Annotated in this window: 45 protein-coding genes, 1 pseudogene and 1 riboswitch (2 of these 47 only partly in view); of the genes and pseudogenes, 30 read left to right on the forward strand and 16 right to left on the reverse strand. The window is 33.4% G+C overall.

Features of this window, described 5'->3' with window-relative positions; translation table 11 throughout:
- Together LI_RS02590 and LI_RS02595 are read right to left on the reverse strand one after the other, a co-directional pair.
- On the reverse strand, positions 1–514 hold the 5' end (the start) of the coding sequence (locus LI_RS02590; RefSeq protein WP_231850145.1) for a class I SAM-dependent DNA methyltransferase. 2,729 nt of this gene lie to the left of the window's left edge; only the first 514 of its 3,243 coding nucleotides appear in the window; it begins with the start codon at positions 512–514; its stop codon lies off the left edge, out of view.
- 694 nt (positions 515–1,208) lie between these two features.
- Positions 1,209–1,481 carry a hypothetical protein gene (locus LI_RS02595; RefSeq protein ID WP_041817041.1) on the reverse strand — a complete coding sequence of 91 codons (273 nt, stop codon included), beginning with the start codon at positions 1,479–1,481 and terminating at the stop codon, positions 1,209–1,211.
- A 479-nt stretch (positions 1,482–1,960) separates the two neighbouring features.
- Between LI_RS02595 and LI_RS02600 the strand changes: the two genes are divergently transcribed.
- A complete protein-coding gene (locus tag LI_RS02600) occupies positions 1,961–2,323 on the forward strand; it encodes a hypothetical protein (RefSeq protein ID WP_015353739.1) in 363 nt (120 codons plus the stop codon).
- 310 nt (positions 2,324–2,633) lie between these two features.
- Here LI_RS02600 and tehA read toward each other — a convergent pair.
- Positions 2,634–3,617 (reverse strand): annotated as a pseudogene (gene tehA, locus LI_RS02605) (dicarboxylate transporter/tellurite-resistance protein TehA).
- An 886-nt stretch (positions 3,618–4,503) separates the two neighbouring features.
- Here tehA and LI_RS02610 point away from each other — a divergent pair.
- The gene (locus tag LI_RS02610; RefSeq protein WP_011526560.1) at positions 4,504–7,254 is read left to right on the forward strand and encodes a ribonucleoside-diphosphate reductase subunit alpha; all 2,751 of its coding nucleotides are present in this window, start codon (positions 4,504–4,506) and stop codon (positions 7,252–7,254) included.
- The gene (locus LI_RS02615) at positions 7,251–8,396 is read left to right on the forward strand and encodes a ribonucleotide-diphosphate reductase subunit beta (RefSeq protein ID WP_015353740.1); all 1,146 of its coding nucleotides are present in this window, start codon (positions 7,251–7,253) and stop codon (positions 8,394–8,396) included. The genes LI_RS02610 and LI_RS02615 overlap by 4 nt, the downstream gene beginning before the upstream one ends.
- A gap of 376 nt (positions 8,397–8,772) precedes the next feature.
- Here the strand turns inward: LI_RS02615 and LI_RS02620 are convergent, their stop codons facing one another.
- Positions 8,773–10,098, reverse strand: a complete 1,326-nt coding sequence (locus LI_RS02620) for an amidohydrolase family protein (RefSeq protein ID WP_015353741.1) — start codon at positions 10,096–10,098, stop codon at positions 8,773–8,775.
- Between the two features lie 412 nt (positions 10,099–10,510).
- Between LI_RS02620 and LI_RS02625 the strand changes: the two genes are divergently transcribed.
- The 5 genes from LI_RS02625 (at position 10,511) to LI_RS02645 (ending at position 16,172) form a co-directional block, all read left to right on the forward strand.
- Positions 10,511–11,947 carry an MBOAT family O-acyltransferase gene (locus tag LI_RS02625; RefSeq protein WP_011526563.1) on the forward strand — a complete coding sequence of 479 codons (1,437 nt, stop codon included), beginning with the start codon at positions 10,511–10,513 and terminating at the stop codon, positions 11,945–11,947.
- Between the two features lie 17 nt (positions 11,948–11,964).
- Positions 11,965–13,926, forward strand: a complete 1,962-nt coding sequence (locus LI_RS02630; RefSeq protein WP_011526564.1) for a DUF459 domain-containing protein — start codon at positions 11,965–11,967, stop codon at positions 13,924–13,926.
- Between the two features lie 63 nt (positions 13,927–13,989).
- The gene (locus tag LI_RS02635) at positions 13,990–14,367 is read left to right on the forward strand and encodes a NifB/NifX family molybdenum-iron cluster-binding protein (RefSeq protein WP_011526565.1); all 378 of its coding nucleotides are present in this window, start codon (positions 13,990–13,992) and stop codon (positions 14,365–14,367) included.
- 198 nt (positions 14,368–14,565) lie between these two features.
- Entirely contained in the window at positions 14,566–15,414 is an 849-nt protein-coding gene (motA, locus tag LI_RS02640; RefSeq protein WP_011526566.1) for a flagellar motor stator protein MotA, read from the forward strand.
- A 44-nt stretch (positions 15,415–15,458) separates the two neighbouring features.
- The gene (locus LI_RS02645; protein ID WP_011526567.1) at positions 15,459–16,172 is read left to right on the forward strand and encodes an OmpA/MotB family protein; all 714 of its coding nucleotides are present in this window, start codon (positions 15,459–15,461) and stop codon (positions 16,170–16,172) included.
- A gap of 26 nt (positions 16,173–16,198) precedes the next feature.
- Here the strand turns inward: LI_RS02645 and LI_RS02650 are convergent, their stop codons facing one another.
- Together LI_RS02650 and LI_RS02655 are read right to left on the reverse strand one after the other, a co-directional pair.
- The gene (locus LI_RS02650; protein WP_011526568.1) at positions 16,199–17,905 is read right to left on the reverse strand and encodes a hypothetical protein; all 1,707 of its coding nucleotides are present in this window, start codon (positions 17,903–17,905) and stop codon (positions 16,199–16,201) included.
- A 290-nt stretch (positions 17,906–18,195) separates the two neighbouring features.
- The gene (locus LI_RS02655) at positions 18,196–19,350 is read right to left on the reverse strand and encodes an MFS transporter (protein ID WP_011526569.1); all 1,155 of its coding nucleotides are present in this window, start codon (positions 19,348–19,350) and stop codon (positions 18,196–18,198) included.
- Between the two features lie 346 nt (positions 19,351–19,696).
- Here LI_RS02655 and LI_RS02660 point away from each other — a divergent pair, with 346 nt between their 5' ends.
- From LI_RS02660 to LI_RS02690, 7 genes are all read left to right on the forward strand, one after another.
- Entirely contained in the window at positions 19,697–20,449 is a 753-nt protein-coding gene (locus LI_RS02660; RefSeq protein WP_011526570.1) for a motility protein A, read from the forward strand.
- Positions 20,442–21,176: an OmpA/MotB family protein gene (locus tag LI_RS02665; protein ID WP_015353742.1), complete on the forward strand. Its 735-nt coding sequence runs from the start codon at positions 20,442–20,444 to the stop codon at positions 21,174–21,176. The genes LI_RS02660 and LI_RS02665 overlap by 8 nt, the downstream gene beginning before the upstream one ends.
- A gap of 381 nt (positions 21,177–21,557) precedes the next feature.
- Positions 21,558–22,976, forward strand: coding sequence for a biotin carboxylase N-terminal domain-containing protein (locus tag LI_RS02670; protein WP_011526572.1), 1,419 nt, complete (start codon positions 21,558–21,560; stop codon positions 22,974–22,976).
- A gap of 12 nt (positions 22,977–22,988) precedes the next feature.
- Positions 22,989–25,235, forward strand: a complete 2,247-nt coding sequence (locus tag LI_RS02675) for an acetyl-CoA carboxylase carboxyl transferase subunit alpha/beta (protein ID WP_011526573.1) — start codon at positions 22,989–22,991, stop codon at positions 25,233–25,235.
- Between the two features lie 47 nt (positions 25,236–25,282).
- Positions 25,283–25,933: a hypothetical protein gene (locus tag LI_RS02680; protein ID WP_011526574.1), complete on the forward strand. Its 651-nt coding sequence runs from the start codon at positions 25,283–25,285 to the stop codon at positions 25,931–25,933.
- Positions 25,934–25,937: 4 nt separating this feature from the next.
- Positions 25,938–26,282 carry a hypothetical protein gene (locus LI_RS02685; protein ID WP_011526575.1) on the forward strand — a complete coding sequence of 115 codons (345 nt, stop codon included), beginning with the start codon at positions 25,938–25,940 and terminating at the stop codon, positions 26,280–26,282.
- A 37-nt stretch (positions 26,283–26,319) separates the two neighbouring features.
- Entirely contained in the window at positions 26,320–26,775 is a 456-nt protein-coding gene (locus LI_RS02690; protein ID WP_011526576.1) for a single-stranded DNA-binding protein, read from the forward strand.
- Between the two features lie 117 nt (positions 26,776–26,892).
- Here the strand turns inward: LI_RS02690 and LI_RS02695 are convergent, their stop codons facing one another.
- Positions 26,893–28,590, reverse strand: a complete 1,698-nt coding sequence (locus tag LI_RS02695) for a glutamine--tRNA ligase/YqeY domain fusion protein (RefSeq protein ID WP_011526577.1) — start codon at positions 28,588–28,590, stop codon at positions 26,893–26,895.
- 38 nt (positions 28,591–28,628) lie between these two features.
- Positions 28,629–29,006: an EF-hand domain-containing protein gene (locus LI_RS02700; protein WP_011526578.1), complete on the reverse strand. Its 378-nt coding sequence runs from the start codon at positions 29,004–29,006 to the stop codon at positions 28,629–28,631.
- 281 nt (positions 29,007–29,287) lie between these two features.
- Between LI_RS02700 and LI_RS02705 the strand changes: the two genes are divergently transcribed.
- From LI_RS02705 to LI_RS02735, 7 genes are all read left to right on the forward strand, one after another.
- Positions 29,288–30,424 carry a glycosyltransferase family 4 protein gene (locus tag LI_RS02705; RefSeq protein WP_011526579.1) on the forward strand — a complete coding sequence of 379 codons (1,137 nt, stop codon included), beginning with the start codon at positions 29,288–29,290 and terminating at the stop codon, positions 30,422–30,424.
- A gap of 313 nt (positions 30,425–30,737) precedes the next feature.
- Entirely contained in the window at positions 30,738–31,877 is a 1,140-nt protein-coding gene (locus LI_RS02710) for an ABC transporter substrate-binding protein (protein WP_011526580.1), read from the forward strand.
- Between the two features lie 80 nt (positions 31,878–31,957).
- The gene (locus tag LI_RS02715; protein ID WP_011526581.1) at positions 31,958–32,851 is read left to right on the forward strand and encodes a branched-chain amino acid ABC transporter permease; all 894 of its coding nucleotides are present in this window, start codon (positions 31,958–31,960) and stop codon (positions 32,849–32,851) included.
- Positions 32,848–33,891, forward strand: coding sequence for a branched-chain amino acid ABC transporter permease (locus tag LI_RS02720; protein ID WP_011526582.1), 1,044 nt, complete (start codon positions 32,848–32,850; stop codon positions 33,889–33,891). Before LI_RS02715 ends, LI_RS02720 begins: the two co-directional genes overlap by 4 nt.
- A complete protein-coding gene (locus LI_RS02725; RefSeq protein WP_011526583.1) occupies positions 33,888–34,694 on the forward strand; it encodes an ABC transporter ATP-binding protein in 807 nt (268 codons plus the stop codon). Before LI_RS02720 ends, LI_RS02725 begins: the two co-directional genes overlap by 4 nt.
- Positions 34,687–35,409 (forward strand): ABC transporter ATP-binding protein, encoded by a 723-nt coding sequence (locus LI_RS02730; protein WP_011526584.1) that lies wholly within the window; start codon positions 34,687–34,689, stop codon positions 35,407–35,409. Before LI_RS02725 ends, LI_RS02730 begins: the two co-directional genes overlap by 8 nt.
- A 268-nt stretch (positions 35,410–35,677) precedes the next feature.
- A complete protein-coding gene (locus LI_RS02735; RefSeq protein ID WP_011526585.1) occupies positions 35,678–37,753 on the forward strand; it encodes a sodium-translocating pyrophosphatase in 2,076 nt (691 codons plus the stop codon).
- 291 nt (positions 37,754–38,044) lie between these two features.
- On the opposite strand, the gene mltG is transcribed toward LI_RS02735, so the two are convergent.
- Together mltG and ruvX are read right to left on the reverse strand one after the other, a co-directional pair.
- Entirely contained in the window at positions 38,045–39,229 is a 1,185-nt protein-coding gene (mltG, locus tag LI_RS02740) for an endolytic transglycosylase MltG (protein ID WP_011526586.1), read from the reverse strand.
- A complete protein-coding gene (ruvX, locus tag LI_RS02745) occupies positions 39,226–39,654 on the reverse strand; it encodes a Holliday junction resolvase RuvX (protein ID WP_011526587.1) in 429 nt (142 codons plus the stop codon). The genes mltG and ruvX overlap by 4 nt, the downstream gene beginning before the upstream one ends.
- 230 nt (positions 39,655–39,884) lie before the next feature.
- A riboswitch (TPP riboswitch) is annotated at positions 39,885–39,996 on the forward strand.
- A 73-nt stretch (positions 39,997–40,069) separates the two neighbouring features.
- Here ruvX and thiS point away from each other — a divergent pair.
- The 4 genes from thiS to thiF are packed head-to-tail and all read left to right on the forward strand — an operon-like array spanning position 40,070 to position 42,878.
- Positions 40,070–40,270 (forward strand): sulfur carrier protein ThiS, encoded by a 201-nt coding sequence (gene thiS, locus LI_RS02750; protein ID WP_015353743.1) that lies wholly within the window; start codon positions 40,070–40,072, stop codon positions 40,268–40,270.
- A gap of 54 nt (positions 40,271–40,324) precedes the next feature.
- Entirely contained in the window at positions 40,325–41,107 is a 783-nt protein-coding gene (locus LI_RS02755; protein WP_011526588.1) for a thiazole synthase, read from the forward strand.
- Positions 41,094–42,248 carry a 2-iminoacetate synthase ThiH gene (thiH, locus tag LI_RS02760; RefSeq protein WP_219335518.1) on the forward strand — a complete coding sequence of 385 codons (1,155 nt, stop codon included), beginning with the start codon at positions 41,094–41,096 and terminating at the stop codon, positions 42,246–42,248. The genes LI_RS02755 and thiH overlap by 14 nt, the downstream gene beginning before the upstream one ends.
- A gap of 9 nt (positions 42,249–42,257) precedes the next feature.
- Positions 42,258–42,878, forward strand: coding sequence for a sulfur carrier protein ThiS adenylyltransferase ThiF (thiF, locus tag LI_RS02765; protein ID WP_011526590.1), 621 nt, complete (start codon positions 42,258–42,260; stop codon positions 42,876–42,878).
- A gap of 41 nt (positions 42,879–42,919) precedes the next feature.
- On the opposite strand, the gene LI_RS02770 is transcribed toward thiF, so the two are convergent.
- The 3 genes from LI_RS02770 to LI_RS02780 all read right to left on the reverse strand — a co-directional run bounded on the left by LI_RS02770 (position 42,920) and on the right by LI_RS02780 (position 47,088).
- The gene (locus LI_RS02770) at positions 42,920–44,074 is read right to left on the reverse strand and encodes a VgrG-related protein (RefSeq protein WP_011526591.1); all 1,155 of its coding nucleotides are present in this window, start codon (positions 44,072–44,074) and stop codon (positions 42,920–42,922) included.
- Positions 44,075–44,161: 87 nt separating this feature from the next.
- The gene (locus LI_RS02775; protein WP_011526592.1) at positions 44,162–45,535 is read right to left on the reverse strand and encodes an MATE family efflux transporter; all 1,374 of its coding nucleotides are present in this window, start codon (positions 45,533–45,535) and stop codon (positions 44,162–44,164) included.
- Positions 45,536–45,654: 119 nt separating this feature from the next.
- A complete protein-coding gene (locus LI_RS02780) occupies positions 45,655–47,088 on the reverse strand; it encodes a carbon starvation CstA family protein (RefSeq protein ID WP_011526593.1) in 1,434 nt (477 codons plus the stop codon).
- A 727-nt stretch (positions 47,089–47,815) separates the two neighbouring features.
- Here LI_RS02780 and LI_RS02785 point away from each other — a divergent pair.
- Positions 47,816–48,796, forward strand: a complete 981-nt coding sequence (locus tag LI_RS02785; RefSeq protein ID WP_011526594.1) for a TerC family protein — start codon at positions 47,816–47,818, stop codon at positions 48,794–48,796.
- A 95-nt stretch (positions 48,797–48,891) separates the two neighbouring features.
- Here LI_RS02785 and LI_RS02790 read toward each other — a convergent pair whose 3' ends face one another.
- From LI_RS02790 to LI_RS02800, 3 genes are read right to left on the reverse strand one after another with little or no spacing between them, the layout of a single operon-like run.
- Positions 48,892–49,374 carry an EVE domain-containing protein gene (locus LI_RS02790; RefSeq protein ID WP_011526595.1) on the reverse strand — a complete coding sequence of 161 codons (483 nt, stop codon included), beginning with the start codon at positions 49,372–49,374 and terminating at the stop codon, positions 48,892–48,894.
- A 56-nt stretch (positions 49,375–49,430) separates the two neighbouring features.
- Positions 49,431–50,876 carry an undecaprenyl-phosphate galactose phosphotransferase WbaP gene (gene wbaP, locus LI_RS02795; protein ID WP_011526596.1) on the reverse strand — a complete coding sequence of 482 codons (1,446 nt, stop codon included), beginning with the start codon at positions 50,874–50,876 and terminating at the stop codon, positions 49,431–49,433.
- A gap of 58 nt (positions 50,877–50,934) precedes the next feature.
- Complete coding sequence (locus tag LI_RS02800; protein WP_011526597.1) at positions 50,935–52,038, reverse strand: glycosyltransferase; 1,104 nt, start codon at positions 52,036–52,038, stop codon at positions 50,935–50,937.
- Between the two features lie 249 nt (positions 52,039–52,287).
- Here LI_RS02800 and LI_RS02805 point away from each other — a divergent pair, with 249 nt between their 5' ends.
- The 3 genes from LI_RS02805 to LI_RS02815 all read left to right on the forward strand — a co-directional run.
- Entirely contained in the window at positions 52,288–53,709 is a 1,422-nt protein-coding gene (locus LI_RS02805; protein WP_011526598.1) for a sodium:proton antiporter, read from the forward strand.
- Positions 53,710–54,083: 374 nt separating this feature from the next.
- Positions 54,084–55,058: a polyprenyl synthetase family protein gene (locus LI_RS02810; RefSeq protein ID WP_011526599.1), complete on the forward strand. Its 975-nt coding sequence runs from the start codon at positions 54,084–54,086 to the stop codon at positions 55,056–55,058.
- A 26-nt stretch (positions 55,059–55,084) separates the two neighbouring features.
- On the forward strand, positions 55,085–57,671 hold the 5' portion of the coding sequence (locus tag LI_RS02815; RefSeq protein WP_011526600.1) for an AIR synthase-related protein. Its footprint extends 392 nt past the window's final position; 2,587 of the gene's 2,979 nt are visible here — the first part of the coding sequence; the start codon lies at positions 55,085–55,087; its stop codon lies off the right edge, out of view.

Below are 57,671 nucleotides of genomic sequence, written 5' to 3' on the forward strand. Positions count from 1 at the left end.
AATCAGCATAGACTTGTATTGTATGACCAATATCAGCAACAATGATAAATGGAGGATGTCCTTCTTTAGCAGGAAGAGCATAGGCATACCTTTCGGCTTGGATTCGAGCAGCAATCATAGCAGCATCCCAAGCATGGGTACCTCTAATAGCTGTTCCACGTCTGTGGAGACCTTTATTTTGAGATGTTGATTTATAGCTACCTTGTTTACTTTCCCAAATAAAACAACCACGTTTGTACAAGTCGATCCTTCCTGTTGTTATTTTTCCATTTTTGTCTGTTAAAATAACAGGCATTTCAAATAGATATGTGTTATCAACAAGTGTAGCTCTAGGTGATTCAGGACGTGAAATCTCAAGGAGATCACAAAGTTCAAGTAAAAAAGATTGCGAAGAGCCTAATTCACTTCCTCCAGAAGGCGCCCATTTTGCAATAAAGGCCTCAATAGGAGGTAATTCTATTGAACCTTGCGATACAACAGGTGAAGGATAAAAAAAAATAAGTATTATTAACAAATATACTAAGTTAGTACCTATCAATCTATAGTAACTCATAATCGTATAGCTAAAGGCTTTCCTCAAAACAACTTATTGTAAAGATTAAATAATACCTATTTTTGTTATTGAAAATTTTAACAACAATTTTATCCTTAATCTTCCCTTTCAAGATAATCTATACACTAGCAAGTCTAATAACACTGCGTCCTCTTAGATTCACAAAACATAGACTAGTTAGCTCTTTTAAAAAGATTGAAAGTTGTCAGCTAGAAAGGAAGAATAAAGCTTTTCTTATAACCATAAGCATCTTATCTCTACTTTTTACATAAAAATGATAGGTAACATTCTAACTAATAATAGTATGAAATTAAATATAGGGGTAATTTTAGGGGTAACTTAAAAATAGTGATCAATAAAAAATCAATAATTACAAATAAATAAATTCAATGGTCGCTGTCCCACTTTTTGTCCAATACTCCCCAGTATATGATGATCATTTTGAATAAAAATGGCCTGGAGATAACTCTAGGCCTATGTTTTACGCTTTTGATTGTAAATCAAAGTCCACAACCAATAAGCAAAGACGATCAAACATACCCAACGGTGGCTCCAACATTGTTTCTGCAATCTGATTCAATAAATAACCATCTATCTTTTATTCTGTATCAAAATATTGCATCAATATTTATAACATACTGAATTTACAATAAGTTTACTCAAACATTTCCTGCCAACTACTTGTTTTATACAGACAAAGCATCTCCTGCTCTTCCTCAACAATGAATCCAGGCAGCTGGTAGATACAATATTCTACTGCCCTCTTTTCTGTTGGAGTATATTCTCTAGGATTAGAAGCAGCAGATTGTATAGTTTGACTAACAGCAAGCAATACTTGAGCTGTTTCTTCTAGCTTTCCTACTAATGTGTTAAAATCTAGAATGGATGGATGTAAAGAAGACTCTGAAGTCAGAATTGATTGAGACATAACACTCTCCTGATAGTTTTTGTATAAAATCCACAAACTGACAGAGTGGGAAGACCGCTGGTGGAAAGTATTTTGAGCGCTTCAGCAGACAAAATCATAAGAATAACAAGAAAGGGTCAAGATGTAACGACATTCAACATAAAATAAAGTTTGTTATAAAGATAAGCTTATCTACCATTTATAATCCTATAGTTACATCCACCTAAAGTTGACTTTCAAAGTATACAATAAAAAAAGCTTTATTAGTCTATTGCTAGTTAATAAAAAATGAATATATATTTATATATGTTCTGTGAAAAAGAACATGTTACTCATCTCTTACAGAAATACTCTATCAATAATACCAGTAGGTATTAGTATGTAATAAAGTATTCCATTAAGACCCCCACTATACTCCTTGAATATACATACTTTACTGTATATCCAATTTAATACAGCTGTACATCAAGTAAAATAAAACTATCAATAAGGTGTCTATCATGAATAATATCTATAAGGTATTAACTAGTCCTTCATCAGCTTCTCTACTTGTAATCTTAGAAGATTCTGCTAACGTAAAAATTCAAAATTCTTTTTGGAGAAGATATAAAACAGCTATGGGTCAAGGTGCTTCCTGTATAGTTTCAGGATTTTTAGCTGCATTGGGAGCCATATCTTGTGCATGTATCAATTGTTATTATGCAATAAAAAGAGCTATAACTGAGACAATATTCAGTAAACCTTATAAGGCGTGTTTCAACTTTGAAGATGATGAAGATTTATGGGAACTAGATAACCACCATGATAGTACTACTCATACTGATAGTACAAAACAAAAAATCTTATTTATCTCTAAAGAATAAAATACTTACTCTATAAAACTTATTCATTTTTCTATATAAATATGATATCATAATAAAAGTTAATCTTTCAAAAGAAAGGACACTATTAAAAATTACTTTAGATCTACAATAAGAATGACTATCATATAAAGAAATAAATACCTTAACAACTATAGGTAAAGGGCTATAGTTGTATCTCTATTTAAATAGCTCTATATAACCATTCTATTTTGATAATTATACGATTATTATACGTATAGGATACCTTTTAAAAAAGACTGCATAGAATATTCTATAGTTAGAGTGTATCTTATTTTTTCTATATCTTACTTTACTTTGATGCTACTGGTGTAGACAATAAAAATTTACCCTGAATTATACGTAACAATGTCCCAAGAATCAAAAGTGCAATGACACCATTAGAAAAAATAAAAATTGGTATTGCCATTTGCCCAACGACACTTTCAGGATTCTCTATAAAAAAATGCAAAGATGAAACAGAAAGAGCTGAAACACCAAATGAAAACGCCCAAAAAGATACAGAAAAAGGTTGTTCAAAAGTCCACAATAATAGCCATAGTAAAAAGATCAGCTGTAATAAACCATATCCAAACAAAATTTGAGAAAATATATCTGTATGTCCTCCATTCACAAAAAGATATGCTTCACAAGCAACTAGTGGTGGAGCAAGTTGAATACCAATTGATGGTCGGAGGGGATTAGGTAATGCTCCCATTGTACGAAGGCGTTGCAAGATAACACTCTCTAAACTCAACCATGAAAATATACCTGCACCAAAAAACAATATTCCCCACTCCTTATATCCTAATACTCCCAAACAAATAGCACTAATTAAATTACCAGAAACTGTTGGAAGGTATACACCTGGTGTTGTTGCCTCTTAAGAATGAAGTCCACGCCAGAGACCAGCACTACGATATGCAGCAAAACCTAACTGTCCTATAGTCCCAACGACTACAAACCACAGCGCTACTGTATGAAAATACGGATATATCCCTGCACCTATTAACATAGTTGTAGCTGGAAATAAACTAATATAACAACATTGGATAGGATCATTCACTTCTGCCAATGCTGCTGGACGATACCAAATCCATTTAGTAATATATATTATAGCTAATACTAACCAGACAACCCCTGCAAGTAACATTAGACATTCTCCCCACAAAGTGGATATCTGCCATATTTTTGCAGCTATACGCCATGCTGTTCCCATACCTGAAATACCAAGAACCATACCCAAATATGCTGCTGGAATAGGAAATGTCTTTATTGGAGAAAAAGGTTCTAGCATAATAACTTCCTTTATCTATAAAAAATTATACGTTATAGTAGGATAATGTTATATAACTAATCCTACTACTTTAAAGAGAACTTTAAAGCTTTTTAAAATTAGTTCTATATTAATGTATAAAAAATATATCATATACTAGTTCTAATTTTAGACATCTTAACTATATATATCATGTAACTTAAATAATATATATTAAAAATAATAATAAAAATACTTATATGTTAAGAAATAAAACTTATTATTACATATTATATTTCTCTTTTTAAATAATATAAAAATTTATAAATAATAATATAATAGTTAAAATACTCTCTATACTTTTTCATAAGAATTTATTTTATAAAATAATATAATAATTTTGTTATCTATAACAGTAAAATTGTAATAAATTTTAAGAACTATAAATAAATTAGCTAGCTTTTCTAATATATTAAGGGGAAATAGTGAGAAAACATCTCTTGTATATTCCTTGACAAAAATATAAGCTGAAGATAGTAAAAAGAAAAAGTAAAACTCCTAATAAAGGGTTAATTTAGAAAATTCTCTTAAGGAGAAAAAGGTAATAGTATTTGTATATTAAAAAATTTTTCCTTCTTATCTATAAACATACAATATTCTTAGGAAGGTTAAAATAACAAAGGAATACCAGTAAAATATACATTATTACTAATTAATTTTTATAGGACGAACTATTACAGTAATAAGATACTGCTAATAGTTCTTTATAGAGGATAACAATATTTCCTCCTTTGTCCCTTGATAAAGGAGTTTTTTTATCCCTATATTTTATAAATTTTAGTCATCCTACAATGTTTATATTATATTAAAATATCCACTATCTATTAAGATAATGTAATATTTTAATGTAATAAAGTTAGGGGATATTATGGAACATCCAGAGGTGGCCTTCTCACTTGCAGCTATGCAAGTTATTCGTCGTAATGGCGATATTGTATCCTTCAAATCTGAAAAAATAGCAGCTGCATTAACAAAAGCATTTATTGCAGTTAAAGGTGAACAAAGTCCATTATCTTCTAGCCTTCGTGATGTAGTTACACATCTGACTGAAACTGTTATTAGTGCACTCACACATCGCTTTCCAGATGGAGGCTCTATACATATTGAAGATATACAAGATCAAGTAGAACGTGCCCTAATGCAGTCTGGAGAACACGATGTAGCACGAGCTTATGTTTTGTATAGAGAAAAACGTGCAGCTATGCGTAATACATCAGAAAAAAAAGCTGTATTGCATCTAGTAGATAAAGGCGAGAAAAAAGTTCTAGACCACACATGGTTAATGAATATATGCCATGTAGCTTGCAAAAATCTAACCAGTGTTTCTTCAATCTCTATATTTAATAATACATTAAAAAGTTTATATGATGGTATGTCTCTAGCAGATGTATATAGCTCTCTAATCCTCTCTGCACGCACAATGATTGAGTATGAACCAGAATATAATAAAGTAACCGCAAGATTGTTACGCCTTAGCTTAGCATATGAAGTTCTTGATCAATCCACAGAATTAATGGATTTACATCAACTTAAGATAGCAACAATCTCATATTTCCCTAAATTCATTGAGCTTGGAATAAATGCTGGTTTATTAGATCCTCGCCTTTCTACATTTAACTATTCTTATCTTGCTCAAGCATTAGTCCCGGAACGTGACGAACTTTTTGGATATATAGGAATTCAAACTCTTTATGATCGATATTTTCTACATATCAAAAAACGTCGTATAGAACTCCCACAACTCTTTTTTATGCGTGTAGCTATGGGACTAGCTTTAAATGAAAAAAAGAAAGAAGATAAAGCAATCGAGTTTTATAATTTACTATCAAACTTTGATTTTATGTCTTCAACACCAACACTCTTTAATAGCGGAACTATACGCCCACAGCTTTCCTCATGTTTTCTTACAACTATCAATGATGACTTAGAAAATATCTTTCAATCTATAAAAGAAAATGCATTACTACAAAAATATGCTGGTGGAATCGGAAATGATTGGACACCTGTAAGAGCTTTAGGCAGTCCTATAAAAGGAACAAATGGCCAAAGCCAAGGGGTTATTCCCTTCATGAAGGTTGCTAATGATACAGCCTTAGCTGTAAATCAAGGAGGTAAGCGTAAAGGAGCTGTATGTGCTTACTTAGAAACTTGGCATTTAGATATAGAAGATTTTCTTGATTTACGTAAAAATACAGGAGATGATCGACGACGTACTCATGATATGAATACTGCTAATTGGGTACCAGATCTCTTCATGAAACGAGTCCTAGAAAATAGTGATTGGACGCTTTTTTCTCCTAATGATGTTCCAGAATTACATGAAAAGTTTGGGTTGGAATTTGAAAAATTTTATACTCATTATGAAGCAAAAACCCTTACTGGTGAAATAACATTATTTAAAAAAGTCTCTGCAGTACAACTATGGCGTAAGATGTTAACTATGTTGTTTGAAACAGGACATCCATGGATTACATTCAAGGATGCCTGTAATCTTCGTTCGCCACAGCAACATATAGGGGTTATCCATAGCTCTAATTTGTGTACGGAGATTACCCTAAATACATCTAAAGAAGAAATTGCTGTATGCAACCTAGGATCAATTAACTTATCATCTCATTTAATTAATGGAGAAGTTGATCAAAACAAACTATCACAAACGATCGCCACTGCTCTACGAATGTTAGATAATGTTATTGATATAAATTACTACAATTCTCCTAAAGCCTCCTATGCCAATCTTCAACATCGCCCTATTGGTATAGGAATTATGGGATTTGCTGACTGTCTATATAAACTAGGTATACCTTATGCTTCTCATCAAGCTGTTGAGTTTGCAGATCGATCTATGGAAATAGTTTGTTATTACACATATTGGGCATCTACAGAGTTAGCAAAAGAACGTGGTGCATATAGCACATTCCCTGGAAGTCTATGGGATCGTAAAATTTTACCTCTTGACTCTCTGGATCTTCTCCTTAAAGAACGAGGTGGATTTCTTGAGGTTGATCGGTCTTCACGGTTAGATTGGGATGCTCTAAAGGATCGTATAGCTAAATATGGTATGAGAAACTCCAACTGTGTCTCTCTTGCGCCAACAGCTACAATTTCAAACATTATAGGTGTATCACAAGGTATTGAACCAGCATATCAAAACCTTTATGTTAAATCAAATATGTCTGGAGAATTTACCATTGTAAACGAATACTTAGTTAATGATCTAAAGAAACTTAACCTCTGGGATGAAGCAATGGTAGCTGATTTAAAATATTTTGATGGATCTGTGGCTTATATTGATCGAGTTCCAGACTCACTGAAAAAACTCTATGCCACTGCTTTTGAAATTGATCCTGTATGGTTAATTGAAGCTGCATCTCGAAGACAAAAATGGATTGATCAAGCTCAATCTCTAAACTTATACCTAGATACTCCTTCTGGGAAAAAAATGGATGAAATATACAAACTTGCTTGGTTACGAGGATTAAAAACAACTTACTATTTACGTTCATTAGGAGCTAGTCAAGTTGAAAAAGTAGGAACAAACTCGCAATCTGTATTAAAGAAAGATACAGTCTTACGAGCATGCTCTATTGATGATCCCGAATGTGAGGCCTGTCAATGAGTACATTAAAAAAAACCAACTCTTTAAACTGGGATACTCATAATTCTATAGAAACTAATACTGGTATCTCACACCCTCAAGATGGGGTAAACTCTCTTAGAAAAATTTCAGAAAGTTTACAAGATAGTGTTACACTACCTATGCCTGTTAATGCCTCTGACAAACGTATCGTTAATGGGAAAACGGATATTAACCAACTTCTTCCATTTAGATATCCATGGGCTTGGGATTTCTTTCTTAAAGCTAACCAAAACCATTGGACTCCACTTGAAATTAGTATGTCACAAGACGTTTATGACTATAATCATACACTTACAACAAATGAACGTCATGTTTTTGACAATGTCTTAGCTTATTTAACGACATCTGACATTCTTGCTATGCGTAATATTGGATTAGCTGTTATGGAAAAAATGACTGCTCCAGAATTACAGATATACCAAGCACGACAAGTTTATGAAGAAGCTTTACATACCTGGACATACCAACATTGTATTGAAAGTTTAGGGCTAGAACAATCAGAAATATATAACCGCTATAGAGTAGTTCCAGAAATTTATGGGAAAATACTTCTATCCAATAAAAGATTAGAACAAGTTTTACGTTCTGATATAAATTTATCAGATAAAGATAATTTACATGAATTCATAATGTCTTACATCTTTTTTGCAGCTATTTTCGAAGGATGCTGGTTTTATAATGGATTTTCTCCTATTTTCTCTTTACAGCGTAGAGGATTAATGAAAGGAACTGCTGAACAATTTCAATATATCCTACGAGATGAAGTTTTACACTGTACATTTGGTATAACTGTTATAAAAGGATTAATAGAAGAAGAAAACATAACACTTGATCCTACGGCTGTACGCCAGTTATGGGACGAAGTTGAAGCAGCAGAAATAGCTTATGCTAATTATATTTTACATGAACCTATTATTGGGTATAATGCAGATTTACATATAGGACAATTTCGCTTTATTGCTAATCGTAGATCTCGACAATTAGGTATGAAAGAACCATTCCCTGGAGCAAAAAATGTATTACCATGGTTAGATGAGCAGTCAAATCTTAGAAAAGAAAAAAACTTTTTTGAAACACGGGTTACTGAGTATCAAACTGGTGGTGGACTAAAATGGGATTAATACATTCAAATAGACAAAAAAAGATTAAATAGAGATTACGATTATTGTTGTCAGACTAAATAAAGTATTCTTCATTGAATCTAATTTATATTCTACTCAAATAACAACCTCATAGTATTCTATTAAGCGCTAGTAGTTAGAAGTAATAAATTTTATCCTCTTAACTTAAAAAGTAAGATCTTTTATTTTAAAAAATTTTTGCCTAAAAAACAAGATATAAGAAGAGCTATACTACTAATTAGTAGTATACAACTCTGATACACTTTAAAATTACTATCATAATACCATTACAGAGTAATTACCCTTATAAGTGTAATCAACACATAGCCCCCAAAATATATAAAAATATTACAAACTATAAACTTAACAAAACTTTTTACAACAATTGTAACTTTTCTTTTACCCAATGGCTCACTTTTTTCATCTCATTAGATAAGCTATCATAATCAAAGCGTGTGAATGTACCATTATAATATAAAATTTCACCTTCAACCATAGTAAGAAAAACTTCCATTCCTGTAGTAGCATAAATAAGATGAGAAATTGGGTTAAACATTGGTTGAAGATTAGGCATACTCATGTCTAAAGCAATAAGATCTGCAGGATGTCCAGGTGCAAGGACACCTAATTTAGGTTGATGTATAGCTGCAGCACCACCTAATGTAGCCATATCTAGAACAGTTTGTGCAAAAAGAGCTGTTGGATTATTCCAATAGACTTTGTGTAGTAGTGCGCAACGTCCCATCTCCATAAACATATTAAGACAATTATTACTAGCAGCCCCATCTGTACCAAGGCCTACAGAAAGATTACGTTTTATCATTTCAGGGATGGGAGATACACCTGAAGCAAGCTTCATATTAGAAGAAGGATTGTGAGAAATCACACATCCATGTTCAGCAAGACAAGTTAACTCTTCAAGATTAACATCTACAACATGAGCTAATGTCGTACGTGGAGTGAGTATTCCTAAGTCACGACAATAAGAAACAGGACGTAATCCATATTTTTGCAAACATATTTGTGTTTCTGTAGTTGTTTCTGAAAGATGGATATGTAAAGGTAAACTACACTCTTCAGCAACTTCAATACATTGTGATAATACTTGAGGCGTTGTTGTATAGACAGAGTGAGGATTTACTACAACATTTATACGTGTATTATCAGAATAGAGTTCTGCCATTTTCTTAGTATGCTCTAAAGCTGTCTTTGCTGTATCACATGAAACTGACGGAAAAACAAAAATGCTCTCTCCACCTGTACATCGAATTCCTGCTTTGATTGCAGCTTCAAAAACAACATCTTCAAAAAAGTACATATCTAAACAAGCTGTTGTGCCTGTCCGCAACATTTCAGCATATCCTAATAAACTACTCCAGCGTACAGTTTCCGGAGTTAAATGACGTTCTATAGGAAAGATATATGATTTTAACCACTCCATAAGAGGTAAATCATCTGCTAATCCACGAAAAAATGTCATAGCAACATGTGTATGTGCATTAATTAAACCTGGCATAACAAGCATATTACAAAGATCTAAGGTTTCTTTTGCATCCCAAAAAGAACAAATTTCTTCTTTTGGACCCAATGCAACAATATTTCCAGAAGTAATAGCTAGTGAACCATTGTAAAGAATAACACGTTCTTTATTTTGAGTTACAATACAATGAGCATGTATTATTGTATCACATAATTGAGCCATTTCATATCCTTAATAAGAAAAAACTCACACTGAATAGCCTATTGTATAAATGAGTAAGAAAGGTATTCTATTATCTAATAATATCTTCTTCATATAACTACTCTTGTCAGTTTTAATTTATTAATAACTAAAAAGTATTTTAATAGATAGATAATAAGATTATATCATTCATTAGCCTATATCCATTACTTCTTTATATATAAAGAAATCTATTGGCTACTCTATCAAACTATGTAAAATAATTAATTAAGTGATTATATCCTTTACGTTACTATCATATTATATTAATAACTCTTTCAAAGAAAAAATACCTTACCCGGTATGGTAATTTTCCTCCAGTTAACCAATAGTAACTATATGTCTACTATAATACAACTTAATCCCAACTAAAAATCTTGTTTGGAATAACAGAATGAATTTTGTTACACTTGAATTTTGTATCTTTTTTCCTATTGTACTATTCATACTATACCTCTCTTGTTACCATCTTGGAATATATAAAGGAGCACTTCTTGCTGGTAATATATTCTTCTATGCTTATGCAGGATTAACCTTTTTACCTCTTCTTTTTACTGTTATTATTCTTAACTGGTGTACTGGCAAATTTCTTTTTTCTTCTAAAACAACTTGTTCCAAAAAAATTATCATTACTATCAATATAATTCTCCACATTCTCATACTTGCTTTTTTCAAGTATTATGAATTTATTATCCTGTCTCTTGAGTCAATCTTTTCACTGGGAAGATCAATACCTATTACCTTACCTATGATAGATATTTTCTTTCCTGTAGGATTATCATTTTATACATTTCAAGGTCTTTCTTACTCTATCGATCAATACCGTAATCCAACGTCCCACCCAGAATCTTTTATTAATGTGAGTCTTTTTATATCTTTTTTCCCTACAATATTAGCTGGTCCTATTATGAGAGGGCATCAATTTTTCCCCCAGCTAGGAAAGTGTAACTATATATCAGATGAACTTATAACAGGCTTTGCTTTAATTCTTAGCGGTCTTTTTAAAAAAGTAGTTCTTGCAAGCTATCTGTCAGAGCACATTGTCCGTGATGTATTTCAATCACCAGGCATCTATTCTTCATGGACAATTCTTACAGCTGTCTATGGTTACTCCATCCAAATTTTTTGTGACTTTTCAGGATATTCAGATTTAGCTATTGGAATTGGAGCACTTATGGGTTATCGTATTCCTCAAAATTTTAATGCACCATACCTAGCGTACAATTTACAAATTTTTTGGCATCGTTGGCATATAACACTCTCACAGTGGCTAAAAGACTATCTTTATATCCCACTAGGTGGAAATAAAAAAGGAAATCGTTACATTAACCTTATCATCACAATGTTTATTGGCGGTCTTTGGCATGGTTCCCATCTTCGTTTTCTTATTTGGGGATTTTTACATGGCATTGGACTTGCTTTAGTCCATTTTATAAAAACTGTATGTGCTTCACAGACAAATGTTCAATACCTACTTAACATTCCCTTTATAAAAACAATACACTATATTATTAGTTGGGCTCTTACATTCCATTTTGTGTCTTTTCTTTGGATATTTTTTCGAGCTGAAGATGTCCCTTGTGCTTTGGAAATTATAAAACGTATTATTATTTTTGGACAAGAAGGAGAGGGTTTTCCAATTCTTGTTATTCCTGTCATTTTAACAGGCTTATTAATACAGGTTGTTGGTCCTTATATTTTAACTAGCTTTACTAAATTCCAAAAACGACTGCATTGGATTATCCAGACTTTTGTTCTTGCTTTCATTGCAGGTATTATTCTTAAAATGGGACCTGATGGCATTATGCCTTTTATTTACTTCCAATTCTAATAAATAGTATGAACAACATGGTTAAACAAAAAAAGATTACATCAACACAATTAACACCATCACGTAGTATTATTATCTACATTGTTACTCTATTTATTCTGTTATTGTTAGATACAGGACGAGTAATTCCAATACTAAACCGTCTTAGCAGTGACTTCCCTTCAATAAGTATTGCTGCTCAATTTATTCAAAAAACAGCTGAGATATCAAAACTAACAGAACTTTCAGCATTTGAATCAACGATTATAAAACAAGTTTCTTTAAATACAGTCATAGGAGAAATCCCTGTTCATAACTCATATCCTCAACAAGAGAAAGGAGAAGAGGATACTTCTCACTCACACCCTGAAAAGTTTGAAGAAGCATGTAAGATGCAACAAGATGCTGTAATGGATCATACAGAACCTCATCTAACAAATGAACTTTCTCCACCATTAACTTCTACTCCAAACTTAGAAGGCAATAAGTCAGAAACATTATCTACATCACCTATAAATACTATAGATCAGTCTATCCCTACTAATAATAACAATACAATACTTATCATAGGCGACTCTATGATAAATGAAGGACTTGGACCAGTTCTACAAAAAACGTTACATAATCAGTACCCATTTAAAGTTATCCGTGAAGGAAAATATTCAACTGGACTTTCACGACCAGATTATTTTAATTGGCCAGAACGTCTGACTTTTTTAGTAAACAAACATCACCCTAAACTCATTATTCTCTGTTTAGGTGCAAACGATGCTCAAGATATTTTTGATGATAAAAATCATAGATACCATCCTGGCAGTCAAGAATGGAAAAAAATTTATACCAATAGAGCAAAACATCTTTTAAACATAGCAACATCACAAGGAGCTTATGTAATTTGGGCTGGATTACCAATTATGGGTAAAGTACCATATGCAACACGCATACAGTATGTAAGTGAATGTCAAAAAAAAGCTTGTGATGAGACAGTAAATACACAATTTATAGATACACAGTCTGTTTTAGCTACTCCTCAGGGCAAGTATACTACATACACGCAAGAGTCAAACAAACATATTCGACTAAGAGCTAAAGACAAAATTCATGTAACAGAAGCAGGAGGTAGACTTCTTATGAATCACCTCATGCCATATATAAAACAATCTTTGGAGACTATAACAGTAAATAATACAAAAGATAATAAACAAGATCTTTATACCTCAAATGCAGAGAACGATATAGTTATTTATATTCCTTCATCAATTCAGCAAGCATCTATACCATGCTCAGTATTTATTCCTCAAAACAAAAGTCAAGAAAAATACCCTGTATTACTGCTATTACATGGTGTAGGATGTACAAATGAAATTTGGAAACAAATGACTGGAGATCTCCTGCAACAACTTGCAACTTTTCATAGTATTGTCATTATTGCACCAGATGGAGGTAAAAATAGTTGGTATGTAGATAGCCCTCTTATTCAAACAAGTCAAATTGAGTCATTTATTATAAATGAACTTAAACCAACAATGCTTGAACAGCTACCTATTATAGATAAATGGAGTATAGCAGGAATCTCTATGGGTGGTCATGGTGCTATTACTCTTGGGCTACGTCACCCTATGTTATATACTTCAATGAGTGCTATTAATGGTGTCCTTAACCTTATGGTACATCCTCATGAATGGGGGATAAAAAATGTTCTAGGTGAACTATCTGATTCTCAACAACTATGGGAATCATATTCAGCATATCATCTTATTGATAATATCTCAAAAGAAGATGTCCCACCAATGCTAATTAGCATTAATCTAACTGACCCTGCATTAGATGAAAATCGATGTTTTTTCCATAAAGCTACTAAATTAAATCTTCCTATACAATATAGTGAAACATCTAGTGATCAATATTGGGATTACTGTCTTTATCAACTCCCTATTCATATAGGTTTTCATGCAAAGAAATTACATCATCATAATGAATTATCGCAAAATAATGATTAGGATATCAAATAATAACTAATTACCCCTAACAATACTAACTACTTGTTCTATATTAACACACCCATGATTAAAGATAAAAAGCTAGTCATTGTTATTCCTTCAGAGTTTCCTGGTGGACTAGCTGCACGATTAAGTCCACATTTTGCTTACTGTGAAACATATACACTCACTACTATTAAGAATAATGTAGTTTTACATGTCACAACTAGACCTAATATCATTCAAGAAAGTAATGTAAAAAGAGCAATACAAAATATTGCTGAGCTACAGACTAATATACTTATTGTTCGAGGCATAGGTCTTCACCCACTTGCTATACTACAACAAAAAGGTATTAAAATTTATTACTCTAAAAACTTACCCACAGTTTCTACTGTTCTTTCATCCTTTCTACAAGGAATGCTTATACCCTACAATCAAAGCCCTCATACCTCTTCATAACCTTAAAACAACTAGTACTAATGATTCACCATAAAAATTTTCTCTATTAACCAATAAAAAAATATCCACTACTTCTTCTTATATTTTTGTATAGTCTAATATACCAAAAATGTAATAGCTTTCCATATAATGGACATTATGGTAAGATTACAAATAATGCCCTATTCATTTATAGTTTAATCAAGTTGGACTAGTTATATGTATATTATTATTGGATACTTTATTGTTATTGCTTCCATTATTGGAGGCTACCTTATGGCTAAAGGGAATCTTGCTTTACTCTTTCAACCTGCAGAACTTGTTATCATTATTGGGGCAGCATTAGGTGCTTTTTTTGCTTCACAGACGAAATATTCATTTACTCTGGTCATTAAAAATTTATCACACATTTTTGGCGATCCAAACAGTACAAAAATAAAATACCTTGAAACACTTGCCCTTCTCTATGGACTTTTCTTAAAAATGAATAGAGAAGGTGTCATTAGTATAGAAAGTGATATAGAAAAACCTGAATCAAGTCCTATCTTTAGTAAATACCCTACAATTGTAAAAGATACTAAAGTTGTTGCCTTTATTGCAGATACATTACGAGTTTATCTGACAACAGGTGCACCAGAAGATATAGATAACCTCATGGAATCTGACATGAAAATTACACACGAAGAAGAATTATTACCTGCACATTCCATCAGCCATATGGCAGAGTCGCTACCAGGAATGGGTATTGTTGCTGCAGTATTAGGTGTTGTTATTACCATGGGAAAAATTAATGAGCCTCCAGAAGTCCTTGGGCATTATATTGGAGCAGCTTTGGTTGGTACATTTATAGGTATTCTTTTCTGTTATGGTTTTTTTGGACCTATGGGTTCAAAGCTTGAAACCTCTGCAGAAGAAGCACATTTTTATTATAATTCCATTAAAGAAGCTGTTGCAGCTGCTATCCGAGGTTCTACACCAATGATAGCAGTAGAATATGGAAGACGTGCCATACCTAATACATTTCGTCCATCATTTTCGGAAATGGAAGAACGTCTAAAAACAGGATAACCTCTCTCTAATAAACATTAGTTACATCATTAAAGGAAATATATATGTCTGGCTCATGGAAAGTGGCTTATGCAGACTTTGTTACAGCTATGATGGCTTTCTTTCTACTGATGTGGATTCTTGCAATGACACCCCCTGAGGTTAAAGAAGGTCTTGCTGCATATTTTTCTTCATCTGATGCTACATTTAAAACACCTGATAGTTCGCCAATCTCTAACAATCCTCTTATCAACCAAATAGATAAACTTGATACTCGACAATTAAAAATTAATGAAACAGAACAATCTCATTATGCTCTTGCTAATAAATTAAAAAAAATGTTAATGGCTGATGCTATCCCACAGTCAGCAACAGGAATAAGTGCTGACGATGTTGGTGTATTATTACGTGTAAATTCTAATTCCACGTTTCTTCCTGGTACAGCAACTCTTACACCCGAAGGGAAAAAAGTTATGGGAACTGTCTTAGCCGTTCTCCGTGAATATAATCTTTACCTTGTGATACGTGGCCATGCTGATATTGGTGAAATAACAAAAGGCAGCCCTTTTGCTTCTAACTGGGAACTTTCAGGAGCTCGTGCAGCTGCAGCTGCACAGTATCTTGTAGAGCACGGGATAAAGGCTTCACGAATTCGCTCTGTAGGATATGCAGATACAAGACCTCTAGAACCTAGTTCTCCTGAAGGAAGTACAAAAAATCGTCGTATAGAATTCTATTTTCATCGGCCAGAAGTTATGTCTTATGGCGTTGTATATTAATAGCATTCTTAAAAGGGAAAAAATTCCTAACGTGAAGACTGGATTGAAATAAATGTGTCATGAAGACTAACTAACCTTCCATAATTTTTTCGTATTTCATATCCTGCAGGTGTCAATTCTTTTTTTGGATTCTCAATATAAGTACGTCTTAAGTATCTATCATCTAATATTGTTTCTATATGGTGAATAACAGTAGCTGTAATTTGATCAAAATATGTTACAAGCTCAAACTTTAATTCTCTTAAAATTTTTACAGCTTCTAACAACATTTTATTATAACTAATTCTCACTCCTTTAACATTTCGTGACATAATATCTTCTAGATGTTTGACCATACGTGCTTGGCGAATATACGCATATTTATTCATTACCTCATGGTAAAGGTCACCATATTCTTCAAATAAATCTTTATGGTTTGGTGCATGAAGATAACCTTCTAAAATTTTTACCATTGAAGTAAAGAATTCATCACTATAGCTAACAAGTCGTCGTTGATTTTTTGAAAGCCATGCAAATAAAAATTTAAGTCGTTTTTCTTCTGTTTCTGTGTTTTCTATCAACTCATTACGTTTATAAACTATACGTCCAACATATTCACCACGGACAATATCATTTAAGTGCAAAATAATTGTGCTAGTATCTTTTATAATATTAACATCTTCTAATATTTCACCTGTTAAAGGATGAATAATTTCTTGACTCTCAACAGAAAGTGCACGCTCTTGCCTAACATTATCATGATTATAGCGATGTTGTTTATATTTGATACGAATAATGGCAATATAATTCTTTGGATCAACAAAATAACTTCCCTTTGAAAGACGTTCTATAACTTCTTTCTGACCAGGCTCAACACGAATAAGCGCAACCTTTTCAACTCTGGGGTATAATCTGTTACCTCCATTATTCCATATTGTTGTTATTACTCTATCAGATTGACCTAACACTCTAACCATAAAATGTTCACCCATTTTATGAAGACGGCGAGAGAATAAAGCAGCTGATGTTCTACGCTCAGAAGCAACAGGAAAGCCATAAAGTTCCATCAAAAACTGATATACAAATAGTCTGTTTTGCTCATAAAGGCTGTTATTACCAAGCTGAAACTTACGAATTTTAAGGCCATATCGTTTTATTTCACCATCTATATCTGAAGGGAATGACCCAAATATTCCAGCAAGATAATAGTATCCTAGTGGATCTGTAGCAAATACATGAGCTCGATCCATATGACATAAGTATGGAAGGATTGCTGGATAATAATCCAAAGAAGATATGTCTACATGTTGAAAGCGTTGTTTAAAAGCATCTTGATTGTTTTTAGGTAACCGAGTTAAAAATGTCTGTATATTATGAGCAATACACTTTAACTCTGCTTCTTTTTCCTCTTTTCCAGGGATAGAATTTAATGGATCACATGAATGTAAAATATCATATTGGAAAATTTCATTAAAACTTTCAAGAGGACGGGCAAAGGCTACCATCGAAAATCCTGGTAACTCTTTATATTCTAAAAGTTCTGCTTCAAAAGAAGGTAATAATTCTCTATGTTCAATTAAAGGATATTGTGGCTGTGTGCTCCACTCTTTTAACAGGCAAAATTTTATTTGTACAAAATCAAGGTAATGCTTAAATGTCTCAAGATTATCAATATCAATCTTGCAAGAAAAACAATCAACATCTTTCCATGGAAACGCTCCCTGGCTAAATGCTTTTTCCCACAAAAACGACATTATTATCTCTCCAACTTATCTATATCTTTAACTTATCTTATATATAATAAATATCCTTTTTCTTCAACTAGCTAGTAGTATAATAAATGTATTCTTATCTTGTATAAAAAATGTATTCACTAAATATACTATAAAAAATGAGTACAACGTATTATCAACAGACTATGTTTATTGATTTATATAAAAGTACATAATTACTCTTTTAAGAATGATCAGCATAACACTAAAAAGAAAAAAGAAATTTTTAACGAGAACTAACTGTTATGTATTCCTACCAGTAGGCTATTATATCAAATAGTATTAAACTTCTTTCTTACAATAAAGAGTACAATAGATATTATAAGGATAGAAAATAGTACCCCTAAGATGTAAGGTCCATGCCATCCCCAAAGTGTCCAAGCTAACCCAAAGATTAAAGGTGATACACTTTGACTAAATCTGAATATGCTTCCATTTACAGCCATAACTGCAGCTCTATTATTTGTAGGCGCTAAAATAGCAATGCGTTCAGCAACAATTGGTAAAGTAATACCCTGAGCAAGACCTTCAAAAATTAAAGGGACGATCATCCACTTCATACTTGGCATTATAATAAATGAAAATTGAGCCAAAAAATACCCAAAACCTGCCATAAGTAGTAATATATTAAACTGAACATGATTATTCAACCATCCTAAACTAAAAGCACTCATTCCAATACCTATAGCAAGTATAATAAAAATATTTCCTATTTCTGCAGGTGATACATAAAAACGTATATGTGCCATCATAGGGAAATATGTATTCACAGGGCCGTAATAAATACAATAAGATAAAAAAGTTAAACTAAATAATATTAATGCTTTCTGGTTAGTGATAATCTCCTTTGTATCTATAAAATACTTTTTCCACTTAACTGAGCTACTTCCTTTAACTAGGGGAAGGTAAAAACTAAGCCAAGCAACAGGAAAAGCAAGGATACTTACCCAAAACGGAGCATGCCAAACAATTTCGCCTAAAAGCCCACCTACAGTAGGGAAAATAGCAATACCAATACTTGCTACAGCTGAAATTTGGCCCATAATTTTTGGAAGATCTTCTTTATGATACATATCAGCTGGCAAGGTAGCATATAATACTCCAATAACGCCCCCTCCCATGCCCTGAATAACACGAAATATAATTAGCATAGTAAAATTAAGAGAAAAGGCACATAATAACCCACCTATTCCAAAAAGAAGGACACCAGGGACTAAAACAGCTTTCCTTCCAAGTCTATCTGCTAAAACTCCTGCAATAAGAGCCATAATGATACCAGGAGATGTATAAGCAACTGTAACCCAACTAACTTGCTCTGTAGTTAACATAAAACGTTGAGCAATAGCAGGCAATACAGGTAAAGGAATAGTCACTCCCATAACAACTAATAAAGATATACTAAAAAAAAGCACTTTATATTTTATCAAAACTATTATCTCCTATAGTATATTACTATGATATTTATATATTATATAAAATAATATAACAGATAGTACTGTATAATATATATGTTATTTTAACAATAAATATTATAAAAATAAAAAATAATACGATATTACTAACATATTGATATAAGTAAAAAATATTTATTATTATCATAATTCTATACTTAATTATAAATAAGTATAATATATCTTGAGTTAATACTAATTAATATATTACTATTATATAATAGTATATCCTCTGTATATTATAGCATAAAGTTAGTTAACAGTTTATACATATAGTTATAAATTGTTTTGCAGAAGTATTATTTCTATATGGGGTCCTCAAATGGATATAGCTACGTTACTAGGGATTGTATTTGGTTTTACCCTTGTGCTGGTTGCTATTTTTATAGGTCCTGTACCAGGAAAATTTATTCATGTTCCTAGTATGATTATTGTTTTTGGTGGAGTAAGCGCATCAATTTTAATATCTTTTCCGTTTGAAGATGTTCGTCAAGCCATTTCTGCAGGAGTCAAAGCTTTCTCTTCAAAAAAAACAAAAGCTTCTGACGTAGTAACAACAATGGTCAAAATTGCCGAAATTAGTCGTAGGGAAGGAACACTTGCTCTTGAACGTATTCAAACAGATAATCCACTTTTAAAAAAAGCAACACAACTCATTGCAGATAATGCAGACCCCTCTCTAATCCATGACACAGTAGCTATAGAAATTGCATCATTAAAACGAAGACATAAAGTTGGCATTAATGTATTCCAAAAATTAGGCTATCTTGGGCTAGCATTTGGAATGATAGGAACACTTATTGGGCTTGTACAAATGTTAGCAACAATGAATGATCCTTCAGAATTAGGAGAAGGTATGGCTGTAGCTATATTAACTACATTTTATGGATCTATTATAGCAAATCTTGTTTTTATCCCTATTGCTGACAAACTTAAAGCAAAATCTCTACAAGAAGAACTTATTCTATTTATTATTTTTGAAGGTGCTAAATCTATTTTAGAGAATAATAATCCTAAACTTGTTTATGAAAAACTTTCATCTTTTTTACCACCAAAGGAGAGAATTCGTGCTTGATACCTCATTACTTTCAGATGACGATGATGATAAAAATGATGGTTGGCTTACAGTCTTCTGTGATATTTCTCTGCTCCTTCTCACATTTTTTATTTTAATTCTCTCTATGTCTAGCCTTGATAAAGAAAAATTTGATAGCTCCTTTAGTGCAATTAGAGATACCTTTGGTGGAGATCAACAAAAAAACATTACAACTAAACAAACTATAAAAGAGTCAGAAGTAGCAGACTTCTTAAAACTTCGTGAAGAAATGATTGCTGCTCAAAAAAATACATTTGATGCTATTAGAAGCTTCATTACAGAGCATGCCCTAGGAGATAACATAAAGGCTACTTTCGACAATGGGATCATTACATTAAGGTTGCCTGATGAAGTTCTATTTGCACCTGGCTCAGAGCAACTTACACCTCAAGGAGAAAAGGCTTTATCGCAGCTTCGTGATCTATTTCTTAAGAATCGTGAGCAATCTATTAATATTAAAGGATATACAGATAATTCGTCTGTATCTGAAGGTGCACGCTTTCACAATAACTGGGAATTATCAGCGCTTAGGGCGGTTAATGTCCTTAGGAAGCTTCTCCAAGGGGGGATTGAAGCAACACGGATGACCGCTACAGGTCTTGGTGACCTTGATCCTCTTGCACCAAATGATACTCCTGAAAATAGAGCACAAAATAGACGTGTAGAATTTACCCTTGAAAGAAAAGTAACCAATCCTTTACAATAAATATTTATCGACTTTTCTAGTTAAGGATAATTTCACTATACATAATAAATAATTATAAATTAAAAACTAACTTCTAATTTATTAGCTAACTATATCAACTTGCGTCCTAATCCTTTTTTAACTATTATATTAGTTTGATGTTTTTTCTTATAGTTCTCAAATTAGCTGTCTATAAAATTTATTGATAGATGACCCCTTTTCATCCTTATAAAGATAGTCTAAAAGGTGCTATATAATCTAACTACTTTTCTGAAGTAACTTAATAACTCCTTTTATACACTACCACTATGCAAATGATAACTATAGGAACACGTTATATAAACGTTACACCACATAGCCACATTACATAAAAGACAAGGAACACGATGGAGGTCTCTGTCTGTGAAAAAAATAAGACATAAAGTCCTAATTGCTAACCGAGGCGAGATAGCAGTACGTATTGCTCAAGCATGTCGTAAACTAGGACTTGATTTTGTTTGTGTCTATACAGCTGAAGATTTAGCATCTGGTCATGTATTGATGGCTAAAGAGTTTGGTACTTCTCAATCATTATACAAAATTGCTTCTTATCATGATGCAAACGAAATTTTATCAATAGCAGATGAGTCAGGAGCAACGGCTATTCACCCAGGATATGGTTTTTTTGCTGAAGATTTTCGTTTTGCCCGCCGAGTTACAACTCGTACTCGAAATCTTATTTTCATAGGACCATCATGGAGAGTCATCCGTGAACTTGGAGACAAAATTAATACAAAACGTCTTGCAAGAAGTTTAAAAGTTCCAACTGTTCCAGGCTCAGACAAACCAATTTATGATGAAATGGAAGCAGAAAAAATCGCAAGGATTTTATATAGCTTCCAAGTACAACAAGGCATTCAACGACCCTTAGTCCTTGTAAAGGCCTCTGCAGGCGGAGGTGGGATGGGTATTGAAGAAGTCTATGATATAGACCAATTTCGTGCGGTATATCGTCGTATCCGTAATTATGCACTACGACAGTTTAAAGATGAAGGTGTCTTAATTGAACAACGAATTTGTAATTTTAGTCATCTTGAAGTGCAAATTATTGCCGATCAATCTGGCAAAAAACCTGTACACTTTGGAACAAGAAATTGTACAATTCAATCTACTGGATTACAAAAACGTATAGAAGTAGCTCCAGGATTTTATCCACAAACAATAAAATACAACTTTAATGCTGCAAAAGTTCTTGAAGACATTACAAACTATTCTCTTACCATGGCACAAAAAGTAGGCTATAATAATGTTGGAACTTGGGAATGGATTGTAACACACAAAGGGAATCCATTTCTAATGGAAGTCAATACACGTATCCAAGTCGAAAATGGTGTTTCAGCACGTATTGCTAGAATTCATGGGAAAGACGGTGTTGACCTTATCGCAGAGCAAATTCGTATAGCTCTTGGCGAACCTTTAGGATATACTCAAAATGATATATCATTTGAAGGAGTTGGAATTGAATATCGACTTATTGCTGAAGATCCTGACTGTAAATTTACACCATGGGTAGGTTGTATTGATACTTTTTCATGGAAAGATCAACCATGGCTTACCATGCATACTCATGTTCCTACAAACAAACCTTATGAAATTCCTGTAGAATTTGATCCTAACCTTGCTTTAGCTATTATTTGGGGAAAAGATCTTGCTGAAGCCCAACAACGTGGCCTGAAATTTCTTAACCAACTATCATTAAAAGGGAAAAATCAACAGGGAGAGACATTAAAGTCAAACATACAATTCCTTAAATCAAATACAGAACGTATCCTCCAATTTTAATTGAGTACATCTATGGATATAGAAAAACAAATATATCATCTTACTGAACGCCTTAATTATCTAAAAGATATTTTTGCAGGGAAGCACGCTAAAGTTATTGAATTATTACAAGGCCGGCTAGCAACTTTTACCAATCGTACCAATGGAGAAACTCAACAAGACCCAAGTGCAGAAATTGGAACCCTTGAAGAGCTATTCACTTTTATGGAACATAAGCTTGAAACAAAGCTTACCCCTATGGATAAAGTGCGTATTGTTCGTCATCCTCAACGAATTTGCCTTCATGATATTTTAGAAAATGTATATGATAACTTCACAGAAATAGCTGGTCAACAAGAACATAGTATTGATCCAAGTATGTTGATTGCACGTGCTACTATCACTCGTCGTAGGGGAAAAAAGACATATAACCAATTTATTATGGTCATAGGTCAAGAAAAAGGGCATGGAGAAGAGTTTCGTAATGGTGGATCAGTAAAACCATGGGGTAACTCTAAGGCTTTACATTATATGAAAGTTGCAGAAACTGAAGGTATCCCAATCCATACATATGTTTTCACTCCAGGCTCATACCCCATTGAAGATACCCCAGGTGCAGCACAACAAATTGCAAAAAACCTTTATGAAATGGCAGATCTTTCTGTCCCTATTATTTCTATTATCTCTGAAGGAGGATCTGGAGGAGCAGAAGCAATTGCACTTGCTGATAAACGACTTATGCTTTCACATGGATATTATTCTGTTATTTCTCCTGAAGGAGCTGCAGCTATTGAAGGCAAATTAAAACCAGGTGAACGTGCTACACCAGAACTTATTGAATTTTGTGCTAATCAACTTCATATGACAGCAAAAGATAATTTATCGTTTGGCTTTATTGATGGAGTGATACAAGAGCCAGATTTAGGAGCACGACCTCATCATTATGACTTTTTTCGAAAACTCCGCCAAGAAGTCATTCGTGCTACAGATGAAGTAGTCCTTGGTGTAAGAGGCCTTGGGTTATTCCGTAGAATAGCTCTTAATAGGCTGGGAAAAGAGGACATTAATATAGATGAAATGTATGTAGGTTGGAATTTAAATCTCAAATCTTGTGCTCGCCTTGTTTCTAAACGTCAAAAGAAATTTATAACTTTATCAAAAAACTCATGCCTTGATCAACGTCCATTTTTTAATAAATTTCATAACTTATTAAATGACTCTATAGGAACACTTGTCTCAAAAACACGTTACTTCTTCTATACAAAATGCCAACGTAAAATTAGATTTGTCTTTGATGAAATTACTTCTGAACTCCACTTAGTTAAAAGTCGTTTAACAGCCCCACTTTGTAGAATAAGGCCTCCCAAACGTCAAATAGAAGAAGCTGTAGTTCACCAGCTAACAACTCTCTCTGATTGGGATGATACAGAATCTCGAAAGGGTAGATGGTCATATATTAGTCCACGAGCTACAGAAGATCGTTCTATCTCTTGCCCTAATGCAGCAACACATGGATGTTTTGATCTTTGGGCTCCAGATCTCTTTGGTGAATTTGCAGGAGTATGTACATCATGCGGTCATCACTTTCCTATGGAATATCAATGGGTTGCTAAAAATATTTTTGATGAAAATTCTATACGAGAATTCAATACAGAAATAGAAGCTATCAACCCGTTAAAATTTACAAAATTTGATGAAAAACTAATAGAAGCCCGTAAAAAAACAAAACTAAAAAGCGGCTGTATTACCTTTGAAGCTACTATTCATGGAATAAAAACAATTGTTGCTATTTTTGTTGGCAGTTTCAGAGGAGGTTCTGTTGGAGCTGCAGAAGGAACAAAATTTGTTAAAGCAATAAACCGTGCAACAAAAAAACGTTATCCTTTTTTAGCCTATGTACATGGAACTGCAGGGATTCGTATTCAAGAAGGAACACATGGTCTTGCACAAATGCCTCGTTGTACAGTAGCAGTCCGTCGCTATATCAATGCTGGAGGACTTTACATAGTTTTATATGATACAAACTCTTACGCAGGACCTGTTGCAAGTTTTCTTGGTTGTTCCCCATATCAATATGCTATTCGATCCTCAAATATTGGATTTGCAGGGAGAGGTGTCATCAAAGAAACCACAGGCATGGATATTCCTCCAGACTATCACAATGCTTATAAAGCATTAGCTCGTGGACATATCCAAGGTGTATGGGATCGACGTGAAGCACAAGCGAATCTTAAACAACTATTACTTACTGTTGGTGGACGTAATCTTTATTATAGATAACATAATTATAGATAACATATTATAATCATATAGGTAACAACCCTTTTATGTTGGACATCACAACCTTACTTGAACATATTAAAAAATCTCCATATGAAGAAGTCACTATCTCTTCCCCTCATACAGGGATAGTGACATTTAATACTCTTAATATTGGTGATAAAGTAAATGGTCCTTCTGGAACTTGGAAAGAAAAATCAGGTACCCTTTTAGCTACACTTACAAGGGAAAGAAACTCTAAACCTATTTACAGTCAACAAAAAGGATATGTTGCTACAATTCATAAAGAACTTGAAGGAACATTTGTACAAGCAAAAACACCACTTTTAGTTATCCGACACTTTCTGTCAAAAGATGAAGTACTTCAATTGATTCTTCAGAAAGCTCTTCATATTTTTTCAGCACCAGAACGTGCAAAATATTACTTTACCCAACAAGTTGATGCAAAAATTAGAACAGCTGGTTGCAAATCCGTTATGGTATACGATGGAATGGAGCTTTTTATTGTTTCACGAATGAAAAGAGAAACCCCACTCCATTACTCTGGACCAGAAGGAATCATCTATGCTACATACTTTCAACATAATGAAAATGTAAACGTAGGAAGCCCTCTTATTGGTATTTGTCCACAAAATCAACTTCAACAAATTGAAGATGTTATTCTGAAAGTACAAACGGAATGGCAAGAACAAGAGTAATGGTATGGGTAAAATTCTTCAAATACGTGTTTCGGCTTGGACTTATAGGGAAGAAGATGTTGCCATAACATGGCCTAACCTTACAGAACTTACATGGCCCACTCCACCATACCATGGAGAAAAAAGAGGGGTTTTAGAACTTGTTGACTCATTAGAAAATCAACTTTCTTTTGGAGATTGGCCTACAACAATCAAAAATACTCTTCATCAAGGGATTCAGAATCTTGTCCAAACTAAAAAAAAGTTAGAATTAGCACTAGCAGACTGGAAACCTAAAGAAGCAAATGATCTAAGTAATATATTAGAAGATCAATTAACAGAACTTAATCAAAAAGTTTTACTTCCTTAACAAAAACATACCATATATATATATAGGACAATAAACAATGTTAAATAAAGTTATGATTATTGGAAGACTTGGAAGAGATCCAGAAATTCGGTATACTCAAACAGGAAGCCCTGTATGTAGTCTTAATATTGCAACAGATGAATCTTATACTGATCGAGATGGAAATAAAGTTGAACGGACAGAATGGCATAGAGTTTCTGTATTTCAACGTGCAGCTGAAAATTGTGGTCAATATCTGAGTAAAGGAAGCTTAGTTTTTGTTGAAGGTAATCTTCAAACAAGAAAGTGGCAAGACCAACAAGGGCAAGATCGCTATACAACAGAGATAAAAGCTCAACGTGTTCAATTTTTAGATAGAAAAGGAGCAGACTTAGGACAAGGACTATATCAACAAGAACAACCTGTAAGTAGTACTAATACACAACAAAATGGATTTGAAGATATAAGCCCATTCCCTTCTGAAGCTAGTGGTATGGATGATGTACCTTTTTAATCTTACCTTCACATTCTCTACAAATCTATAATTACGCTGTATTAGTTAGTAAAATAAGTATCCTTAAGCTAAAAAAGATAAAGCTCTATTCTAACTAGTTTTAATTCTTTACTAATTTTAAGTATCTTTTTTTTCAATTTTTGCCCATGAATCTTTTAGTGTCACAGTCCTATTAAAAACAAGTCTATCTCCTTGTGTATCTGGATCTACACAAAAATATCCAACCCGCTCAAATTGAACCTTTTCTCCTGGCTTACTACCCTTTAATGAAGGCTCAACAAAACCTGTTACTATTTGTTTAGAATCAGGATTTATAAGTTCACTAATGTGAGTTCCTTCTGAAGCTGTAGAAGGATCAGCAAGTGTAAACAGATGTTCATAAAGCCTAACTTCAACTGGTATAGAATGAGAAGCAGAAACCCAATGAATCTTTCCTTTTACTTTTTTCTTATCAGTTTTTTCAACTTCTTTTGAGTTTGGATCATATGTACAACGAAGTTCAATTACTTTACCTTCACTATCTTTGATAACTTCTGTACATGTAATATAATAAGTATATCTTAAACGTACTTCTCCTCCAGGATAAAGTCTATAAAACTTACTAGGAGGATCCTCACGAAAGTCATCTTGTTCAATATACAATTCTCGTGTAAAGGGTACTTTCCTACTACCAGGAATTGTATTATCTGAACTATATGGCATATCTATCCACTCTATTTTGTCATCAGGATAATTTTCAATAACAACCTTCAATGGATTTAACACACCCATTACACGGGGAGATGTTGCATTTAAATGCTCTCGAACACAAAATTCTAATAAGCTATACTCAACAAGATTTTCAGACCTGGCAACACCAATACGGCTACAAAAATTTTGTATAGATTCTGGAGTATAACCCCTTCGACGTAAACCAGAAATTGTAGGCATTCTTGGATCATCCCACCCATCAACATGTCCTTCATGGACAAGCTGAATAAGTTTACGTTTAGATAGCACATTATATGTTAATCCTAACCTAGCAAACTCTATTTGTTGAGGATGATACATATTTAGTGTGGTAAGGATCCAATCATACAACTCTCTGTTATTCTCAAACTCTAATGTACAGATAGAATGTGTAATGTTTTCAAGTGAATCTGAAATACAATGTGTAAAATCATACATAGGATATATACACCAATCATTACCTGTACGATGGTGTTCAGCATGCCTAATACGGTATAATGTAGGATCTCTCATAACAATATTAGGTGAAGACATATCAATTTTTGCTCTCAAAACATGTAAACCATCAGGAAACTCTCCGGCACGCATTCGACGGAATAAATCAAGATTTTCCTCAACACTCCGATTACGATAAGGACTTTCAATACCTGGAGTCGTAAGTGTTCCACGAGTTTCTCGAATTTCATCAGCGGACTGACTATCTACATATGCTTTACCTAAAGAAATGAGCTGCTCTGCTAAGCTATATAATGTTTCAAAATAATCAGAAGCATAAAACTCTCTATTTTGCCAATCACCACCAAGCCATTTTACGTCCTCACGAATAGAATCTACATACTCTACCTCTTCTTTTATAGGATTTGTATCATCAAAACGTAAATTACATTGCCCAGAAAACTCCTTAGCAATACCAAAATTAAGACAGATAGATTTAGCATGACCAATGTGAAGATAACCATTAGGTTCAGGAGGAAATCGTGTGTGGACACGCTTATCAAAACGTCCTGATTCTATATCTTGAATAATACGAGCACGTAAAAAATCTTTCCCTATTATAACGTTATGGGAAATATCTTCTTTCTTCATGTATTCTCCCAAAAATTATTCTATCTATATTAAGTATTCTATTTAGTTACTGGTGGTTGAACTAAAGGCTTCATATGAGACTTTGTACTTGTAGTCTTAGGTTGTTCAGAATCTGTTAACTCCTCAGGAGATCTTTGATGCATCTTCACATTATCCATTTCCTTTTTTCCTTCTTCACTTTGCACATTTTGTTCATGTGATTTTTGGAAACGTTCCCATTCTTCACGAGAAATTTTACCATCTTTATTTGTGTCAATTGCATCAAAAGCAACTTTTTTAAGATTTGGAAATACTGTTTGAAATTCTTCCCAAGAAATGTAGCCATCTTTATTTAGATCAATGTCATCAAAACGGCTTCCTGCCATTACAGGAGACACAAACCATACCAAAAAACATATTACCATCCATTTCTTCATACTACTCACCTTATCCTCTATGTAATGCTATAGAATATAGCTAATTCTATTAATATAGGTAACTAGCTATGTAGCTATATAACAATATATAATTAAAATAATAGATAACTCATATAAGATAGCTTATTAATAGTAAGTCCCAAAAATAAAAATCATGATATATTGAGATGAAAAATCTACAACGTACTTTATTTTTCTTTACAGTCACTTTATATGTCATTTGTAGTCTTCTTATTGTTTTCTTGCAACTATAGTAAGTTGTTACTATAAGACTAATTATAATGAAAATACAATATTCTTCTATATCAAAATCATCCCTTAGAAGAGTACTTCATGTTACTCCATCACTATCTTTAGGTGGTACAGAAAAAACAGCACAACTTTTTGCCACTTATTTAAATAAAAAATATTTCAATGTTGCTGTTTGGAGTCCTTCAAGCGGCCCACGTGCTGACATTCTTAAAAATGCAGGTATACCTGTTTGGATTAATATACCTCTTGAAGCTGTCTTATATCGATTTAAACCTCATATTGTTCATCTCCATCGTGCAGGATGGCCAGAACCAAAACTCATGAGAGCTTTCCGTGGAACTCACTGGTTCCATCATGGAGTAAAACTACCAAAGATTATTGAAACTAATGTATTTGGTAGACATGATCCTAGTCATTCAGGACGTATAATTGATAAAACACTATTTGTATCACATTTTTGTGCAGAACGTTTCAGTAATGCTTATAAAGAAAAAGTTCCTAGCAATCGGTACAATGTGTTATATAATCCTGTGGATGTAATGTTTATAGCAAAACATACAACTCCGCCAGAAAAAAAAAACTTTAGGAATGCTGTCATTGGTCGCTTATCAAGAGCAGATAAAGGTAAATGGTCAATATCTTTTGGCTTGCATATAATTCCAACAATTATCTCTCAAATACCAGACTTACAGTATTATATTGTTGGAGGTATACAAGAAGCATATGACTTTGTTACTACACAAAATCTTTCTAATAATATTAGTTTTTTACCTGAAATTACTACAGAACTAGAGTTAGCTAATTATCTAGATAAACTTTCTATCTTTGTCCATGCTAATGATACAGGGGAAAGCTTTGGACTTTCCATTGCTGAAGCCATGTCTGCAGGATTACCTATTGTCACACACCCATGCCTTAATTTCAAAGATAATGCACAAACAGAGCTTGTAGAACATGGAGTTACGGGTCTTATTGCAACTACTCCAAAAGAATATGCTGACTTTATAATCATGTTGTTAAAAAATCCAGATATTGCCCAACGTATGGGTATAGCCGGACAAAAAAAAGCATTCCAACTTTTTGATGTTTCCCTCCTTACTCATAAACTTGAACATATCTATCATAACCTTTGTCCACCTAACCTTGCTTGTGCTATACCTAGTTAATATATTACACAACGTTGGTATACTTTTCTAATATATTCAACATAGTAAAAATTAATATTTAAAAACACCCTAGTTACACAGAAAAAATCTATTTTTAACTTGCATTACTAAAAATATTTTACTATGGTCAATAATTCACAGGTTACATAGATATATTACTTATTTATACTAAGATAACTCTCTCTAGAAATGATATATTATATACTATCTTAATAAATTACCTGTCATAACTACTATCTTTAAATAATTATACAAAACCATATGTATAGTAGCTAATTAGACACCTTATAACTTTATGAAAAAGGCAGTAAACATGAAATTTGCTGTAATGTTTGGCACTATTCTTACTATTATATTGTTATATGGAGCAATCATACCTAGCCATGCATCTGAGCCAATTAAAATAGGTGTATACCTCCCACTTACTGGTCAAAATGCATATGGTGGTCAACTTGAACTAGATGGAATTAAACTTGCCCATGATCTAAACCCTGTTGTTCTTAATAGGCCTGTACAACTTTTTATTGTAGATAATAAATCAGACAAGGTTGAAGCTGCAAATGCAGTTAAACGTCTAATAGATCAAGATAAAGTGTGTGTTATTATTGGAAGTTATGGTTCTTCACTTTCTCTTGCAGGTGGAGAAGTTGCTGAACAAGCAAAAATTCCTGTTATTGGGACTTCTTGTACAAACCCTTTAGTCACACAAGGGAAAAAATACTATTTCCGTGCATGCTTTATTGATCCTTATCAAGGCGCAGCAGTTGCAACCTATGCAACCAAAAATCTTGGAGTTAAAAAAGCAGCTACACTAACTGATGTTTCAAGTGACTACTCTGTTGGACTGACAGCTTTTTTTAAAAAAGCTTTTGTCCATCAAGGAGGAGAAATTGTTGCTAACTTAAAATATAATGCTGGAGATCAAGACTTTACAGCACAACTTATGGATCTTATAGCCAAAAAACCTGACCTATTATTTGTACCATCTTACTTTTCTGAAGGAGCTATTATTATTAAACAAGCTAAAGAACTTGGAGCAACATTTATTTTAATGGGAGCTGATGCTATGGATAACCCTGATACATTAGAAATTGGTGGACAATCTATAAATGGTTTTCTACACACGACATTTCCATACGATATCCATATGCCACATATGAGCCAAGAAGCAACTAAGTTCACACAAGCTTGGCGAAAAACATTTCCTTATAAGGATCCTAATGTAAATTCTGCCCTTGGATATAACTGTTATAATATTGTTATAGATGCTATTCAAAGAGCAAATTCATCAAATCCAGAAGCTATTACTCATGCCCTTGAAAATACAAAAAATTTACCCACAGCTCTTGGTATACTTACTATAAATAAACATCATGATGCAGAAATGCCTGTTGGTATTATTCAATATCAAAATGGCAAAAGGGTATATCTTGGAGAAGTTACTGGAGAATAGTAATAACAACCTAGCTAAAATAATATGCTAACCTACTACAATTATATTTTTAAATTACCATCTGTTAAGTAAGGCATAAAATGATTCTGAATATATTTTTTCAACACTTTTTCAATGCACTAACTCTTGGATCGCTTTATGGCCTTATAGCCATTGGATACACAATGGTCTATGGTATATTACGTTTTATTAACTTTGCACATGGTGATCTTTTAATGCTAGGTGCTTATTGCCTTTTCTATGGAACAACACTCTTCCTCCTCCCATGGAAAATTTCTATCATTATTGCTATTTTTGGAGTAAGCCTTATTGGTATGCTTATTGATCAAGTTGCTTATAGACCTTTAAGAGATGCACCAAGAACATCTATTCTTATAAGTGCAATTGCTGTATCTTTTTTTATTGAAAGCTCTGCTGTTGTACTTTTTTCTGGGCTACCACGACCTGTGTTTCAGCCTGAATGGCTTATATCTCCTTTTTCTATTAGCAAGATAAGGATTCTTCCATTAACACTGATTGTCCCTATTGTTAGTTTCTTTCTTGTATTAGCCTTACTTTGGATCATTTATAAAACTAAATTTGGTCTTGCTATGAGAGCAATCTCTAAAGATATTGAAACTACAAGGTTACTTGGTGTTCCTATTAACCGTATTATAGCGCTAACATTTGCTTTAGGCTCTGCTCTTGCTGCTGCCTCAGGTATTATGTGGTCTTTACGTTATCCACAAATCAATCCATATATGGGAGTATTCCCAGGATTTAAAGCTTTTATTGCAGCAGTACTTGGTGGAATTGGGTCTATCCAAGGCGCACTGATAGGAGGACTCTTACTTGGTTTTATTGAAATTATGACAGTTGCATTTTTACCTACACTATCAGGCTATAGAGACGCATTTGCTTTTATTATTCTTATATTAGTGTTACTAATTAAACCAACGGGCATCTTTGGAGAATACGTAGAGGAAAAAATATGAACTCTTCTACTCGTAACTATATTTTCAACGTTCTTACTATTGGAGTTATAGTACTTTTTCTCCTTTGGGCAGAATCTACTTTTAATGGGTACCAAATTCAACTTCTAAACCTCATTGCAATAAATACTATTTTAGCCCTCTCTTTAAACCTTGTTTATGGTTTTACAGGAATGTTTTCTCTTGGTCATGCTGGATTTATGGCAATTGGAGCATATATATCTGCACTTCTTATTCTACCTGCTGAACAAAAAGAAATTATGTGGATACTTGAACCAATCATATGGCCATTTTCAGTTCTTGAAACACCTTTTTGGTTTTCTATTCTTGCTGGAGGACTAGTTTCTGCATTTTTTGGACTCCTTATTGCTTTATCAGTATTAAGACTAGGTGGTGACTATTTAGCTATTGCTACCTTAGGATTTTCTGAAATTATTCGAGTTATCCTTATAAACGTTGCTTCAATTACCAATGGTTCCCTTGGGATAAAAGGTATTCCATCTCATACGGATCTCTTTGTAACATATGGATGGTTATTTCTTACTCTGTTTTTCCTTATAAAATTGTTACAAAGTAATTTTGGTAACATATTTAAATCCATAAGAGATAATGAAATTGCAGCAAAAGTTATGGGTATTAATACTCTTCACTATAAAACATTATCTTTTACCATTGGAGCCTTTTTTGCTGGCATTGGTGGAGCACTCCTCGGAAATTTACTTACAACAATTGATCCTAAAATGTTTACTTTTTTACTAACATTTAACATTCTTATGATCGTAGTAGCAGGTGGTCTTGGGTCTATAACAGGGAGTATATTAGGAAGCATTATTATTACTATCCTTCTTGAATGGCTTCGTGCTGTAGAAAGTCCTTTCAATTTTGGAAGTTATCAAATTCCTGGTATCCCTGGAATGCGCATGGTTATTTTTTCTTTAATACTTTTGGGAATTATTCTCTATCGACGAGAAGGAATAATGGGAATGAAAGAAATCAGTTGGACAAACATAACTAAATTTTTCTCTAGGAAAAGAGATATATGAAAGAATATGTTCAACAAAAAAATCAAAATTCTATCCTTGAACTACAAAATATTGTTATACAATTTGGTGGGATCACTGCAGTTAACAACTTAACTATGAATGTTGAAAAAGGTTCTATTGCTGCTATCATTGGACCTAATGGTGCAGGAAAAACTACAGCCTTTAATATGATAAGTGGATTTTATACACCACATAAAGGAAATATTTTTTTTAAAGGAAAAAGTATAACTGGACTTCCTCCATACAAAATTTGTCAACTAGGGATGGCTAGAACATTCCAAAATATTCGTCTCTTTTCAAATGAAACAACCCTAGAAAACATTATGTTAGGATGCCATGTACGACGTAGTTCATATTGGTGGATGCCAGTTATAGGTGTTCCTTCTGCGATTCGAGAAGAAAAAAAAATAAAAGGACAAGCAATGGAACTTATCCAACGCTTTAACCTTGAATTATATGTAAATGAAAAAGCATCTTCACTTCCTTATGGAGCTCAACGTAGACTTGAAATAGCACGTGCACTTGCTACCTATCCAGAACTTTTATTACTTGATGAACCTGCTGCTGGAATGAATCCACAAGAAAGTATTGAACTTATGCATCTTATTAAAAATATCAGAGATGAATTTAAATTAACTATCCTCCTCATTGAGCATGATATGAAGCTAGTTATGGGAGTATGCCAATATATTTGGGTGCTTGAATATGGACAAATTATTGCTGAAGGTATTCCTCAAAAAATTCGAAATGATCCCAAAGTAATTGAAGCTTATCTTGGAGGTGAAGAAACTCATTATGCTTAACATTTCTCATCTTCATATTTATTATGGTGGTATCCATGCTGTACAAGGGGTTACATTATCGGTTCCAAAAGGAAAAATTATAACACTTATTGGTGCTAATGGTGCTGGTAAAAGCAGCATAATACGTTCAATATCTGGCTTAATAAAACAAGTTACAGGTAGTATAGTATATACTAATGACAATATTTCTATGCCACAGCAGCTCTTAGAACATAGTCCTGAAGATATTGTTCGTCTAGGAATATCAATGAGCCCTGAAGGAAGACGTATCCTCCCTCATCTAACGGTTTTGGAAAACTTACAACTTGGTGCCTATATACAAAAAGATGCAAATGAAATACAAAAAGATATTAAATGGGTATATTCTCTTTTCCCCAGATTACAAGAACGTTCTTGGCAAAAAGGAGGTACACTTTCTGGTGGCGAACAACAAATGCTTGCTCTAGGGAGAGCTCTTATGAGTAGACCTTCCTTACTTATGCTTGATGAGCCATCTCTTGGCCTTGCACCCCGACTTGTAAAAGAACTTTTTGATATCATTCTTCAAATCAATGCAGAAGGAAAGACGATTCTTTTAGTAGAACAAAATGCATTTGCTGCACTTTCAATAGCAGATTATGCCTATGTACTTGAAGTTGGAAATATTGTTATGGAAGGTAACGGTCAAGAGTTATTAAATAACCCTAAAGTAAAAGAAGCATATTTAGGAGGATGAAGTATAACTAACCTATTATAAATAAATTTTTATTTTTCTCTAAAAAATCTTTATGTATCTTCTACTTGCAACGTATATATTTTTTTATTAATTTTTATTTCTTCTTAAAGATTACAAATAGTATCTAATAGTATCTTTTGAAGATATTTTCATATGTATATATAATGTAACTATAGTTTTCTATCTTAATATTTCCTGTATAGAAAACTATAATTATAGAATAAGTTAACAACTTTTACCTTTACCTTATGATAAGTGAGGCTTATAAATGTTCTTATCATTTTCTATAGTAATAGCATGTGGTCTTTATGCTCTATATTATGCCTACACCACCTCTAAACAGGTCTTTTCTGCTGATATAGGTACTGAAGAAATGCAACAAATTGCTGGAGCTATACAAGAAGGAGCTCAAGCATATTTAAACCGCCAATATAGAACTATTGCTATTGTTGGTATCATAATAACTATTCTTCTAGCTATCTTTTTTTCTTTCCTAGTAGCATTAGGTTTTGTTATTGGAGCATTTCTTTCAGGTCTTACTGGATTTATTGGAATGAATGTATCTGTTCGTGCAAATGTCCGTACAACAGAAGCAGCACGTTCTGGCCTTGCACCTGCATTAAATATTGCCTTTAAAGCAGGGGCTATTACTGGAATGCTTGTCGTTGGACTTGGTTTACTTGGTGTAGCTCTCTATTATGGCCTCCTTTCAATGTTTGGAGTAGATCAAAAATCTATACTTGAAGCATTAGTAGCATTAAGCTTTGGAGCATCACTTATTTCCATTTTTGCACGCCTTGGGGGAGGAATCTTTACTAAAGGTGCTGATGTAGGTGCTGACCTTGTAGGTAAGGTTGAAGCAGGTATTCCTGAAGACGATCCTAGGAATCCTGCTGTTATTGCAGACAATGTTGGCGATAACGTTGGTGATTGTGCTGGAATGGCTGCTGATCTCTTTGAAACATATGCTGTTACAGTTGTAGCAAGTATGCTTCTAGCAGCAATTTATTTTACAGGCAAACTCCAATCAATTATGATGATGTATCCTTTACTTATTGGTGGTGTCTGTATTATTGGTTCTATTATAGGAACAAAATATGTTCGCTTAACAAAAGACAATAAGATTATGAAAGCACTCTATCGAGGGCTTATTGCAACAGGAATTACATCTGCTATTTTAATTACATTGGTCACTACACTCCTTTTCTGGGATGTACCAACAATGTCTGCACAAGGAAAATCTTTTGGTATTATAAACTTATTATCATGTTCATTTGCGGGATTAATCATTACAGCATTATTAGTATGGGTCACTGAATATTATACATCTACAGTGTTTCGTCCTGTTCGTAGTATTGCTTATGCATCAACTACAGGACATGGAACAAATATTATCCAAGGATTAGCTATAGCCATGGAGTCAACAGCATTACCAGTACTAATTATCTGTGCTGGTATCGTCTTCACTTATGCTAATGCTGGTCTTTTTGGCATCTCTATCGCAGCTACAACAATGCTTGCTCTTGCAGGAATGATTGTAGCACTAGATGCTTATGGACCTGTAACAGATAATGCTGGTGGTATTGCAGAAATGTCAAATCTTCCTAGTGAAGTACGTACTGTCACTGACGCCCTTGATGCTGTAGGAAATACAACAAAAGCTGTAACAAAAGGATATGCTATTGGCTCTGCAGGACTTGCAGCCCTTGTGCTTTTTGCATGCTATACTGAAGAACTAGGTCGATTTTTCCCTTCTCTTAATATACACTTCAGCTTACAAGATCCATATGTCCTCATTGGTTTACTTATAGGAGGACTACTACCATATCTTTTTGGTTCTCTAGGAATGATGGCTGTTGGAAGAGCAGGTGCTGAAGTTGTTGTTGAGGTACGTCGTCAATTTAGTTCAATTCCAGGAATTATGGAAGGTACAGGAAAGCCAGACTATAGTTCTGCTGTTGATATGCTTACAAAAGCAGCTATTAAAGAAATGATTTTGCCCTCTATTCTACCTGTATTTGCACCTATCATTATTTATTGCATTATTTATTGGATTGGAGGACAAAATGCTGCGCTCTCTACACTAGGAGCAATGTTAATGGGAACTATTGTTACTGGGTTATTTGTAGCAATATCTATGACATCAGGTGGAGGTGCATGGGATAATGCAAAAAAATATATTGAGGATGGACACCATGGTGGTAAAGGTTCTGAGGCACATAAAGCTGCTGTAACAGGTGATACTGTTGGTGATCCTTATAAAGATACTGCCGGACCAGCAATTAACCCAATGATAAAAATTATTAATATAGTAGCACTGCTTCTTCTTCAAGCTCTTGCTTAAGTAGATAGTATTAAAAAAATCCTACCTAAAAAAATCTCTCCTAATATGGAGAGATTTTTTTACACCTATAGCTCATCATTATACATTAACTAACAACATGAATATGCTACTAAATCTACTCTTATAATCTAGTGAAATATATAAACAAATTACTGCTTGTACTCTAAACACAACTGTAATGACAAAGGTAGTAATAATAACTTATTATAAGATGAAAAATATTTTAATCATAGTACAATACAGTTATATAGATAAAAAAGAGGAACTAGCAATCCTAAAAAGTAAAAATAATTAAGATGGTGGTACTGTTTCTTTTAGAGGCAAAAGATCTTCTTGAACTTTAGAAGGAGCTACACCTCCATGAATTAATGAACCAGTATCTCCTTTTCTTAAAGGAAGTTGGTATATTTTAACCATTCTATTATGACTGTCCAAATTTGTACTAAAAACATGTGATCCATCACCACGAGCAACAAAATAATAGTAGTTGTGCTCTTCAGGATTTAATGCTGCTCGAATACTATCAAGACCTGGAGATGCAATAGGCCCTGGAGGTAATCCTTTATTCACATATGTATTATATGGATTATTCTTATCTTGTAATTGACTACGACGTAATTTCCCATCAAAGTTTTCCCCTAAGCCATAAATAACTGTAGGGTCAGCATATAATGGCATTCCCACAGCAAGCCTATTTGTATAAACACCAGATACTTTACGACGTTCACCTGGGAAATGTGTTTCTTTTTCAATAATTGAAGCAAGAATTAATGGCTGCTTAATAACAGAAGCATTTCTAAAGCTTGGACGCATCCCATTTGGCCATAGTGGAGCTGTTTTCCTCCAAAATGTGTCAATTAACCTTCCAACAATAATTTTCGCAGATTCAACGTTTTGTTTAAATGGACGTGCTAAGAGATATGTATCTGGAAATAAAAAACCTTCTGCATTATGAAATGGTATCCCCCAATATCTCAGAAACTCAGGGTCATGAATGACTGTTTTAAAATCTTCAAAACGAACAAATCCTGCTTTTTCTAGACGTTTTCCAACTTCCCACCAAGGAAGTCCTTCTGGAATAGTTATTCTATTAAGAAGTGGAGAACCAGTTACAAGGTAATCAAGAAGAGCTTGTGGCGTCCATCCTGTATTAATAAGGAATCGACCACTCTTTACTTTATCACTCATTCCCTTCCATTTAGCAAGTATTTCAAACTTATTTACGTCTGTAATTGCACCTATATCTTGAAGATATAAAGACAGTACATGAAACTTTGTTCCTGGAGGAATAGCTATTTCTATCTCCTTACCAGGAGTAGAACCAGGCGTATCTAAAAAAGAAAAAATTTGATATCCAATAAATCCAATAACACAAATAAATATAACAAAAATAATTAATAATAGCTTAAGCCATAAGCTTGAGGAGTTGCCAGGTGGTGGTCCTGAATATTCGAACTCTCCAGTATTAAAACTCATACTTGAACACGCTCACTTTCAGATTGGTCCAAAAATGATTGTAAAATACGAACAGCAGCCTGTTGATCAAGAACAGATTTTATCTTATTTTTTCTGTAACCGACAGACTGAAGATCCAACTTTGCTTCGTAACTACTCAATATTTCTTTCATTAAAAAGACAGGAAGCATTATTTTATGTTTCAATCGTTTGATAAAATTTCTGACCTGACGTGTAATAAGTGTTTCTGAGTTATCAAATAAAACAGGTAAGCCTACAACTAGTGCATCTGGAGACTCTACATAAATTAGTTCAACTAATTTTATAAAAAACTCTTTTTGTGTTGTCATTATAATTGATTGTTTTGGAAAAGCAAAAACCCCCATAGAGTCACTAACAGCTATCCCTGTATATTTTGTTCCATAATCAATAGCAACATATTTCATAATCTGTTATTAGCTTATGACTTCAATTGAAGCAAGTCATTATCAATCTTTGGTATAACACCAGCTAGATAATAGAATAATAAAAAAATCTCATTATACAATTATACTAACCACCCCTAACAATAAATAACTATTTTATTCGTTAATAGTTATAAATAATTGGATTTTTATAATTTAAAATTAAACTCTATGTATATAACAATTTACAACTGCTATTCTTCACGTTAAACTTATATTGTTAGGGGAGCCTAAATGACAAACAAGGCTGAGAGTGGGATGGACCCTGACCCTTGGAACCTGATGTAGTTAATACTACCGTAGGGATAGCATAATAGTTAACTATTTATGTATGATAATCAAACGTCCATCCACAAATTGGACGTTTTTTACTTATATCTATCTTTAGGATAATATTATGAATATCACAGTAAATGGAAAACCTATTATATGTAATGAACAAAGTACTATTACAGACCTTCTTCTCCAACTACAACTTTCATCTGATACTGTTATTATAGAAAAAAATAAAGAACTTATTCCTACTAAACATTTCTCTTCAACAATCCTGGAAGAAAAAGACACTCTTGAACTCTTACATTTTGTTGGGGGAGGTTAAAAAGCTTTATATAGACTATAGAACTCTTTTTTATTGTAATATGTTGGAGTAATAATGCAAGATGATACTTTTCAGCTCGGGAATGTTAAATTAAAAAGTCGATTATTCCTTGGAACAGGGAAATATGGTAATGATGCTATAATACCTGATATTATTAAATCCTCTGGAGCTGAAGTTATAACAGTAGCACTACGACGTGTGGAACTAGACAATAAGAAAGAAAATTTTCTTTCTTATATTCCTCGTACAATACAACTACTTCCCAATACCTCAGGAGCACGAAATGCTAATGAGGCTATACGGATAGCTCGTATGGCACAAGCTGCTGGCTGTGGAAACTGGATAAAAATTGAAGTTATCTCAGATTCTAGGTACCTTCTTCCTGATGGATATGATACAGCAAAAGCAACTGAAGTTCTTGCTAATGATGGATTTATTGTATTACCATATATGAATCCTGATCTCTATGTTGCTCGAGATCTTGCTAATGCAGGTGCAGCAGCAATAATGCCTTTAGGTGCTCCTATTGGCACAAATAGAGGATTAATGACAAAAGAAATGATTCAAATACTTATTGAAGAAATAAAACTTCCAATTATTGTTGATGCAGGGATAGGCAAACCTTCTCAAGCTTGTGAAGCAATGGAGTTAGGAGCTGCAGCTTGTTTAGTTAATACTGCTATAGCTACATCTGATGATCCTATACTCATGGCTAAAGCATTTGGGAATGCAATACAAGCAGGAAGAGAAGCATGGCTTGCAAAAACAGGACCTGTTCTTACAGGCAAAGCTTCTGCATCTTCCCCTTTAACAGGTTTTTTAGATGACTCCTATTAATTCTTTCTATCATACATTATGCAAGTGGCCTCCTAACCAAATACAGAACATGTTCAACTCTGTTACAGAGTCACAAGTATCGCATACATTAAATCTAGCAGAAAGAGGTCTATCACTCTCCATAGAACACTTATTAATATTACTATCGCCTACTGCAACTTCTTTTCTAGAAAAAATGGCTTCTATTGCTCAAGAACAGACAATCCGATATTTTGGAAAAACTATACAACTTTTTACTCCTCTCTACCTCTCTAATTTTTGCATAAATAATTGTAAATATTGTAGTTTTAGCGCAACTAACCGTATAAAAAGAATACAGTTAACAATTGAAGAAATCGAAAAAGAAGCTGCTGCTATTGCTGCAACTGGGCTTAGACATATTTTACTCTTAACAGGTGATGCTCCATCTAAAGCAACTATAGCTTATCTTAAAGAAGCTATTCAATGTCTTAATAACTATTTTCCTAGCGTAGGAATCGAAATTTATGCCATTGAAAAAAAAGAATACGAATTGCTTGAATGTACTGGAGTAGATTCTATGACGTTATTTCAAGAAACATATAACGAAAAACGTTATATGGCACTTCATACTAAGGGAACTAAACAAAATTTCCGTTTTCGTTTAGAAGCACAAAGTAGAGCTGCATCTGCAGGCATTCGCTTTATAACACTTGGTGCACTATTAGGCCTAGACCACTGGTGGAGAGATATATTTTATGTAGGCCTCCATGCAAATTGGTTACAAAATGAATATCCTGGAGTGGATCTTACTATCTCTGTACCTCGGATACGCCCTCATGAAGGATATTTCTCTGATTACTATCCTGTATCTGATAAAAACCTTGTACAAGCTATTCAAGCTATACGACTATTTTTACCAACATCTGGTATTATTCTTTCAACACGCGAAAAACCCTCTCTCAGAGATAGATTAATATCTCTTAGTGTTACAAAAATGTCTGCAGGAGTTTCTACTGCTGTAGGAGGGCATACTGATCATCATATAGCAAAAGATAATATTGCCCAATTCGAAATTGCAGATACACGCTCTGTAGAGCAAATAATTACAGCAATAAAAGCAAAAGGTTATCAACCTATTTTTAAAAACTGGATAAAATTATCTAATGCACCTATGCATTAAAGGAATAACATGTCTACCTTTCATTGGAAAAATGTTATGGATGAGCACTTACCTGAATCACTGCAAACAAAGCTTTCTAATGCTACTATAGGTATAGCAGGTGCTGGAGGACTAGGTTCAAACTGTGCGGTATTACTTACCCGAACAGGAATAGGTCATTTAGTCATTGTTGATCATGATATTGTTAGTGTTTCTAATCTTAACAGGCAACAGTATTTACCATCTCATATTGGTATGCCAAAAGTTGAAGCACTAAAAGAAGTTCTTCTTAACATTAATCCTGGGTTAAAACTTACAATATATCAACAATACATGAATCCTAACAATATCTTAACTCTATTTGAAGACTGTCAGTTTGTTATAGAAGCAGTAGACAATGCTATCACTAAAAAAATGCTTGTAGAAACACTTATTACTGTAGATTATACTGTTATATCTGCATCAGGTGTTGCAGGATGGGGTGGGCTACCTATGACACAAAAACAGCTAGGCAAAAAACTCTTAGTAGTTGGAGATCATACCTATGGAGTATCTTCTATAAATCCTCCACTAGCCCCTCGTGTTAATATGGCTGCTAGTATGCAGGCAGATGCTATACTTTGTGCACTGCTCAATACTAAAAACGACTAATATCTATCAATACCCTTTACCTATCTTATTAAAAGATTATATTAAACTATAGTCTTATTAGGCTGTAACATAGCTAATGCCAGATTCTTTTCATCTTGCATTCTACGTAGTGCAGATGCTTGTATTTCAGCTGTTGAAGAGCCAAAAAGTGTACCTCTCAACTCATAAATACTTTTAATAAGTTGTTGTTCCTCTTGGTCACCAATAGATTGTCCTTCAGAAATACCAACCATATTAGCAGACTGAGTAAAAATTCTTACAGCACCTGAAGGTCCATGCTGAACTGCTGTACTCCATAAAACTTCATGCATTGCTGGAGACAAAGATTCTACTTCATATCCTGCTGCTTTAATACCTTTTAAGGCAGGTTGATAATGACTTTCAGAAATAAAACGTTTTTGTAAATCCTCAAAAAGTTCGGGTTGTTCTTGAGCTATAGATCTCCATACTTGCGGCATTTTCCCATCACGACTACCAGTGTCAGCAGGTCCTGCACTTTTTAACCGTGCTGCTATATTAGGATTTTCTCTCTCAAGAAACTTTATAAATTGATCCATACTTCCTGGCTTTGATGCTATTTGATACTTCCCATATGAAGTTCCACCAGTTCGATCATAACCTATAGCAGAAATACCTTCATTTCCAGATTCAAATCGAGCAGAAAGCTGCCCTATCCTTGTTTCATTTTGTATAGTTTTATTTAGAGTTATATTAGCTGTATTTAATTCTGTTTTACTTCTACTTATTGTCTGTTGAGTATTCATTCCCCCATGTTTTCTATTTAATGCTATATTACGGGCAGAAAAAATAATATCTCTTTTGGCATCAAGAGGAATCCCTTTACTAAAAGGGATCCCTTTATTTTCTTTATGAAGTGGTATCCCAGATACAGCTTGAGTTAATGGTACACTATTTTTATGTTGTTGATTTTGAGGTAATATAGACTGCATCACCATTTCATTTTGCTGATGTTGAGCCTCTCCCATTGCCAATCCATTAGCAAAAAGGCGAGAAATTACATTTAACCCTTTTGTATCTTTACTATTTTCTTGAGTTTCTACTGTTACTTCAGAAGTTTTTCCAACCATTTCTGAAAAAGATTCATTGTCAATTTTTTGTCCTGAAGTTCTCTTAAAGACTTTCGCATGTTCTGGTGATGTACCGCCAAGAATAAATGGTGACTTGGCTATAGACATATAATCCCCCAAAAGATGATATTCTTATACATTAGAATTTAACATGCAAATTTTAGGCCTTAATATATAACTTAGTATAAAAATAGATTATAATCCCTTACTTACCTTCTTATAAAATTTGTGCTCAAGAATGGTTACTCTCCATAAACCAAGAACACCTGCTAAAGAAAGCCCTCCTAATAGTGCTAACCAAAAACCAGTTACTCCCATTGGCTCAACAAACCAATTTGTTCTCCCAAGGATGTATCCTACAGGTATTGCAAAAAACCAATAAGCAAAAAGTGTTATATAGAACACTGTCTTTGTATCTTTATATCCTTTAATAATACCCATTGTGATTGCTTGTAATGCTTCAAAGCATTGATTGATAGCAGTAAAAATCATTAAAGAAGTTGCTACTTTTAATACTTCAACATCATTATTATAGATTCCTGCTATTTCATAACGAAGTGTAAGAATAAATATAATAGAGCATAATGCAATAAATAATCCCAAACTTAGAGAGACAAAGCTGACACAATGTAACATTTCATATGAATGCCTGCCAATACTATAACCTGTACGAATTGTAGCAGTAATAGCAAGCGAAAATGGAATCATAAAAAGAAGTGCACTAAAATTTAGTGCTATTTCATGTCCTGCAATAATTGTAACACCTAGAGGAGCAACCAATAAAGCAATAATAGCAAAAGATGTTACTTCAAAAAAAACACCAAGAGCTCCAGGGAAACCAATACGTAACAATTGCCATTGTGTTTTTTTATCTATCCATTCAACCCAATTTTTAAACGATAAAAATCTTCGAACATCTGGTAGAGTCATTGCATAACAAAAAATAACAAAAAACATTACCCAATATACTATACCTGTAGCAAAGCCTGATCCAACACCACCAAGAGCAGGTAGACCACACTTACCAAAAATAAAAATATAGTTTAAGGGAACATTAAAAAGAAGGCCTATAAAACCTCCAATCATTGATGGCCTCATAAATGCCATACCTTCAAAATAACACCGGATAACAACAAAATATAAAAAGCCTGGAGTTCCCCAGGCAATAGCCCTTAAATATTGACCTGAAAGATCAGCTAATTGTTCCTCTAATCCTAATTTCCCCATCTGAAAAGAAAGAATATATGCAATAAAGAACAATGGTAAAGATAAAAAAGTAGCAAGCCATATCCCCTGACGTAGGACATGACCAATATGTTCAGTGTATCCTTCACCTCTCCACTGTGAAATAACCGGATGTAATGCCTGTAGTATCCCTTGAAAAAAAAGAATTAAAGGAACCCATATAGAACTACCTAAAGCAACAGCAGCCATATCCATGGCACTTACATATCCTGTCATAACCATATCAACAAATCCCATTGCAGTCATAAATATTTGTGCAAGGACTATTGGAATAGTAAGTTGAATTTGAGTTTTTAACTCTCTAAAATAATACTGTTTTTTCATCACACACTATTTAAAGAAGAAATTAAGAGGAATGGAATATAATATCCATACCTCTTAATATTACTATATTTTTCAATGAATTCAATAAAAAGATATTGATAAAATCCCATTCAGCTAGTTTAACTATCAATAGGTTCATCTGGTTGGCGTTTACGTCCTACTGTCAGTAATGTTATCCCACATAATACACTAAATGTGATCGCAATAATATTTGACAAGTCATAAGAAATACCAAATCCCATATTTTCCTCAAAACAAATATAAGATACACAGACTGCTGTCATAAACATTGCAGGAACAGTAGCAATCCAATGAAAACGTTCACGATGGAGTAAGTAGGCTGCTGCAGCCCAAAGAACAATTGCCGCAAGTGTCTGATTAGCCCAACCAAAATATCTCCAAAGAATTCCAAAAGACATAAAATTCAGAGCAACACCAATAGCAAAAATAGGAATTGTAAGTAGTAGACGATTTTTACCTGATGCCTGATCAAAACCAAATGCATCAGCAATTGTTAATCTTGCAGAGCGAAAAGCTGTATCACCTGATGTAATTGGGAGTATAACCACACCAAGAATCGCTAAGGTACCTCCAACTGTTCCCAACAAAACTTTTGAAACCTCGTCAACAACAAGTGCTGCATTACCTTCAGGACCTAGTGCAGCAGCTAATGCTGAAGAATTTTCATAGAAAGACATTCCTAACGTAACCCAAATAAGTGCAATGACACCTTCGGCTATCATTGCTCCAAAAAATACAGGCCGGCCATATCTTTCGTTAGGAAGACATCTTGCCATCATGGGAGATTGAGTAGCATGAAAACCACTTAATGCCCCACAAGCAATTGTAATAAAAACCATAGGCCAAATAGGTAATCCTGCAGGATGTTGGTTAATCAAGTTAATACTTGGATAAAACGGATATCCTTTAACTATTAACATCACTAAAAGACCAATAGCCATAAAAACAAGTAATAAAGCAAAGTATGGATAAATAAGGCCAATAAGCTTATCTATTGGCAATATCATTGCAAGAAAATAATATGCAAAAATAATAGATACAAAAAACATTGCATCAATACCTGTCAATTTCTCAAGAAGCCCAGCTGGACCAGCAACAAAAACTACCCCTACAAGGATAAGTAATACAACAGAGAATACCTGCATAAGGATACGAATTGTAGAACCAAGATTATATCCTACAATATCTGGAACAGACTTACCATTGTACCTTAAAGACATCATCCCTGAAAAGTAATCATGAACAGCTCCACCAAATATAGAACCAATAACTACCCAAAAAAGAGCAATAGGACCATAAAGAGCACCAAGGATAGGCCCAAAAACTGGTCCAAGGCCTGCAATATTTAACAATTGGATCAAAAAAATTTTAAATGGTCCCATCTTAACATAGTCAACACCATCGAACATTTTATATACAGGTGTAACTCTAGAGTAATCTGCACCAAATATACGCTCTACTACCTTCCCATATATAATATACCCTAAAAACAAGGCAATTAACGAAAGAAAAAAATATACAATTGAGGACATGTGGTCTCCATTAAAGCCGTTTCTATTTTATTAGACTATATATAGTTAGTTACCTTATAGTTAACTTATTAATTAGATTAAAACAAAATTAGATTAAAACAAATATATATTAATTTCTAAAAATAAGCCCCCCCTTCACAACATAAAACCTGAATTAAGTAAAGAAAAATAGTTTTCTCAGCTTTCTGAATAAGAAATTATATTTTACAAAAATAAAAAAATAACTCTTTGTTCACGACAAATTATATCTGTAAAAAAGTCTAGGATAAATGTAGATAAGATAAAATACTACTCTGGCAACCCATTAAAATAAAAATTAATGAAAAAGCTATACAACACTAACTAAAAAAATTCATATAATCCTTTTTCATTATAGTATATCTATCTAAAACTAAAAATAAATCTATTAAATAATAGCTACTTAGATTATTCATTATTAAAACCAAGTATATTCAATATAACTACTCCATAATAAATGTATTATTTATATTGTAATTAATAAAACAATAATATCTTATTATACTATTACAGTATAACTGTAGATAATAGTTAATTATACATATATTCTAATTATATTTAGAGTAATATTTAATTTATTTACCTAGATCTTTACTAACAATTTATATAATAATGTAACATATATTATTAACAGGCTCTATCATTATAGAAGATATGACTTATCTTAAGCTCTAGTTCTATTTACTCATGCATGAAAAGGAGTGAGCTCATGCTAGGTGAATATTCCATTACAGAAATTATAATTTTTTTAATAATTATAGTAAGTTGTTTATGGTTTGACTTACATGCACATAAATCTGATAAAGTTATTTCGGTAAAAAATGCTTTTTTATGGTCTAGTATCTGGATCTCTCTTGCGCTTTTATTTGCTATCTATATTGGGTGTATGTTTGGCCTTGAAAAAGCACAACTTTTTCTAACTGGATATTTACTTGAAGAGTCACTCTCTGTCGATAATCTATTTGTTATTATGGCTATTTTTGCCTCTTTTTCTATAAAAGATGAAATGCAACATAGAGTACTTTACTATGGAATACTTGGTGCATTAGTTATGCGACTTCTTTTTGTGGCTGTAGGCAGTTCACTTGTTACACTCTTTGGTCCTTATGCATTAGCTAGTTTTGGTATTTTTGTACTATGGACAGCATGGAAAATGTGGAAAGAGCAAAAAAAGAAGCATAGTGAGATAATAGATTACTCTAAGCATTGGTCTGTTAAAATAGCACGTTGGTTAATGCCTGTTCATCCTCAGCTAGATGGACATAATTTTTTCATAAAAGTTTCAGAGCATAATAGATTGATTTGGAAAGCTACACCACTTTTCCTTTGTCTTCTTGTAATTGAATTCTCAGATGTGATGTTTGCTTTTGACTCTATTCCAGCTATTATTGCTATTACTCAAGAACCATTCCTTATATATACAAGTAATATTTTTGCTATACTAGGACTACGTTCTTTATATTTTCTTCTTGCAGCAGCCAAACGCTATTTACGTTACCTTGAAAAATCTATTATTGTTATTCTTGCCTACATTGGATTTAAAATGTTACTTGATGTCGTAGGAATTATACATATTTCACCACTAGTTAGCTTAGGAATTGTTATAATTTGTTTAACTATTGGCATACTAGCATCTCTGTTCATTCCTCAAACGACTACTCTTTCTCATAACAATACTATTCATACATAATTTTACTCTAGAGAAGTATAAAGCTTAATTGCTTTTAAATAATGATAAGTTAAACTAGTTACATATTTTCTTTAATACTAAAAAGAAAGATATAATCAATTAGTGTTAGCTTTCTGAATTTCGTCAGCCAGTCTAATAATATTATTAAAATGTTCTTGAGAAACAGGTTGAATAGAAAGTCGACTTCCTGCCTTCAAAAGTTCCATCCCTGAGAGATCATGCTGTAATCGCAATAAATTTCTTGGAATAGTTGGATGAAATACCTTAACCAACTGAACATCGACCATATACCATCTTGGATTTTCTGGCGTAGCTGATGGATCATAATGATCATTTTCTGGATCTTGTGCTGTATGATCAGGATAACTTTCTTTAACCACTTTAACAATACCAGCAATTTCAGGTAATTTCCCACTATGATAAAAAAAGCCAAGATCTCCTATTCTCATTTCATCTCTCATAAAATTTCTTGCCTGGTAATTTCTTACACCATCCCAACTTGTTGTTTGATTTGGTGCAGACTGTAAATCATTGATTGAGTAACAATCGGTATCACTTTTAAAAAGCCAATACTGCATTTCTATTTCCTTTATTCTTTGCTATAATGTACTGATTTATAAAAAAGAGAAAGGGATCAATATGCACCCTTACGTTTAACTACAACAGGAATTGTACGAGCTAATATAACAATATCTAACCATACTGACCAGTTAGAAATATAATACCAGTCTGTTTGTACACGTTGATTATATGTTAAATCATTTCGTCCAGATACTTGCCATAATCCTGTAATTCCTGGACGAACCTTTATATACAAAGCATAAGCATCGCCATAGCGGGCTACCTCTTCTTCTACAATTGGACGTGGGCCAACAAGACTCATATCTCCTAGTAGTACATTCCATATTTGAGGAAGTTCATCTAAGCTTGTTCGTCTTAACAACTTACCTACCTTTGTAATTCTTGGATCATACCGTAACTTTTGATCAGCTTTCCATTCATTTCTTAATTCTTCATTTTCATCTAAAGTTTTTTGTAAGACTTGTTCTGCATTTTGGACCATAGTACGAAACTTCACTATCCAAATAGGCTTACCCTCTCGACCAATACGTAATTGCCTAAAAAAAATAGGCCCTGGTGATTCCAACCGTATCCAAATTGCAATAAAACAAATGAGTGGGAAAGTAGCAATACCTATAATAATAGATAAAATAAGATCTATACACCTTTTAACAACTAGCTTTCGTGGATCAAGCAAATTTTGTCTTACTTTCAAACAAAGGAAAGAACCAATTTCTAAAGGACGAACCCATAGAGGAATACCACACTTAAAAAAATCTTCAGAAACAAGGATAATGGAAGAAAACAAAGTTGTGGCTACCTTCTCAAGCTTTGTATGGTATATGTCATCTTTTGATAAAAGAACAAATGCACAGCTTCTTGGATGGTTAGATACAAATTGTTTAATTTTTTGCTCTGTCTCAAGGTACATTAAAGAAGGTTTTAAATATCCATCGGAAGTCTTATCCTCTTTATCTTCTATTGTTTGATTTATAGAATACGCATAGCCCATAGGTGTTAAACCAAATTCTGGATGTTTTACTAAATATTTTTGAATCAATGAAAGAATACTACCATTGCCCAAAAAAATTGTTGGTATTCCCCACCAAGATTTTCTTGAAAAATACTGCCTAACATTACAACGAATGACAGGAACAACAATTAAACTTGCCATCCAAGAGGCCATATAAACAAGACGAGAAGGAAGATCTGCTCTAAAAAAGAATAAATAAATAGCAATACAAAAATAAGCTAATGAAACTGAAAGACTCAAACTTTTCACCTCTTCAGGAAGAGGTGGAGGCGTAGCATCATAAAGTTCCTTCATATAATTAACAAAAATAGCTACAAGAAGGAATAATAATAAGGTCCAATGTTGTGAAAATTCGACTGGTGTAAAAATATTCCGTATATATGCAGCAATAATAACTGTACTTAAAAGTGCTATACAGTCTGAGCATACTAATATTAGTGTACGCCTTGTCGTGAAGTTTAAAAAAAACTTTTTTACCTTAATCATATTGTAATGAATGAACTATATATTAGTATAGCTAAGGTTAACTAAAAATATAAAACAATTATTGTATGTTATCCTTACTAGCACATAAGTTATCAACAACTTTTGAAAACGCTTGATGAAATTGAGTCTCACTAAATTTAGAGGCATGTTTTACAAGCTGCTGAGTATTAATGGTATGTTCATGTTTTTCAAAATACTCAATAGCCTTTAATAAAGCTTCTGGTGTTTGTTCATGAAAGAAAAAACCTGTTATACCATCAGAAACTGTTTCTGATGCCCCTCCTTTGCTATAAGCAATGACAGGTCTTCCTGATGCCATAGCTTCTATAGGAACTATACCAAAATCTTCTTCCCCAGGGAAGAGTAGTGCACGACAACCAGCTAGTAATTTAGCCCTTTCGTCCATAGAAATTTTACCTATAAAAATAACACTTGGACCTGCCAGTTGTTTAAGTTTTGTATATGCATCTCCATCACCAGCAACAATTAATTTACGACCTGTTTCCGATGCAACTTTAATAGCCAAATCTACCCTCTTATACTCTACAAGCTGACCAAAACATAGGTAATAATCACCAACATCTCTTGTGGGTTTAAATAGGTCAAGCTCAACAGGTGGATAAATAACAGAAGCTGAACGTCCCCAGCAACGTTGCACACGTTGTGCTACTGTATGAGAATTTGCAAGAATAATATCAGGGTGTACCGCAGAACTTATATCCCACATCCGTAAGTAATGAAAAATAGGACGAATGATAGTTCGTGTTACTATACCTTTATTCTCAAGATAAGTGTGATAACAGTCCCATAAATACCTCATGGGAGTATGACAATAACATATATGTCGAGCAGAAGAATGAACAATAAGTCCTTTTGCAGGGCCGGATTCGCTGGAAATTATTAAATCATACCCCCGAAGATCAAGCTGTTCTAGAGCTAAAGGCATAAGCGGAAGATAATACTTATAGTACCGAGTTGCAAAAGGAAGACTATTAATAAATGTAGTATAAATAGTCTTATTTTTTAATAAAGGTGAAAGTTGATCCTTATCTACACAGTGAGTAAAAATATCCGCTTGAGGGTAAAGACGACAAAGAGACTCAATAACTTTCTCTCCTCCTCGCATTCCTATAAGCCAATAATGAACAATAGCAATCCGCATATTACCTCTTTGTCTCAGAACTTACTCACTCTCTTCTTGCTCTAACTGTAGAGATTGTTTATTGTATGTAAAACATTTCATAAAAACAATGCATAGTTTTATATAACATCGTTATTCTCACATGTTAATTATGATGGTAGTTATGGTTATATTATAATAATCAAATTGTTATAGTTAGTTAGTATTCTGAAAAAATTTAACTCTTTTTTTCTTACTTACTACTGCAAATTATACTTATAAGGAGCAAACATGAAGCTATTCCATGTTCTCTTCCTAGTACTTACAATATTATTCTTCATACCATTTAGTGTATTAGCTGCAACTGGACACTACGAATTACATGGCACAGAACTTTCAATAATATGGGTAATACCTTTTATTTGTATGCTTCTATCAATTGCTCTTGGACCTCTTATAATTCCTCACTTCTGGCATCATAACTTTGGGAAAATTTCTGTCTTCTGGGGACTTGCCTTTCTCATTCCCTGTGCTGTTATATTTGGAATACCTCTAACAGCTTATCAACTCTTACATACAATATTCCTTGAGTATATTCCATTTATTGTCTTACTTCTTGTACTCTTTACAGTAGCAGGAGGCGTTCGTCTCAAAGGTCACCTTATTGGAAAACCAATAGTCAACACAGGACTTCTTTTTATTGGAACTATATTAGCAAGCTGGATGGGTACTACTGGTGCAGCAATGCTACTTATTCGTCCACTCATTCGTGCAAATGAACATAGAAAATATGTTATACATTCTGTAATATTTTTTATTTTCCTTGTAGCCAATATAGGAGGTTCCTTAACTCCACTAGGTGATCCTCCCTTATTTTTAGGCTTTCTTAAAGGTGTTCACTTTTTTTGGACAACAACACACCTCTTTCCTATGACAGTTATTCTTTCTATCCTTTTACTTACTATCTATTTTATACTTGATAGTATATTATATAAAAAAGAAGGCTCTCCTTTACCTCAAAATATATCAGATAATCCAGGTCAGTTAGGAATTGAAGGAAAAGTAAATCTTATACTTTTACTTTGTGTAGTTCTTACTGTATTAATGTCAGGAGTATGGAATCCTGATATATCTATCAACATCTATGGAATAAGCATAGCTCTACAAGACCTCTCTAGAGATATTATACTCCTATTATTAACAGGAATATCTCTCAAGCTGACAAAAAAAGAGTCTCGAAAACTTAATGGATTTTCTTGGGAACCCATACAAGAAGTTGCAAAACTCTTTATAGGTATTTTTATTAGTATGATTCCTGCAATAACTATCCTTAGAGCTGGAGAACATGGTGTCCTTGCTCCGGTTATTGAACTTGTTTTTAAAGATGGACAGCCTGTTAATAGTATGTTTTTTTGGCTTACAGGTATTCTTTCATCCTTTTTAGATAATGCTCCAACTTATCTAGTATTTTTTAATACAGCCACAGGTGATGCTACTCATCTAATGGGGGAATGGGCAAAAACTTTATGTGCTATTTCTGCTGGCTCAGTATTTATGGGGGCAGTTACTTATATTGGGAATGCACCTAACTTTATGGTTCGTTCTATTGCTGTAACACATGGAATATCTATGCCAAGTTTCTTTGGATACATGTTATGGTCTATTTGTATCCTTTTCCCATGTTTTATTTTACTTACATGGCTCTTTTTTTAATGTATGTTATCTTTTCAAAAAGTATTGGTCTAACCACTTATAATCTTTTCTTAATAATGCAAAGAAATAACTCAATCATAGTTATTTCTTTGCAAAAAAGTTTGCTAGTGTACCATACTTAATACTTAATATATGTTATCACAGTATACCATTAGTATCTATAATAAGGTAAGGTATTATTATCAAAATACAATGAATAAAAATAATCTTCTTTATAAGAATGATGTTATCATTACATTAAATACCATGAATTATAATTGAATACCTATAGTAAATTTTGCTTAGTAAGATAACATCATCTGTATTAATTAAAGTAGTATAAAAACCATAATATAATATATAATGATACTAACACATACCCTCACTAATGTTTTATGAATATCTATACTACTTATATAGAACAAGAGCTGCCTTACATTAATGCTGCTATAAAAAAAAGCATAGCAGAACTCCCTTCATCTATTCAGCCTGTAGCTGAACATATTCTTCTCTCAAAAGGTAAAAGATTACGTCCAATGCTTACTATCCTCCTCTCTCGACTTTTTGGTTATAATGAGGATGATATCTATCCATTAGCAATTTCAGTTGAGTTTCTTCATGCAGCGACATTACTACATGATGATGTATTAGATAATGCGCTATTAAGACGTAATACTATTACAGCTCATAACCTCTTTGGGACTGTTTCTACTATACTTGCAGGTGACGCACTGCTTGCAAAAGGCAATTTACTTGTAGCAACCTATGGATGTCAGAAATGTATCCTAACGATATCCCAAGCTCTTTACCAAACAGCACATGGTGAAATTCTTGAGATATATAATCAAGGGGAAATATGGGAAAACAAAAATATTTATTTAGAAATTATTACTGGAAAAACAGCTTGGGTTATTCAAGCAGCTTGTAAAGTTGGTGCACTGAAAGCAGGTGCTACTCCACAACAGGTGGATGTTGCTGCTTTATTTGGCTATAATCTTGGTATTGCTTTTCAAATCATAGATGATGCATTAGACTTCTTACCTTCTAAAGATACAGGCAAACCTGAAGGAGGAGATATACGAGAAGGCAAATTTACACCACCACTTTTTTACTATTTAAAAACACTTTCTTTAGAAGAAAAAAATATATTTATAAAAAAATTTCAAACTCATAACTTTACAGATGAAGAGATACTTACTATTACCAGGGTCATCCATGAACAAAATTTTGATCAAAAAACACGGGAATTAGCCAATGTTTATTTTCAAAAAGCTTTAACAAATTTAGAATTATTAACTAATGTTCCCAAGCCTGAATACAAAACCATACTCATAGAATGCCTCAATTACATCTCTACAAGAACCTCATAAATATCCTTTTTTATCAGGAGAAATAAATGCTTCATCGTATTAGCGTGGGATTATTATCCCATATCGATGATACTATTGGCCAAAAAATAGCTTCATCTATTTATCAAACACTTTCTTTTCCTGTTACTACAGCTAACTTAATAAAAGTATTCACAATAGAAGGGATACAGAAAGAACAGGTAAACCAACTTATTACTCAAAATGTATTACATGATCCCATCTTACAATATGCTTCACTTTCACCTTCAGAAAGTAATGCAGATTGGATAATAGAAGTACGTTTCCGTCCTGGAGTTACTGATAATGAAGGTCACACAGCTAGAGATACCTCTGCACTTGCATTAGGAATAGAGAATCATGAAATATTAGCTGTATACACATCAAACCAATATCATTTATATGGTACACTTACAGAACAACAAGTACATCGTATTGCAACTGAATTATTATCTAATACACTTATTCATTGTTTTGAAATAAAAAGTCGACAAAATTGGAAAAACAATCCAGGATTCCCAGCTAAAACAGCAAAAGTTACAGGTATAGCTAATGATACAGTCATAACTATTCCACTTTCTTCTATGAATGATGCAATGTTATTACATGCTAGTAAAGAAAGAACATTAGCCTTATCTCTTGAAGAGATGCAAGTCATTCAACGTTGGTTTATGCAGCCTGAGGTAAAAAAAGAAAGAGTTGCTATTGGATTAACACCTGATCCTACTGATGTAGAAATAGAGATGCTTGCTCAAACTTGGTCTGAACACTGCAAACATAAAATTTTTGCTGCACAAATATCTTATAAAGATTTAGAACAAAATTCTCAAGAAGTTATTAATAGTCTCTATAAAACATATATCCAAAATACAACTGACATTATTAGAGCTCAACTTGGTGACAAAGATTTTTGTCTATCTGTTTTTAAAGATAACGCTGGTGTTGTTGCTTTTAATGATACACATGACGTCTGTATTAAAGTTGAAACACATAATAGTCCCTCAGCGTTAGATCCTTATGGTGGTGCACTTACAGGTATTGTTGGTGTTAATAGAGATCCTATGGGTACAGGTCTTGGTGCAGAGCTTGTTTGTAATACTGATGTATTTTGTTTTGCTTCTCCCTTTCATAGGGAGCCTCTTCCACCTCGCTTACTACACCCACGTAGAATTTTTGAAGGTGTTAGAGAGGGTGTGGAACATGGTGGGAATAAATCCGGAATCCCTACTATAAATGGCTCTATCGTATTTGATGATCGCTTTCTTGGTAAACCTCTTGTTTTTTGTGGCACTATTGGCATTATCCCTTGCATAATTAACAATAAAAAAGGGTATGAAAAAAAAGCTAATGTAGGCGACTATATTATTATGGTAGGAGGACGCATCGGGAAAGATGGAATTCATGGAGCAACATTTTCTTCAGAAGAACTACATGAACAATCTCCTGTTACTGCGGTACAAATTGGAGATCCTATTACTCAAAGAAAAATGTATGACTTCATTTTACATGTACGAGATCTTGGGCTCTACTCAGCTATAACAGACAATGGTGCTGGAGGCCTTTCTTCGTCTATAGGAGAAATGGCTCAAGATACAGGAGGATGTCATATTGATCTTTCTAAGGCACTATTAAAATACGATGGGTTATGTCCATGGGAAATTTTACTTTCAGAAGCACAAGAAAGGATGACAATTGCTGTACCAAAAGAAAATATTCAAAAACTTTCTTCTATTGCAAAACATATGGGTGTTGAAATTTCCATCCTAGGTGAATTTACAAATAGTGGATATTTTCATGCTACATATGGTTCAAAGACTGTTGCATATCTTAATATGGAATTCCTTCACCATGGAGTACCTCAACTAACACTCAATGCTCAATGGGAAAAACCTTATTATCCCAATAATAGAATAGAATCTGTAGGTATTGACCAATCTATGTTCCTTCATACCATGCTTGGACGGCTTAACATCTGTAGTAAAGAGTATGTCATTCGACAGTATGATCATGAAGTACGTGGAGGTAGTGTTATAAAACCTCTTATGGGTGTAAAACAAGATGCACCTATGGATGCTGGTGTATTACGACCTATTTTAAATTCAGAAACTGGACTTGTTATTAGTCATGGTATCTGTCCTAAGTTTAGTGACTATGACACATATTGGATGGTAGCAAACGCTATTGATGAAGGAATACGTAATGCTGTAGCTGTTGGAGCTGACCCTGATCGTATGGCTGGTGTAGATAACTTTTGTTGGTGTGATCCTATTCAGTCTGAGAAAACACCTGATGGCTTATATAAACTTGCTCAGCTTGTAAGAGCATGCAAAGCGCTATCTACTTTCTGTTTACACTATGGTGTACCATGTATTTCAGGAAAAGATTCAATGAAAAATGATTATATAGGAGGGGGAATTAAAATTTCTATTCCACCAACATTACTTTTTTCTGTACTTGGAATAATAGATGACATCAATAAAGCTATAACATCTGACTTTAAAAAGCCTGGAGATCACATTTATATTGTAGGCGATACAGCATGTGAACTTGCTGGAAGTGAACTTGCTAGTGAACTACATATAAGCTGTAGTAGTGTACCTCAAGTACATGCTATTC

The sequence above is a fragment of the Lawsonia intracellularis PHE/MN1-00 genome, from assembly GCF_000055945.1.
Lineage (GTDB): Bacteria > Desulfobacterota > Desulfovibrionia > Desulfovibrionales > Desulfovibrionaceae > Bilophila > Bilophila intracellularis.

Excerpts from the sequence above, each read along its gene's own strand:
- LI_RS02595 (WP_041817041.1), bottom strand. The coding sequence starts at position 1,481 with ATGTCTCAATCAATTCTGACTTCAGAGTCTTCTTTACATCCATCCATT.
- LI_RS02600 (WP_015353739.1), top strand. The coding sequence starts at position 1,961 with ATGAATAATATCTATAAGGTATTAACTAGTCCTTCATCAGCTTCTCTA.
- LI_RS02610 (WP_011526560.1), top strand. The coding sequence starts at position 4,504 with ATGGAACATCCAGAGGTGGCCTTCTCACTTGCAGCTATGCAAGTTATT.
- LI_RS02615 (WP_015353740.1), top strand. The coding sequence starts at position 7,251 with ATGAGTACATTAAAAAAAACCAACTCTTTAAACTGGGATACTCATAAT.
- LI_RS02620 (WP_015353741.1), bottom strand. The coding sequence starts at position 10,098 with ATGGCTCAATTATGTGATACAATAATACATGCTCATTGTATTGTAACT.
- LI_RS02625 (WP_011526563.1), top strand. The coding sequence starts at position 10,511 with ATGAATTTTGTTACACTTGAATTTTGTATCTTTTTTCCTATTGTACTA.
- LI_RS02630 (WP_011526564.1), top strand. The coding sequence starts at position 11,965 with ATGGTTAAACAAAAAAAGATTACATCAACACAATTAACACCATCACGT.
- LI_RS02635 (WP_011526565.1), top strand. The coding sequence starts at position 13,990 with ATGATTAAAGATAAAAAGCTAGTCATTGTTATTCCTTCAGAGTTTCCT.
- motA (WP_011526566.1), top strand. The coding sequence starts at position 14,566 with ATGTATATTATTATTGGATACTTTATTGTTATTGCTTCCATTATTGGA.
- LI_RS02645 (WP_011526567.1), top strand. The coding sequence starts at position 15,459 with ATGTCTGGCTCATGGAAAGTGGCTTATGCAGACTTTGTTACAGCTATG.
- LI_RS02650 (WP_011526568.1), bottom strand. The coding sequence starts at position 17,905 with ATGTCGTTTTTGTGGGAAAAAGCATTTAGCCAGGGAGCGTTTCCATGG.
- LI_RS02660 (WP_011526570.1), top strand. The coding sequence starts at position 19,697 with ATGGATATAGCTACGTTACTAGGGATTGTATTTGGTTTTACCCTTGTG.
- LI_RS02675 (WP_011526573.1), top strand. The coding sequence starts at position 22,989 with ATGGATATAGAAAAACAAATATATCATCTTACTGAACGCCTTAATTAT.
- LI_RS02680 (WP_011526574.1), top strand. The coding sequence starts at position 25,283 with ATGTTGGACATCACAACCTTACTTGAACATATTAAAAAATCTCCATAT.
- LI_RS02685 (WP_011526575.1), top strand. The coding sequence starts at position 25,938 with ATGGGTAAAATTCTTCAAATACGTGTTTCGGCTTGGACTTATAGGGAA.
- LI_RS02690 (WP_011526576.1), top strand. The coding sequence starts at position 26,320 with ATGTTAAATAAAGTTATGATTATTGGAAGACTTGGAAGAGATCCAGAA.
- LI_RS02695 (WP_011526577.1), bottom strand. The coding sequence starts at position 28,590 with ATGAAGAAAGAAGATATTTCCCATAACGTTATAATAGGGAAAGATTTT.
- LI_RS02700 (WP_011526578.1), bottom strand. The coding sequence starts at position 29,006 with ATGAAGAAATGGATGGTAATATGTTTTTTGGTATGGTTTGTGTCTCCT.
- LI_RS02705 (WP_011526579.1), top strand. The coding sequence starts at position 29,288 with ATGAAAATACAATATTCTTCTATATCAAAATCATCCCTTAGAAGAGTA.
- LI_RS02710 (WP_011526580.1), top strand. The coding sequence starts at position 30,738 with ATGAAATTTGCTGTAATGTTTGGCACTATTCTTACTATTATATTGTTA.
- LI_RS02715 (WP_011526581.1), top strand. The coding sequence starts at position 31,958 with ATGATTCTGAATATATTTTTTCAACACTTTTTCAATGCACTAACTCTT.
- LI_RS02720 (WP_011526582.1), top strand. The coding sequence starts at position 32,848 with ATGAACTCTTCTACTCGTAACTATATTTTCAACGTTCTTACTATTGGA.
- LI_RS02725 (WP_011526583.1), top strand. The coding sequence starts at position 33,888 with ATGAAAGAATATGTTCAACAAAAAAATCAAAATTCTATCCTTGAACTA.
- LI_RS02730 (WP_011526584.1), top strand. The coding sequence starts at position 34,687 with ATGCTTAACATTTCTCATCTTCATATTTATTATGGTGGTATCCATGCT.
- LI_RS02735 (WP_011526585.1), top strand. The coding sequence starts at position 35,678 with ATGTTCTTATCATTTTCTATAGTAATAGCATGTGGTCTTTATGCTCTA.
- mltG (WP_011526586.1), bottom strand. The coding sequence starts at position 39,229 with ATGAGTTTTAATACTGGAGAGTTCGAATATTCAGGACCACCACCTGGC.
- ruvX (WP_011526587.1), bottom strand. The coding sequence starts at position 39,654 with ATGAAATATGTTGCTATTGATTATGGAACAAAATATACAGGGATAGCT.
- thiS (WP_015353743.1), top strand. The coding sequence starts at position 40,070 with ATGAATATCACAGTAAATGGAAAACCTATTATATGTAATGAACAAAGT.
- LI_RS02755 (WP_011526588.1), top strand. The coding sequence starts at position 40,325 with ATGCAAGATGATACTTTTCAGCTCGGGAATGTTAAATTAAAAAGTCGA.
- thiH (WP_219335518.1), top strand. The coding sequence starts at position 41,094 with ATGACTCCTATTAATTCTTTCTATCATACATTATGCAAGTGGCCTCCT.
- thiF (WP_011526590.1), top strand. The coding sequence starts at position 42,258 with ATGTCTACCTTTCATTGGAAAAATGTTATGGATGAGCACTTACCTGAA.
- LI_RS02770 (WP_011526591.1), bottom strand. The coding sequence starts at position 44,074 with ATGTCTATAGCCAAGTCACCATTTATTCTTGGCGGTACATCACCAGAA.
- LI_RS02775 (WP_011526592.1), bottom strand. The coding sequence starts at position 45,535 with ATGAAAAAACAGTATTATTTTAGAGAGTTAAAAACTCAAATTCAACTT.
- LI_RS02780 (WP_011526593.1), bottom strand. The coding sequence starts at position 47,088 with ATGTCCTCAATTGTATATTTTTTTCTTTCGTTAATTGCCTTGTTTTTA.
- LI_RS02785 (WP_011526594.1), top strand. The coding sequence starts at position 47,816 with ATGCTAGGTGAATATTCCATTACAGAAATTATAATTTTTTTAATAATT.
- LI_RS02790 (WP_011526595.1), bottom strand. The coding sequence starts at position 49,374 with ATGCAGTATTGGCTTTTTAAAAGTGATACCGATTGTTACTCAATCAAT.
- wbaP (WP_011526596.1), bottom strand. The coding sequence starts at position 50,876 with ATGATTAAGGTAAAAAAGTTTTTTTTAAACTTCACGACAAGGCGTACA.
- LI_RS02800 (WP_011526597.1), bottom strand. The coding sequence starts at position 52,038 with ATGCGGATTGCTATTGTTCATTATTGGCTTATAGGAATGCGAGGAGGA.
- LI_RS02805 (WP_011526598.1), top strand. The coding sequence starts at position 52,288 with ATGAAGCTATTCCATGTTCTCTTCCTAGTACTTACAATATTATTCTTC.
- LI_RS02810 (WP_011526599.1), top strand. The coding sequence starts at position 54,084 with ATGAATATCTATACTACTTATATAGAACAAGAGCTGCCTTACATTAAT.